The sequence below is a fragment of the Caulobacter sp. D5 genome (assembly GCF_003185805.1).
GTDB lineage: Bacteria > Pseudomonadota > Alphaproteobacteria > Caulobacterales > Caulobacteraceae > Caulobacter.
The window spans coordinates 1-42104 of the sequence record NZ_QHJY01000086.1; the positions used below are offsets into that span (position 1 = coordinate 1).

The following is a 42104-nucleotide window of genomic DNA, read 5'->3' on the forward strand; positions in this document are numbered from 1 at the left end:
CTCGAACCCGCGACCTCCGGCGTGACAGGCCGGCGCTCTAACCAACTGAGCTACATCCGCATTACCCTCCGCCGAAGCGAAAGTGCGACCCGCCGTGCGGCGAGGGGCGTCTGATATGTCGGGCGAAGACTCGTGTCAACGGCCATGTCGCCGAACCTGTGGATGGTCAGAACTTGCGATCGTTTCTCAATGTGCCCGGGGCGTTTGAAGCCTGGAAGACACTGGGCTACAACGCGGCCGATTCAAGCCAAGGGCTGTCATGAACGCCTTCCTTCTCCAGTACCTGCCGATCGTGATCTTCCTCGGGATCGCGGCGGTTATCGGCATCGTCTTCATGCTGGCTGCCGCCGTGCTCGCGCCCAAGGCGCCGGACCCGGAAAAGCTGTCCGCATACGAATGCGGCTTCAACGCCTTCGACGACGCGCGCATGAAGTTCGACGTCCGGTTCTACCTGGTCTCGATCCTCTTCATCATCTTCGACCTCGAAGTGGCTTTCCTGTTCCCGTGGGCGGTGACCCTGCTGAAGCTTCCGCATGAAGCCTCGGTCTTCGCCTTCTGGTCGATGATGAGCTTCCTCGGCGTTCTGACTGTCGGCTTTATCTACGAATGGAAGAAGGGCGCCCTCGAATGGGAGTGATCGTTCCCGCCAACAGCTCGCCGCTTCCGGCGGCCGGCGCCGCTGGCCGCTCGACGGTGCAGGGCTATGACCCGAAGCTGCACGACGCCTTCTTCGACGGCGTGTCGCAGCAGCTGGCCGACAAGGGCTTCATCACCGCGGCCGCCGACGACCTGATCACCTGGGCGCGCACCGGCTCGCTGATGTGGATGACGTTCGGCCTGGCGTGCTGCGCCGTCGAGATGATGCACTCGGCCATGCCGCGCTACGACCTGGAGCGCTATGGCTTCGCGCCGCGCGCCAGCCCGCGTCAGTCGGACGTGATGATCGTCGCCGGCACGCTGACCAACAAGATGGCTCCGGCTCTGCGCAAGGTCTACGACCAGATGCCCGAGCCCCGCTACGTCATCTCGATGGGCAGCTGCGCCAACGGCGGCGGCTACTACTATTACAGCTACAGCGTCGTGCGCGGCTGCGACCGCGTCGTGCCGATCGACATCTACGTGCCGGGCTGCCCGCCCACGGCCGAAGCGCTCGTTTACGGCGTGCTGCAGCTCCAGAAGAAGATCCGTCGCACGGGGACCATCGAGCGATGAGCCAAGACCTCGAAGCCCTCGGCCAGGCGATCGTCGCCAACTCGGCCGGGGCCATCGCCTCGTACAACGTCGCGTTCGGCGAGCTGAACCTGCTCGGTTCGACGAACCGCGTGGTCGAGCTGCTGACCTATCTGCGTGATCACCCCGACTACCGCTTCCACCAGCTGGTGGACCTGACGGCGGTCGACTACCCCGAGCGCGCCGCGCGCTTCGACGTGGTCTACCACCTGCTGTCGATGGTGAAGAACGTCCGCGTCCGCGTGAAGGTGCAGACCGACGAAGACACCCCGGTGCCGAGCGCCACGCCGGTGTTCCCGGTCGCCGACTGGTTCGAGCGCGAGGCGTTCGACATGTACGGCGTGTTCTTCGAAGGCCATCCGGACCTGCGCCGGATCCTGACGGACTACGGTTTCCACGGCCACCCGCTGCGGAAAGACTTCCCGATGACCGGCTATGTCGAGGTCCGCTACGACGACGAGCTCAAGCGCGTCGTCTACGAACCCGTGAAGATCACCGAGTTCCGCGCCTTCGACTTCCTGTCTCCGTGGGAAGGGGCGAAGTACGCTCTGCCGGGCGACGAGAAGGCGGAAAAGGCTTAAGTCATGACTGGCACGAACGCGCCCGCCGCGGCGACCGACTTCTTCCGTGACGAACCGACGGTTCCGGCGATCCCCGAGACCCCGGTCCGCAAGTTCAACATCAACTTCGGCCCCCAGCACCCTGCCGCGCACGGCGTGCTGCGTCTGGTGCTGGAACTCGACGGTGAAATCGTCGAGCGCGTCGATCCGCACATCGGCCTGCTGCACCGCGGCACCGAAAAGCTGATGGAAGCGCGCACCTATCTGCAGAACATCCCGTACTTCGACCGCCTCGACTATGTGGCGCCGATGAACCAGGAGCATGCGTTCTGCCTGGCCATCGAAAAGCTGCTGGGCGTTGAAGTGCCCAAGCGCGGCCAGATCATCCGCGTGCTGTTCTGCGAGATCGGCCGCGTCCTGAACCACCTGCTGAACGTGACGACCCAGGCCATGGACGTCGGCGCCCTGACGCCGCCGCTCTGGGGCTTCGAGGAGCGCGAGAAGCTGATGGTGTTCTACGAGCGCGCCTGCGGCGCTCGCCTGCACGCCAACTACTTCCGTCCGGGCGGCGTCCACCAGGACCTCACCCCCTCGCTGATCGACGACATCGAGAGCTGGGCCAAGGCCTTCCCGAAGATCTGCGACGATATCGAGGGCCTGATCACCGACAACCGCATCTTCAAGCAGCGCAACGTCGACATCGGCGTGGTCAGCAAGGAAGACGCGTGGGCCTGGGGCTTCTCGGGCGTGATGGTGCGTGGTTCGGGCATCGCCTGGGACCTGCGCCGCAACCAGCCGTACGAGAACTACAACGAGTTCGAGTTCGACATCCCGCTGGGCAAGAACGGCGACTGCTACGATCGCTATCTCTGCCGCATGCAGGAGATGCGCGAGAGCACCAAGATCATCCTGCAGGCCGTCGCCATGCTGCGCGGCACGCCGGGCCCGGTGCTGACCGAGGACAACAAGGTCAGCCCGCCGCGTCGCGCCGAGATGAAGCGCTCGATGGAAGCCCTGATCCACCACTTCAAGCTCTACACCGAGGGCTTCAAGACGCCGGAAGGCGAGGTCTACGCGGCCGTCGAAGCCCCCAAAGGCGAGTTCGGCGTCTACGTGGTCAGCAACGGCACCAACAAGCCGTACCGCTGCAAGATCAAGGCTCCGGGCTTCTCGCACCTGGCCGCCATGGACTGGATGAACCGCGGCCACCAGCTGGCCGACGTTTCGGCCATCCTGGGCTCGCTCGACATCGTGTTCGGCGAGGTCGACCGATGAGCCTGGAGAGCATCGCCCAGGCCCAGCTCGACGCCTACAACGCCCAGGACCTGGACGCCCACTGCGCCCACTTCTCGGACGACGTGGTCGTGGCCGGCCTGAACGGCGAAGTCGCGCGCACGGGCATCGAGGCCTACCGCGCCTTCTACGCCAAGACCTTCGCCGAGTTCCCCAAGAACAAGGCCGAGCTCCTGAACCGCATCGTGGTTGGCTCGAACGTGATCGATCACGAGCACGTCGACCGCGGCAACGGCGACGCGCCTTTCCAGGTCGCCGCCATCTACACCTTCAAGGGCGACAAGATCGTCCGCGTGGATTTCGCACGATGAGCGTTCGTCGTCTCGCCAAAGAGCAGCCCGCCAGCTTCGCCTTCTCGAAGGACAGCCAGGCCAAGGCCGACTGGTGGAAGGCCAAGTATCCCGCCGCCCGCAAGCAGTCGGCGGTGATCCCGATGCTGTGGTTGGCCCAGAAGCAGGAAGGCTGGATTTCCGAGCCGGCGATCCAGGAGATCGCCAAGCAGCTCGAGATGCCGGTCATCCGCGTGCTGGAAGTCGCCACCTTCTACGTGATGTTCCAGCTGGCCCCGGTCGGCAAGACCGCCTTCGTCCAGCTGTGCGGCACCACGCCGTGCCAGCTGCGCGGCGCGCTCGACCTGAAGTCGGTGCTGGAGAAGAAGATCGGCCCGGCCCACACCGTGTCGGCCGACGGCAAGTTCAGCTGGGAAGAGGTCGAGTGCCTCGGCGCCTGCTGCAACGCCCCGATGGCGGCCATCAACGACTACTACTACGAAGACCTGACGCCGGAGAGCCTGGCCCAGATCCTCGACGACTTCGCCGCGGGCAAGGCCCCGCAGCCGGGCAGCTACGAGGGCCGCAAGTCCTCGGAGCCGAAGGAAAAGATCCAGACCCTGACCGATCCGAAGCTGTACGACGGCTCGGCGGCCAAGAAGATCAAGATCCCGAACCTGCCCGAGAAGCCCAAGAAGACCAAGGCGGAGCCCGCCGCCTGATGACCGACGTCGCCGTCCATCAGAAGAAGCGCCTCACGACGATGCTCGCCATCGACGTCGTGTGCTTCCTGCTGGCCGGCGCGGCGATCGTCGGCCACGTTGCCTTCCACGTCTGGTGGCTGCTGCCGGTGTTCATCCTGGCCGTCGTGGCCGGGCTGGGCGCGCAGATCTGGTTCATCATGGGCTGGATGAAGGCGACCAAGCCTGAAGCCGGTCCTGAGCCGCAAGCGGGGAGGGCGCCTTGAGCGACGACCTTTCCGCACGGCGGGCGGCCTATGTGGCCACGATCCGGGGCATGCACCGCAAGGAGCGGCTCCTGGGCTTCGTAGCCTGCCTCATCGGCGTCCTGGTCCTGATCTGGGGCCGGGAGGTCGCCGGGGCTCCGGCCTGGGCGGCGCCCACAGGTCTTTTGGTGATCGGCGCCGGTTGGCGGCTTTTCGCCTATGTCATCGTCCGGCGGACGCGCTATGTCCGCACCCATCCATTCGATCCGCAAAGCTAGAGTCATGGTCGGTATCCTCGAAGACAAGGATCGCATCTTCACCAACCTTTACGGGCTCCAGGACTGGGGTCTGGAAGGTGCGAAGGCGCGCGGTTGCTGGAACGGCACCAAGGACATTCTTGACGCCGGTCGCGACTGGATCATCGAGAACATGAAGAACTCCGGTCTGCGAGGCCGGGGCGGGGCTGGTTTCTCGACCGGTCTGAAGTGGTCCTTCATGCCCAAGGAAGTGAAGGACGGTCGTCCGCACTACCTGGTGGTCAACGCCGACGAGTCCGAGCCGGGCACCTGCAAGGACCGGGAGATCATGCGGCACGATCCGCACCTCCTGATCGAAGGCTGCCTGATCGCCTCGCGCGCCATGCTGGCCCACGCCTGCTACATCTACATCCGGGGCGAGTACGTCTTCGAGCGCGAGCGCCTGGAAGCGGCGGTCAAGCAGGCCTATGAGGCCAAGCTGATCGGCAAGGACAACGTCCACGGCTGGGACTTCGACCTCTACGTCCACCACGGCGCCGGCGCCTATATCTGCGGTGAAGAGACCGCCCTGCTGGAAAGCCTGGAAGGCAAGAAAGGCCAGCCGCGCCTGAAGCCGCCGTTCCCGGCCGGCGCGGGCCTCTACGGCATGCCGACCACGGTCAACAACGTCGAGAGCATCGCCGTCGCCGGCACCATCCTGCGCCGCGGCGCGGCCTGGTTCGCCGGTTTTGGCCGTCCCAACAACGCCGGCACCAAGCTGTTCTGCGTCTCGGGCCACGTGAACCTGCCCTGCAACGTCGAAGAAGCCATGAGCATCCCCTTCCGTCAGCTGATGGAAGACCACTGCGGCGGCATCCGCGGCGGCTGGGGCAACCTCAAGGCCGTCATCCCGGGCGGTTCGTCGGTGCCGATGATCCCCGCCGAGCAGTGCGAAGACCTGCCGATGGACTTCGACGCCCTGCGGAACCTGAAGTCGGGCCTGGGCACCGCCGCCGTCATCGTCATGGACAAGTCCACCGACCTCGTCCGCGCCATCGCCCGCCTGTCGTACTTCTACAAGCACGAGAGCTGCGGCCAGTGCACGCCGTGCCGCGAAGGCACCGGCTGGATGTGGCGGGTCATGGAACGCATGGCCACCGGCGAAGCCGATCCGAAGGAAATCGACACCCTTCTGGACGTCACGACCCAGGTCGAGGGTCACACCATCTGCGCCCTGGGCGACGCGGCCGCCTGGCCGATCCAGGGTCTGTTCCGCCACTTCCGCCACGAGGTGGAGGAGCGGATCGCTTCCTATCGTAGCGGTCGCCTGCACGTGCAGGGCGCCAAGCTGATCGCGGCGGAGTAACGAGAATGGCAATCGCCAAGGTCAACGGCGTCGAGGTCGAGTTCGAACCCGGCATGACGGTTCTGCAGGTCGCGGAGCTGGCTGGGGAAGAGATCCCGCGCTTCTGCTATCACGAGCGTCTGAGCATCGCCGGCAACTGCCGCATGTGCCTGGTCGAGGTTAAGCCCGGCCCGCCGAAGCCGCAGGCGTCTTGCGCCCTGCCGGCCGCCGAGGGCCAGGAGATCTTCACCAAGACCCCGATGGTCAAGAAGGCCCGCGAAGGGGTGATGGAGTTCCTGCTCATCAACCACCCGCTGGACTGCCCGATCTGCGACCAGGGCGGCGAGTGCGACCTGCAGGACCAGGCCGTCGGCTACGGCCGCGACGACAGCCGCTACGAAGAGAACAAGCGCGCGGTCGAAGAGAAGGCCATGGGCCCGCTCATCAAGACCGTGATGACGCGCTGCATCCAGTGCACCCGCTGCGTGCGCTTCATCACCGAAGTCGCCGGCTCGCCGGAGATCGGCCTGATCTCGCGTGGCGAAGACGTTGAAATCACGACCTATCTGGGCGCCGCGGTGACCTCGGAGCTGTCGGCCAACGTCATCGACCTGTGCCCGGTCGGCGCCCTGACCTCCAAGCCCTACGCCTTCGAAGCCCGTCCGTGGGAACTGAAGAAGACCGAGAGCGTCGACGTCCAGGACGCCCTGGGCTCGTCGATCCGCGTCGACGCCCGCGCCAACGCCGTCCTGCGCGTGCTGCCGCGCGTCAACGAGGACGTCAACGAAGAGTGGATCAGCGACAAGACGCGCTACGCCGTCGACGGCCTGCAGCGCCAGCGCCTCGACCGCCCGTACGTCCGCGTCGACGGCAAGCTGAAGCCCGCCACCTGGGCCGAAGCCTTCGCCGCCGTCTCGGCCAAGATCAAGGCGACCGCCCCTGAGCGCATCGGCGTCATCGCCGGCGACCTGCAGGACGCCGAAAGCCTGAAGGCGACCAAGGACCTCTTCACGGCCCTGGGCGTGAAGAACCTCGACGCCCGCCAGGACGGTACGGCTCTGGGCAATGGCCCGCGCGAGAGCTGGCTGTTCAACTCGACCATCGCCGGCATCGAAGACGCCGACGTCGTGCTGTTCGTGGGCGCCAACCCGCGCCTCGAGGCTCCGGTGCTCAACGCCCGCTTCCGCAAGCAGTGGATCGCCGGCAAGACCCGCTTCGGCGTCATCGGCGAACAGGCCGACCTGACGTTCGACTACGACTACCTCGGCGCCGGCGCCAAGACGCTGTCGGGCCTGGCCAAGGCCAAGAACGACTTCGTCGCCGCCCTGAAGGCCGCCGAGCGTCCCGCCATCATCATCGGCCAGGGCGCCCTGGCCCGCGCCGACGGCGCGGCGATCCTCAAGGCCGCCGCCGGCGTCGCCAAGACCTTCAAGGTCGTCCGTGAAGGCTGGAACGGCTGGAACGTGCTGCACACCGCCGCCGCCCGCGTGGCCGGCCTCGACCTGGGTTTCGTCCCGGCCGAGGGCGCCCTCTCGGCGCGCGACATGCTGAAGCCGGGTGCGCTGGACGTGCTGTTCCTGCTCGGCGCCGACGAGTGCGAGCCCGCCGCCAGCGACGCCTTCAAGATCTACCTCGGCACCCACGGCGACGCCGGCGCCCACAAGGCCGACGTCATCCTGCCGGGCGCCGCCTACACCGAAAAGAACGGCCTCTACGTCAACACCGAGGGCCGGGTGCAGATGGGCAAGCGCGCCGTGTTCCCGAAGGGCGAGGCCAAGGAAGACTGGTCGATCCTGCGGGCGCTGTCGGAAGTGCTGGGCGCCAAGCTGCCCTATGACAGCCTGGACCAGCTGCGCGCCAAGCTGTTCGCCGATCACCCCACCTTCGGCCAGATCGACTTCGCGCCGGGCTCGGTCCCGACCGTGTTCGACCTCGCCGCCGTCGGCGGGGAAGGGGACGTCTCCGAGGCTCCGTTCGAGAGCCCGGTGAAGGCCTTCCACCTGACCAACCCCATTGCGCGCGCCAGCGTGACCATGGCCGAGTGCGCGGCCAACGTCTCGGCCGCCGCCAAGATCGCCGCGGAGTAAGCCGTGTCTCAGACCAACCCGCTTATCTGGTTCGGCCTCACTCTCGGCGGCATCCTGCTGGTCGTGATCTGGGTTCTGCTGAGCCTGGCCTTCCTGCTGCTGGCCGACCGAAAGATCTGGGCCGGCGTCCAGATGCGCAAGGGCCCGAACGTCGTCGGTCCCTTCGGCCTGCTGCAGTCCTTCGCCGACTTCGGCAAGTTCGTGCTGAAGGAAATCGTCATCCCGGCCGGCGCCGACAAGGCGATCTTCCTGCTGGCCCCGCTGATCAGCCTGGTCCTGGGCTTCATCGGCTGGGCCGTGGTGCCGTTCGCGCCGGGCTGGGTCGTCTCCAACCTGAACGTCGGCATCCTCTACCTGCTGGCGATGAGCTCGCTGGGCGTCTACGGCATCATCATGGGCGGCTGGGCTTCGAACTCGAAGTACCCGTTCCTGGGCGCGCTGCGTTCGGCGGCGCAGATGGTGTCGTACGAAGTCTCGATCGGCCTGATCATCATCACGGTGATCCTGCTGGCCGGCTCGATGAACCTGTCGACCATCGTCGAGAACCAGTCCGGCTGGATCTGGAACTGGAACGTGTTCGGCGGCGGCGGCCTCAAGAACATCATCCTGCTGCCGGTCATGGTGATCGCCATGGGCATGTTCTACATCTCGGCCCTGGCCGAGACGAACCGCCCGCCCTTCGACCTTCCGGAAGCCGAATCCGAACTCGTGGCCGGTTACCAAGTCGAGTACTCGTCGACCCCGTACCTGCTGTTCATGGTCGCTGAGTATTCGAACATCGTGCTGATGTGCGCGATGATCAGCGTGCTGTTCTTCGGCGGCTGGAACCTGGGTCTGCCGATCGACCTGGTGGCGATGTGGGGCTGGTGGGGCAAGCTGGCCCTGGCCCTGGTGTTCTACGCCAAGATCGTCTTCTGGTTCTTCATGTTCGCCATGGCTAAGGCGATCGTGCCTCGCTACCGCTACGACCAACTGATGCGCCTGGGCTGGAAGGTCTTCCTGCCGATGTCGCTGGTGCTGGTCGCCCTGGTCGCCGGCTGGCGCGTCTTCTCGCCGGTGGCGGGCTGATGCGCCCCGCCGCCCTGGCCTTGACGGGGCTGGTCCTGGTTTCGCTGGGCGCATGCGCGTCGAGCGAGGCCTCGGACCGCTCCTATTCGCTGGGACGGGGGATCGTGAACTACGACGAACTGCGCCGGGCCGGCGACAAGTGCAAGGCCGAGGGCGGGACGTTGCAGGCCAAGATGGATGGGGGAGATCCCGCCCAGCTTTCGAACTACACCTGCGTCATTCCCCGAGCCGGGAAATGAGGCGGGTCGTCCTCGGGATCGCGGTGATCGGCCTGCTGGCCGGCTGCACGATACCGGGGCGAAGCATTCGGCCGCCGCGGGAGCGATCGCTCGAGGAGCAGATCGAAGCCCGCCGGAAGGCCGAGGAAGAGACAAAGGACTGCGTGCTGCGCCAGCAGGTGCGGCGTCAGCAGGAAGAGCGGGGGAGGGACGTCCGTCCTTTCCCTAAGGAAAAGTGTTAGGAGAGCTCTGGTGTTCCAGCGCATCACGCAAGCGGTCAAAGGGGTGGCCCTGCTCGATTTCGCGGGCGCCTTCGGCTTGGCCATGAAGTATCTGGTCGCGCCGAAGAAGACCGTGATCTACCCGAACGAGCGCGGCCCGCAGTCGCCTCGTTTCCGTGGCGAGCACGCCCTGCGTCGCTATCCCAACGGGGAAGAGCGCTGCATCGCCTGCAAGCTGTGCGAGGCCATCTGCCCCGCCCAGGCGATCACCATCGAGGCCGAACCGCGCGAGGACGGCAGCCGCCGTACGACCCGCTACGACATCGACATGGTGAAGTGCATCTACTGCGGTCTCTGCCAAGAGGCCTGCCCGGTGGACGCCATCGTCGAAGGCCCGAACATCGAGTTCGCGGTCGAGACGCGTGAAGAGCTCTACTACGACAAGGGAAAGCTGCTCGACAACGGTGACCGTTGGGAACGGCTGATCGCGAAGAATCTGGAGTTGGACGCTCCGTACCGCTAAACGGTCCGGCGCGAATCCGAGGTTGGCGGCGTGTATTTCGCGCGCCGTCGTTATTTGAACTTTCAGGGGAGCACCCTGGCCAATGGCCTTGCAGGCGATAGCTTTCTATTTGCTGGCGTTCGTGACGATAGCGGCGGGTCTTCTCGTCGTGTCGGCCAAGAACCCCGTGCACTCGGTGCTCTTCCTGATCACCGCCTTCTTCTCGGCCGCCGGCCTCTTCGTCCTTCTGGGCGCTGAGTTCCTGGCGATGCTGCTGATCGTCGTCTATGTGGGCGCGGTCGCGGTGCTGTTCCTCTTCGTGGTCATGATGCTCGACATCGACTTCGAAGCGCTGCGGGACGGCTTCGCGCAATACCTGCCCATCGGCGGCCTCGTCGCCGGCGTGCTGACCATCGAGATGATCATGGTCGCCGTCAGCGTCGCCACCAACGGCAAGGCCAGCGCCAACGCGCTGCCCAACGCCTCGCCGGGCGGCTTCAGCAACACCGAGGCGCTCGGTCGGGTGCTCTACACCGACTATGTCTTCTTCTTCCAGGCGGCGGGCCTGGTGCTGCTGGTCGCCATGATCGGCGCCATCGTCCTGACCCTGCGCCACAAGCCGGGCGTCAAGCGCCAGGACATCGGCAAGCAGATCGCCCGTACGCCCAAGACCGGAATGGAACTCGTGCAGATCAAGCCGGGCGAGGGGATCAGCGAATGATCGGCCTTCCGCATTACCTCATCGTCGCCGCCATCCTTCTGACGATCGGCGTCTTCGGTATCTTCGTGAACCGCAAGAACATCATCGTCATCCTGATGTCGATCGAGCTCATCCTGCTCGCGGTGAACATCAACCTGGTGGCGTTCTCGGCCTACCTGCATGACGTGGTGGGCCAGATCTTCGCGATGTTCGTGCTGACCGTGGCCGCCGCCGAGGCGGCCGTCGGCCTCGCCATCCTGGTGACCTTCTTCCGTAACCGCGGCGACATCGCGGTCGACGACGCCAGCATGATGAAGGGCTGACCCAGTGCAATCGCTCGTCACCATTCTCGTCTTCGCCCCGCTGGTGGGCGCGATCATCGCCGGCCTGTTCGGTCGGCGGATCGGCAACGTCGCGTCGCAGTCGGTCACCACCGGCCTGTTGATCCTGGCCTGCGCCCTGTCGTGGGTCACGTTCAGCAAGTGGACCTGGGGCCACATGGAGGCCTTCACGGTCACCCTGCTGCCGTTCATCCACATCGGCGACTTCGTCGCCAACTGGTCGATCCGCATCGACGCCCTGTCGGAGACCATGCTGATCGTGGTCACGACCGTCTCGGCGCTCGTGCACGTCTATTCCTGGGGCTACATGGCCGAGGACGACAGCAAGCCGCGCTTCTTCGCGTACCTGTCGCTCTTCACCTTCGCCATGCTGTCGCTGGTCACCGCCGCCGACTTCATGCAGCTGTTCTTCGGCTGGGAAGGCGTGGGTCTGGCCTCGTACCTGCTGATCGGCTTCTGGTTCAAGAAGCCCTCGGCCAGCGCCGCGGCCATCAAGGCCTTCGTGGTCAACCGGGTCGGCGACTTCGGCTTCGCCCTCGGCATCATGACCACCTACTGGGCTTTCGGCACCATCCAGTTCCACGAACTGTTCCCGATGATCGCCGCCGGCGCCTCGCGCACCTGGGAGTTCGCGGGCCACAACTGGCCGCTGGTCGACATCGCCTGCTTCCTGCTGTTCATCGGCGCGATGGGCAAGTCGGCCCAGTTCTTCCTGCACACCTGGCTTCCTGACGCCATGGAAGGCCCGACCCCGGTGTCGGCCCTGATCCACGCGGCCACCATGGTGACCGCCGGCGTCTACATGCTGTGCCTGCTGTCGCCGATGTTCGAGTACGCCCCGGTGGCCAAGAACATCGTCACGGTGATCGGCGCCATCACGGCCCTGTTCGCCGCCACGGTCGGTCTGACCCAGAACGACATCAAGCGCGTGATCGCCTACTCGACCTGTTCGCAGCTGGGCTACATGTTCTTCGCGGCCGGCGTCGGCGCCTATCAGGCGGCCATGTTCCACCTGTTCACGCACGCCTTCTTCAAGGCGCTGCTGTTCCTGGGCGCCGGTTCGGTGATCCACGGCATGCATCACGAGCAGGACATGCGTCGCTACGGCGCCCTGGCAAAGCTGCTGCCGGTGACCTTCATCGCCATGACGATCGGCACGATCGCCATCACGGGCCTCGGCTTCCCGCCGCTGCACCTGGGCTTCGCCGGCTTCTACTCGAAGGACACCATCATCGAAGCGGCGTTCGCCGCGGGCTCGCACAACCAGATCGCCATGTTCGCCTGGGCGATCGGCGTGCTGGTGGCCGGCCTGACCTCGTTCTACTCCTGGCGCCTGGCCTTCTTCACCTTCAACGGCAAGGCCCGTTGGGGTCACGATGACCACGCCCATGACGCGCACGCTCATGGCCACGACGATCACGCGCACGCCGCCCATGGCCATGATGACCATGCCCACGGCGCGCACGACGACCACGGTCATGACGATCACGGCCACGGCCACGATCACAAGCCGCACGAGAGCCCCTGGGTGATGCTGCTGCCGCTGGTCGTGCTGTCGATCGGCGCGGTCGCCGCCGGCTTCGTCTTCACCGGCTACTTCGTGGGTCACCACCAGGAAGAGTTCTGGCGCGGCGCGATCTTCAACGCTCCGACCAACCACGTGCTGCACGAGGCCCACGAAGTGGCCGAGTGGGTGAAGTGGAGCCCGCTGATCGCCTCGATCATCGGCCTGCTGATCGCGGTCTACGTCTACCTGATCAAGGGCAACGAGCGCCTCGGCCTCAAGCTCGCCGAGCGCAACGGGCCGCTGTACGTGTTCTTCTACAACAAGTGGTTCTTCGACGAGCTCTACCAGGCCACCTTCGTGCGGGCCGCCAAGTTCCTCGGCGACCTGTTCTGGAAGGGCGGGGACCAGAAGATCATCGATCGCCTGGGTCCGGACGGCGTCAGCGCCGTTTCCTACGCCGTCGGCCGCAAGACGGGCAAAGCCCAGACCGGCTACGTCTACCACTACGCTTTCGTCATGCTGCTCGGCGTCGCCGGCCTGCTGACGTTCGCCCTTTACGCATTCCGTTGAGGACGGATCGATGACCGGCCTGCTCAGCCTTACGACCTTTGCTCCGCTCGTCGGCGTGGCCGTTATCCTGGTGGCTCGCGCCATCCAGGGTCCGGGCGCCAAGACCGACACCCTGGCCAAGTGGATCGCGCTCGCGACCACCGTGGTCGCCTTCGCCCTGTCGCTGGTGCTGACGCTCCAGTTCGACGCCAAGAACCCGGGCTTCCAGTTCGTGGAAGACATCGCCTGGTTCGGCGGCCTGCATTACCGCATGGGCATCGACGGCATCTCGGTGCTGCTGGTGCTGCTGACCGCATTCCTGCTGCCGATCTGCATCGTGGCCAGCTGGAAGTCGGTGGAAAAGCGCGTCGTCGAATATCTGATCGCCTTCCTGGTCCTCGAGACCCTGGTGATCGGCGTGTTCTGCGCGCTGGACCTGGTGCTGTTCTACCTCTTCTTCGAAGGGGGCCTGGTGCCGATGTTCCTGATCATCGGCATCTGGGGCGGCAAGCGCCGGATCTACGCGGCCTACAAGTTCTTCCTCTACACGCTGCTCGGCTCGGTGCTGATGCTGGCGGCCATCCTGGCCATGATCTCGATCGCGGGCACCTCGTCGATCCCCGAGCTCATGACCTACAAGTTCGCGCCGTGGCTCCAGACCTGGCTGTGGCTGGCCTTCTTCGCCTCGTTCGCGGTGAAGATGCCGATGTGGCCGGTGCACACCTGGCTGCCTGACGCCCACGTGGAAGCCCCGACGGCGGGTTCGGTCATCCTGGCCGGCATCCTGCTGAAGATGGGCGGCTACGGCTTCATGCGCTTCAGCATCCCGATGTTCCCGAACGCCTCGGAGATGTTCCAGCCGCTGGTCTTCGCCCTGTCGGGCATCGCCATCGTCTACACCTCGCTGGTCGCCTTCCGTCAGACCGACATCAAGAAGCTGATCGCCTACTCGTCGGTCGCCCACATGGGCTTCGTGACCATGGGCATCTTCTCGGGCAACGCCGCCGGCGAGCAGGGCGCCCTGTTCCAGATGATCAGCCACGGGGTGATCTCCGGCGCGCTCTTCCTCTGCGTCGGCGTGGTCTACGACCGCATGCACACCCGCGAGATCGCCTTCTACGGCGGCCTCACCAACCGCATGCCACACTACGCCTTCGTGTTTCTGCTGTTCACGATGGGGAACGTCGGCCTGCCGGGCACCTCGGGCTTCGTCGGCGAAATCCTGACCATGACGGGCGTCTACAAGGCCTCGACCTGGACGGCGATCGTCTCGGCCACCGGCGTGATCCTGTCGGCCATGTACGCCCTGACGCTGTACCGCCGGGTCATGTACGGGGAGATCACCAACCCCGAGCTGAAGACGATCAAGGACCTCGACGCGCGGGAAATCCTGCTCTTCGCGCCGCTGATCATCATGACCCTGGTTCTCGGCATCTATCCTAATCTTGTGTTCAACCTGACCGCGTCGTCCGTCGACGGGCTCGTCGGCGCCTGGCGCGCCGCCGTGGGCGGGTGAGGGATCCCATGACGTTCTCCGCCAACTTCTCCCTCGTCCTGCCTGAAGTCGTCCTGGCGATTTCGGCCCTGCTGCTGCTGGTCTGGGGCGCCTTCTCCAAGAAGACCTCGCCGGTCTTCACGGGCGCCTCGGTGCTGGCCCTGGTGGTCGCCGCCGCCTTCGCGATCCACGGACCGCGCGGCGACGCCTTCAACGGCGTCTACTCGGCCGACGCCGCCGCCACCTACGCCAAGGTCGCGATTTTCCTGTTCAGCGCCCTGGCCATCGTGCTGGGCGATCGCTGGCTGGCCGCCCGCGGCGACCAGAAATTCGAGTTCCCGGTGCTGGTGATCCTGGCGGCGCTGGGCATGGGCATCACGGCTTCGGCCGGGGACCTCATCAGCCTCTATATCGGCGTCGAGCTGCAATCGCTGGCCCTGTACGTCCTGGCGGCCTTCCGCCGCGACGACGCCAAGGCTTCGGAAGCGGGCCTGAAGTACTTCGTGCTGGGCGCCCTGTCGTCGGGCATCCTGCTGTACGGCGCCTCGCTGATCTACGGCTTCTCGGGCTCGACCCGCTTCGTCGACATCGCCGCGGCCTCGCACGGCGCGCACGGCGTGGGCCTGCTGTTCGGCCTGATCTTCGTGATCTGCGGCCTGGCGTTCAAGGTTTCGGCCGCGCCGTTCCACATGTGGACCCCGGACGTCTACGAAGGCGCCCCGACCCCGGTCGTCGGCTTCTTCGCCGCCGCGCCGAAGCTGGCCGCCATGATGATGTTCGCCCGCGTGCTGGGCGACGCCTTCCCGGACGCCGTGGCCCAATGGCGCCAGGTGCTGATCATCGCGGCCCTGCTGTCGGTGTTCGTCGGCGCCTTCGCGGGTCTGGCCCAGAGCAACCTCAAGCGCCTGTGGGCCTACTCCTCGATCGCCAACGTCGGCTACGCCCTGCTGGGCGTCGCCACCGGCGGCGAGGTGGGCCTGCACTCGATGCTGGTGTTCATGGTGCTCTACATGGTGGACGTCACCGGCTTCTTCGCCTGCCTGCAGGCGCTGACCCGCGACGGCAAGCCGATGGAGACCATCGAGGACATGGCCGGCCTGGTGAAGGAACGTCCGGGCGTCGCCCTGGCCATGACCGCGTTCTCGCTGTCGGCCCTGGGCCTGCCGCCGTTCTCGGGCTTCTGGGCCAAGTTCTACGTCTTCAAGGCCGCCATGGGCTCGGGCGACGTGCCGCTGCAGTGGGCCGCCGTCATCGGCCTGATCGGCAGCGTCGTGGCCGCCTTCTACTACCTGCGCCTGATCAAGACGATGTGGTTCGACGCGCCGACCAGCGCGGTGGACAAGCCGCAACCGACCGCTCGCGCGATCGGCTTCGCCGCGGCCCTGTTCTCGTTCCCGATCGTCCTGATCGCCCTGGTCTGGCTCGACCCCGCCGCCAAGGCGGCCGCGGCGGCCTTTGGCCACGCGTGACGTGACGGGCGCGTCCGCCGAGGGGCCGCCCGTCGTCGTTCTCGACGAGATCGACTCGACCAACGCCGAGGCTCGCCGCCGCGCGGAAGCGGGGCAGGCGGGCCCGGTCTGGATCGTCGGCCTGCGGCAGACCGCGGGCCGCGGTCGCCGGGGCCGCGCCTGGGAAACCGGCGACGGCAACCTGGCCGCCACCCTCCTGCTCACCACCGACAAGCCGCCCGCCGAGGCCGCGCAGATCTCGTTCGTGGCGGCCCTGGCCGTCGCCGACCTGCTGTGCGCCTACGTCGCCGAGCGGCTGGTCAGCCTGAAATGGCCCAACGACCCGATGGTCGGCGGCCTGAAGATCAGCGGCATCCTCGTCGAGTCCGGCAAGAGCCCCGCTGGCGGCCTCTGGCTGGCCGTGGGGATCGGCGTCAATCTCGCCCGCAAGCCCATCGACAGCGAGCGCCCGGCCACGGCCCTGCCGACCTGGCGGGCCGAGCCGCCGCCGTCGCCGGTGGAGGCGATCGGGATCCTGGCCCCGGCCTTCGCCCGCTGGCTCGACGTCTGGAGCCGCCTTGGCTTCCCCGCCATCGCCGACGCCTGGACCGCCAGGGCCCACGGCCTGGGCGAGCCCTGCACCGCGCGGCTCTCGACCGAGACGATCGAAGGGATCGCCGAGGGCCTCGACGCCGACGGCGCCTTGCGCCTGCGACTGGCCGACGGTCAACTGCGCCGGATCACCGCCGGCGACGTCTTCTTCGGAGGAAATCCCTGATGCTGCTGGCCATCGAACAGGGCAACACCAACACCATGTTCGCCATCCACGACGGCCAGTCGTGGATCGCCCAGTGGCGCGCCGCCACCGAAAGCACCCGAACCGCCGACGAATACGTGGTCTGGCTGTCGCAGCTGATGTCGATGCAGGGCCTGGGCTTCCGGGCGCTCGACGCCTGCATCATCTCCAGCGTCGTGCCCCAGTCGCTGTTCAACCTGCGCAACCTGTCGCGCCGCTACCTGAACGTCGAACCGCTGGTGATCGGCGAGAACGCCAGGCTCGGCGTCGACGTCCGCATCGACAAGCCGTCCGAGGCCGGCGCCGACCGCCTGGTCAACGCCGTGGGCGCCAGCATGGCCTACAAGGGGCCGCTGATCGTCATCGACAGCGGCACGGCCACCACCTTCGACGTGGTGGGCGCCGACGGCGCCTTCGAGGGCGGCATCATCGCCCCGGGCATCAATCTTTCCATGCAGGCGCTGCACGAAGCGGCCGCCAAGCTGCCCCGCATCGCCATCCAGCGTCCCGCCCGTAATCGCGTCGTAGGCACCGACACGGTCAGCGCCATGCAATCGGGCGTGTTCTGGGGCTATATCTCACTCATCGAAGGGCTGGTCGCGCGCATCAAGGCCGAGCGCGGCGAACCCCTGACCGTGGTCGCCACCGGCGGCGTCGCCTCGCTGTTCGAGGGCGCCACCGACAGCATCGACCACTTCGACCCTGATCTGACCATCCGTGGTCTCCTCGAAATTCATCGCCGCAATACCCACCTAGAGAACGAATGAAAAAGCACCCTGACGACGAGCTCGTCTTCCTGCCCCTGGGCGGGTCGAACGAGATCGGCATGAACTTCAACCTGTACGGCTTCGGGCCCGCGCACGATCGCAAGTGGATCGTCGTCGATCTGGGCGTGACTTTCGGCGACCAGACCACGCCGGGCGTCGAGATCATCCTGCCCGACCCGGAATATATCGTCCCCTACGCCAAGGACATTCTGGGCATCGTGCTGACCCACGCCCACGAGGACCACCTGGGCGCCGTCGCCTGGCTGTGGCCGCAGCTGAAGGCCCCGGTCTACGCCACGCCGTTCACCGCCTTCCTGCTGCGCGAGAAGCTGCGCGACGCCAACCTGCTGGACGAAGTGAAGATCCACGAAGTGCCGCTGAGCGGCAGCTTCGACCTGGGTCCGTTCCACCTGGAAATGGTGACGCTGACCCACTCGATCCCCGAGCCCAACGGCCTGGCGATCAAGACCCCGCTGGGCACCATCCTGCACACCGGCGACTGGAAGATCGATCCGGATCCCCAGCTCGGCGCCGCCACCGACGTCGACGCCCTGCGCCGCCTCGGCGACGAGGGCGTGCTGGCCATGGTCTGCGACAGCACCAACGTCTTCGTCGAAGGCACCGCCGGCTCGGAAGCCGACGTCCGCGTCGAGATGAACAAGCTGATCGCCAGCCTGACCGGCAAGATCGCCGTGGCCTGTTTCGCTTCGAACGTGGCGCGCATGGCCACCGTGATCCGCGCCGCCCAGGCCGCCGGCCGCAAGGTCTGCCTGGCCGGCCGCTCGATGCACCGCATGGCCGCCGCCGCCCGCTCGGTCGGTCTGCTGGACGGCCTGGAGCCGTTCGTCACCGACGACCAGGCCAAGCACATGCCGGAAAACGAGATCCTCTATCTCTGCACCGGCAGCCAGGGCGAGGCGAGGGCGGCCCTGGCCCGTATCGCCGAGGGCAACCACCCGCACGTCAAGCTCTCCTCGGGCGACCACGTGGTGTTCAGCTCGCGCGTGATCCCGGGCAACGAGATCCCGATCCGCAACCTGCAGAACAAGCTGGCCGACCGCGGCGTGCGCCTGCACACCGAGCGCGATACGCCAGGCATCCACGTCTCGGGCCACCCGTGCCGAGACGAACTGAAGCAGATGTACCAGTGGGCCAGGCCGCAGATCGCCGTGCCGACCCACGGCGAACGCCGCCACCTGCTCGAGCACGCCGCCTTCGCCAAGGACCTGCAGATCCCGCATGCCGTCAGCCCGCGCAACGGCGACATGGTCCGCCTGGCCCCCGGTCACCCGGAGATCATCGACGAAGTGCCCGCCGGCCGTCTCTACGTAGACGGCGGCGTCGTGACGCCCGAGAACGGCGAGGCCCTGCGCGAGCGTCGCCACGCGGCGTTCAACGGCGTGCTGGCCGTGTCGATCGTGCTCGACGGCCGCAACAAGGTCGTCTCGGGCCCGCAGGTGCGTGGTCTGGGTCTGGCCGGCGACGAGGAATATCCTCTCGACGAGGCGCTGGACGACCTGGCGGAGGAGGCCGAAGAGGCCTTCAAGCGCCTGTCTGGCGACGATCGCGAGATCGACGAGACCATCGAGAACGCCATCTCGCGCGCGGTGAAGAAGGCCGCCTTCCGCATCTGGGAACGCAAGCCGGTCGTCGAGACGACCGTCCTGCGCCTCTGATCGCCGCATGACGACGCCAGAGGATCCGACACCGACCGAAGCGACCCCCGCGCCCCGGCGCGAGGGCCTGTTCGGCGCGGGACCGGCCATCCTCTGGTTCGAGGCCTGGCCGGTGATGGTGATCCTGGCGCTGATCTGGATCGTCTTCCTGGCCCAGTCGGCTTTCGAGCTGCTGGGGGACGGGGAGACGATCTTCGTGCTCGGTGGGCTATGGAAGCCCGGCGTCTTCCAGGGCCTCTGGTGGACGCCGCTGACCCACATGTTCATGCATATGAGCTGGGGTCAGCCCTGGGGCTGGCTGCACATCGTGTTCAACAGCGGCGCGCTCGTCGCGCTCGGCCCGGCCATTGCCCAGCGGTTCGGCCGCGATGCGCTGGGCGGGGCGCTGTTCTTCGCCTTCTACCTCGCCTGCGGCCTGGCCGGGGCAGGGGCCTTCATTCTGCTTGGGGCTGACCGCCTGCTGGTGGTCGGCGCCTCGGGGGCGATATTTGGCCTGTGGGGCGCGGTCGCGCGGCTGGGCGCGCCCGGCGAGGCGAAGCTGGCGCCGATCTTCGCGCCGTCGGTGCTGCGGCAGGTCGGATCAGCCCTGATCTCCAACCTGGTGGTGCTCGGTGGCGCCGCCGGCTACGGCGCGCTGTCCGGCAGCGGCGCAGGCGTGGCTTGGCAGGCCCACCTCGGCGGGTTCGTGCTGGGCTTCCTGCTGATCCCGATCCTGCCCGTCCGCTTTCACTGGCTGAAGGGCGCTCGCACGGCTTGACTGCCGTGGGCGCAGGCGCGGTTAGTGGGCGGCCAGATCCTCCAAAGCCAGGACCCCGCACCATGATCGGCAGGCTCAACCACGTCGGCGTCGCCACCCCGTCCATCGACGAGTCGGTGAAGATGTACCGCGAACTGCTCGGCGCCACCTCGGTCACCGACAAGTGGGCCATGCCTGAGCAGGGCGTCTGGGTCTGCTTCGTCAACCTGCCCAACAGCCAGATCGAGCTGATCGAACCCTATGGCGAGAACTCGCCGATCCACGGCTTTCTGGCCAAGAACCCCAAGGGCGGCCAGCACCACATCTGCTTCGAGGTCGAGAACATCTACGAGGCGCGCGATTCTCTGGTCGCCAAGGGCGCGACCGTGCTAGGCGAGCCCCGGATCGGCGCCCACGGAACGCTGATCGTCTTCGTTCACCCCAAGGATATGGGCGGCCTGCTCGTGGAATTGATGGAAAGCCCCAAGGACGCGCACCACTGATGGGTCCGATCACCGGCGTTGCGATCTTCCTGACCATCTGGTGGACGGTGCTGTTCGCCGTGCTGCCGATCGGCACGCGCAGCTATCACGAGCTGGGAATCGAGCCGCCGCCGGGCGCGGATCCCGGCGCGCCGGTGAACCCGAACCTTAAGCGCAAGTTCTTCACCACCACCTGGATCTCGGTCGTGGTGTTCGTCGTGTTCTGGCTGGTGGTGAAGTTCCAGCTGGTGAGTCTGCCCGACCTCCCGTCCACCTATTGAAAAATTTGCAGAACGCGGCCCGGCGCCCAAGCCTTGGGCGGGCGCTGGCCTTCTGCCCGTCAAACGCCCATCGGTTGGGCGAAACAGGCCGACTTGCCCGCTTGGCGGCAATCGGATGCCCCAACAGTCGTTCGGAGGCTTAGATTGTCATGACGAGGCCGGGTTCGGCCTTGCTCTGTGGCGTCTTCCCCGACGATGAACTTGATGGCCGCGCGAGTGAACCGCGCGGCCTTCTTTTCGTTTAGTCTAGCTCGAGGGTGTCAGGCGAAAGTGAGCGCGGTTTCGCCGCCCTCCTTTCTTTTGGCCATCAGACGTCCTCGACACTCAAAACGTCATCTTTTCGCCGCGCGCGTTGCCAAGCTGAACGGCGACCGGCTATCTCAACGCCTCGAATTCCCCCGGAGACGTTCCGTCCATGCGCCTGTCGCGCTACTTCCTGCCCGTTCTGAAAGAAGCTCCCTCCGACGCCCAGATCGCGTCCCACCAGCTGATGCTGCGCGCGGGCATGATCCGCCAGGAGGCCGCCGGCATCTACGCCTGGCTGCCGCTGGGTCTGCGGGTGCTCAACAAGATCGAGCAGATCGTCCGTGAGGAGATGGATCGCGCGGGCGCCATCGAGCTGCTGATGCCCACCCTGCAACTGGCCGACCTGTGGCGCGAGTCGGGCCGCTACGACGCCTACGGCCCGGAGATGCTGCGCATCACCGACCGCCACGAGCGCGAGCTGCTGTACGGGCCCACCAACGAGGAAATGGTCACCGAGATCTTCCGCGGCTCGGTGCGGTCGTACAAGGACCTGCCCAAGAACCTCTATCACGTGCAGTGGAAGTTCCGCGACGAGCGCCGCCCGCGCTTCGGCGTGATGCGCGGCCGCGAGTTCCTGATGAAGGACGCCTACAGCTTCGACCTCGACGCCGAGGGCGCGCGCAAGTCGTACAACCGCATGTTCGTGGCCTATCTGAACCTGTTCTCGCGGATGGGCCTGAAGGCCGTGCCGATGCGCGCCGACACCGGCCCGATCGGCGGCGACCTGAGCCACGAGTTCATCGTCCTGGCCGAGACGGGCGAAAGCGCCGTCTTCTGCCACAAGGACCTGGTCGAGATGGCTGCGCCCGGCCCGGACGTCGAATGGTACGGCGACCTGCAGCCGTTGGTAGACCAGCGCACCGCGCTCTACGCCGCCACCGAGGAAATGCACGACGAAGCCGCCTTCGACGCCATTCCCGAGGGCGACCGCCTGTCGGCCCGCGGCATCGAGGTCGGCCACATCTTCTCGTTCGGCACGAAGTACTCCGAGCCGATGAAGGCCCTGGTCATGGGCCCCGACGGCAAGGAAGTCCCGGTCCAGATGGGCAGCTACGGCGTCGGCGTCTCGCGCCTGCTGGGCGCGATCATCGAGGCCAGCCACGACGACGGCGGCATCATCTGGCCGGAAAGCGTCGCGCCCTATCACGTGGGCATCGTCAACATGCGCCAGGGCGACGCGGCCTGTGACGCCGCTTGCGACGAGGCCTACAAGGCCCTGCAGGCGGCCGGCGTCGACGTGCTCTACGACGACACCGATGCGCGCGGCGGCGCCAAGTTCGCCACCATGGACCTGATCGGCCTGCCCTGGCAGCTGATCGTCGGTCCCAAGGGCGTCGCCGAGGGCGTGGTCGAGCTGAAGAACCGCAAGACCGGCGAGCGCGTGTCCGAGCCGCTCGACGCGGTCCTGGCCCGCCTGACCGGCAAGGCCGCCTGATGGCTATCGGCGCGGGGCCTTTCGGAACCTGGGAACGGACGGTCGCCTGGCGTTACCTGCGCACCAAGCGCAAGAACGGCGGCGTCGCTCTGATCTCGGTGATCTCGTTCAGCGCGGTGATGCTGGCGGTCTTCGCCCTCATCACCGTGATGAGCGTCATGAACGGCTTCCGCGCCGAACTGCTCGGCCGGCTGCTCGGCTTCAACGGTCACATCTACGCCCAGGGGCCGCTGGTGAACGGTCCCGACCGTGAGGGCGTCATCGCCCGCATCAAGGCCGTGCCCGGCGTCATCCAGGCCGCGCCCCTGGTCGAGGCCCAGGCCATGGTCATCGGTCCCAACCAGGTGACCGGCGCCATCGTCCGCGGCGTCAATCCGGCCGACCTGCGCGGCATGAAGCTGATCTCCGCCAACATCAAGCAGGGCTCGCTCGACGGCTTCGGCGAGGGCGAGTACGGCGGCGACATGGTGCTGATCGGCGACCGCATGGCCCGCAACCTGGGTCTCTCGGTCGGCGACCCGATCACCCTGATCTCGCCCGCCGGTCCGGCCACCGCCTTCGGCACCTCGACCCGCGAGAAGGACTATGTCGTCGGCGGGATCTTCAGCGTCGGCATGAGCCAGTTCGACGAGTCCTACGTGATGATGCCGCTGGCCCAGGCCCAGCCGTTCTTCGGGCGCGACACGGCCATCGACTATGTCGAGGTCAAGCTCACCGATCCCGACAACGCCAAGCTGGCCAAGGCCACCATCGAGCAGGCCGTCGGGCCCGGCGCCTTCATCACCGACTGGATGGACAAGAACAGCAGCTACTTCAACGCGCTGCAGGTCGAGCGCAAGGTCATGCGCCTGATCCTGTTCTTCATCGTCGCCATCGCCACGCTGAACATCATCTCCGGCCTCGTCATGCTGGTGAAGAACAAGGGCCGGGACATCGCCATCCTGCGCACCATGGGGGCCAGCCAGTCCTCGATCCTGCGCATCTTCATCATGGCCGGCGCCTCTATCGGCGTGGCCGGCACCCTGGCGGGCCTGCTGCTGGGCACACTGTTCTGCGCCAACATCACCGCCATCCAGAACTTCGTCGAATGGGTGACCGGCACGGCGGTGTTCAGCGCCGACATCTATTTCCTCGCCCATATCCCGGCCAAGATCGACTGGGTCGAGGTGGCCGGCGTCGTCTCGATCTCCACCCTGATGAGCGTGCTGGCGACCCTGCCGCCGGCGCTGCGGGCCTCGCGCCTCGATCCCGTTGAGGCCCTTCGCTATGAGTAGTCCGGTCCTGGCCCTGCGCGGCGTCGAGCGCACCTATGTCACCGAGGCGGGCAAGCTGACCGTGCTGCGCGGCGTCGATCTCGACGTGTATCCCGGCGAAGTGGTCGGCCTGATCGGACCCTCGGGCTCGGGCAAGTCGTCGCTGCTGCACGCCGCAGGCCTGCTGGAGCGCCCCGACGCCGGCGTCATCGCCGTCGACGGCAAGGACTGCTCCAAGCTTTCCGAGCGCCAGCGCACCAAGGTGCGGCTGTCGACCGTCGGCTTCGTCTACCAGTTCCACCACCTGCTGCCCGAGTTCACGGCCGCCGAGAACGTGGAGCTGCCGCTGATGATCGCCGGCCGCCGTCGTGGCGAGGCCCGCGAGCACGCCGTGGGTCTTCTCAGCCAGCTGGGCCTTGCGGCCCGCGTCGATCACCAGCCCGGCCAGATGTCGGGCGGCGAGCAGCAGCGCGTGGCCATCGCCCGCGCCCTGGCCAACTCGCCCAAGCTGCTGCTCGCCGACGAGCCGACGGGCAACCTTGATCCGGGGACCTCGGCCGCCACCTTCCAGGCGCTCTACGACCTGGCGCGCGGCCAGGGCGTCGCCGCCCTGATCGCCACCCACAACATGGAACTGGCCCGCTACATGGACCGCGTCTTCGCCCTGCGCGACGGCCACCTGGAGCCGCAGACGTTCTAGCGCCTAGAGCATTTTCGAGCGAAGTGGCTTCCGGTTCGCGTGAAGAAAATGTGTCGAAAGTAAAGACTAGAGCAGGGCGTTCCGCATCGCGTCGAAGAACCCCGCCTGGTCGATCTTCTTGATCACCCGGGCGTTGGGTTCGCGGCGCTTCAGGGCCGGGTCGGCGATCTCGATATCCGGCAGGATCGAGTGCGAGACGCTGAGATAGCCGCGCGTCAGCTCGCCCATGGTCTCGACGTCGATGACGCAGCGCTCGGCGTCCAGCACCAGGGCCTCGTCCAGCATGGCCGCGCAGGTCAGGGCGTCGGGGTGCAGGCTGCCGTCCAGACCCTCGGTGTCGCGGGCGAAGGCCAGCGAGGCCTCGTTGACCTTGGTGAAGAACTTGGCGCGTGGGGTGCCGATCGCATCCAGCTCGGCGAGCTGCGCCGTGCTCAGCAGGCCGTCGCGAAGGGTCTCGGTCCAGGTCACCACGTGCAGGTCGAAGCCGGCGTTGACGACGATCTTGGCCGCTTCTGGATCAACATAGAAATTGTACTCGGCCGCCGGCGTGACGTTGCCGACGCCGTTGTCGGTGCCGCCCATCACCCACAGGGCCTTGGCGGCCTTTGCGATGCGCGGCTCGCGCAGCACGGCCAGGGCGATGTTGGTCAGCGGCGCCTGGGCCAGCAGGGTGATCTCGCCGGGCGCTTCCATCACCCGCCGCACGATCTCGTCGGCCGCGTGGCCGGGGGAGGGGCGCTGGGCGGTCTTCGGGAACGCCGCGTCGCTCATGCCGTCGGCGCCGAACACATAGGCGGCGTCCAGCGGGATGCGGCTGAACGGTTTCTGGGCGCCCAGATAGACCGGAACGCCGGCCGCCTCGCAGGCCTCCAGCGTCACCAGGGCGTTCTCGGCGTGCTGCTCGAAGCCGACATTGCCGTGGCTGATGGTGATCGCCTCCACGGTCACGCCAGGGCGGCGCAGGGCGAGCATCAGGGAGAAGACGTCGTCTCCGGCGGTGTCGGTGTCGATGATCAGGCGCATGAAACGGCTTCTGCCGTGTTCCCGCCGGCAAGGCCAGAGCCGGAAGGTTGTGGCGCGACTATCAACCCCACGCGGCAAAAAAGCTCGCAATTCGCCTGTGGACTATTGCGATGAGAACGAAAGGGGAATAGAGAACAAAAAGGCAACTGGCCAACGAGCTGTGGAGGGATGTTATGGTCCGGATCGCGCGTGAGTCTTTGGCGCTTGTATCTGTCGCCGGCTTCGTCTGGATGATGTGTTCGGTCGCCCAGTTGGTGGCCTGAGTCGAGAAGCAGCGAGGTCATGGTCATGTCGGGTGTGGAAGGTCAGGGTTTCGTCCACCTCCGCGTCCGGTCGGCCTATTCGCTGCTGGAAGGGGCCATCAAGGCCGACAAGATCCCGGGCATGACAGCCGCCGGCGGCATGCCCGCCGTGGGGATCACCGACCGGGCCAACCTGTTCGGAGCCTTGGAATTCTCCGTCTACGCCAAGGACAACGGCGTGCAGCCGCTGATTGGCTGCGCCCTGCCGGTAGGCGGCATCGGGGCCAAGCCGTCCGAACGCTGGGCGCGCGAGCCGACGATCACCCTGCTGGTGCAGAACGAGAAGGGCTATCTGAACCTCTCGGAACTGTCGTCCCTGGCCTATCTGGAAAGCGGCGAGCTGGCCGAGCCGGTGGTGCCCTGGGCCAAGGTGGTCGAGCACGCCGAAGGCCTGATCCTGCTGTCGGGCGGAACCGACGGTCCGGTGGACTCGCTGCTGGCGGCCGGCAAGACGGCCGAGGGGCACGCGGCCCTGGCCGAGATGCAGCGGGTGTTCGGTGACCGCTTCTATGTCGAGCTCCAGCGCCATGGCCTGCCGCAGCAGGCGGCGGCCGAGCCCGGGCTGGTCGACTGGGCCTATGACCATGACGCGCCGCTGGTCGCCACCAACGACTGCTACTACGCCAAGCCCGAGCTCTACGACGCGCACGACGCGCTGCTGTGCATCGCCGACGGCTCGTTCGTCGGCCAGGACGAGCGCCGGCGGGTGACGCCCGAGCACTGGTTCAAGCCGGCCGACGAGATGCGGAAGCTGTTCGCCGACCTGCCCGAGGCCTGCGACAACACCCTCGACATCGCCCGGCGCTGCGCCTTCATGGTCAAGAAGCGCGACCCGATCCTGCCCAGCTTCCCCACCGGCGACGGTCGCAACGAAGCCGAGGAACTGGCCCACCAGGCCCGCGAAGGCCTGCGCAAGCGGCTCGACGGCCTGACCCTGGCGATGGAAGAGCACGTCTATTGGGAGCGGCTCGACTTCGAGCTCGGCATCATCGTCAAGATGGGCTTCCCCGGCTACTTCCTGATCGTTTCCGACTTCATCAAGTGGGGCAAGGACCACGGCATTCCGGTTGGTCCGGGGCGGGGGTCGGGCGCCGGTTCGCTGGTCGCCTGGGTGCTGACCATCACCGACCTGGATCCGCTGCGCTTTGGCCTGCTGTTCGAGCGCTTCCTCAATCCCGAGCGGGTCTCCATGCCCGACTTCGACGTCGACTTCTGCCAGGAGCGACGCGAAGAGGTGATCGCCTACGTGCAGGACAAGTACGGCCGCGACCGCGTGGCCCAGATCATCACCTTCGGTTCGTTGCAGGCCCGCGCCGTGCTGCGCGACGTCGGCCGGGTAATGCAGCTGCCGCTGGGTCTGGTCGACCGTCTCTGCAAGATGGTGCCCAACAACCCGGCCGCGCCGGTGACCCTGGCCCAGGCCATCGACATCGAGCCACGGCTCAAGCAGGCCAAGAACGAGGACGCCAACGTCTCCAACTGCCTGGACGTGGCCCTGCAGCTGGAAGGCCTGTTCCGCAACGCCTCGACCCACGCCGCCGGCGTGGTCATCGGCGACCGGCCGCTGACCCAGCTGACCCCGCTCTACAAGGATCCGCGCTCGGACTTCCCGGCCACCCAGTTCAACATGAAATGGGTCGAGAGCGCCGGCCTGGTGAAGTTCGACTTCCTGGGCCTGAAGACCCTGACCGTGCTCGACCGGGCGGTGAAGCACCTGCGCAAGCGCGGCATGGAGGTCGATCTCGGCCGCCTGCCGTTCGACGACACCAAGAGCTACGAACTGCTCGCCTCGGGTCAGACGGTCGGCGTGTTCCAGCTCGAAAGCCAGGGCATGCGCGACACCCTGCGCAAGATGCGCTGCGGCTCGATCGAGGAGATCACCGCGCTGATCTCGCTCTATCGCCCGGGCCCGATGGACAACATCGACACCTTCGTCGACTGCAAGTTCGGCCGAAAGCCCGTCGACACCCTGCACCCGTCGCTGGAAGGCGTTCTGCGCGAGACCTACGGGGTCATCGTGTACCAGGAGCAGGTGATGCAGATCGCCCAGATCCTGGCGGGCTACAGCCTGGGCGAGGCCGACCTGCTGCGTCGCGCCATGGGCAAGAAGAAGAAGGAGGAGATGGATCTCCAGAAGATCCGTTTCGTCTCCGGCGCCAAGGAGAAGGGCGTCCCCGAGGACCAGTCGGGCTCGATCTTCGAACTGGTGGCCAAGTTCGCCGGCTACGGCTTCAACAAGAGCCACGCGGCCGCCTACGCCCTGATCGCCTATCAGACGGCCTGGCTGAAGGCCAATACGCCGGTCGAGTTCCTCGCCGCGTCGATGAGCCTCGATATCTCCAATACCGACAAGCTGGCGGTCTTCCACCAGGACGCCCGCCGCTTCTCGATCACGGTGCGGGCGCCGGACGTCAACCGCTCGGGCGCCGACTTCGAGGTCGAGAACGGCGAGGTGCTCTACGCCCTGGGCGCGGTGCGCAACGTCGGTCTGGAAGCCATGAAGCATCTCGTCGCCGTGCGCGAGGAGGGCGGGCCGTTCCGTGACATCTTCGACTTCGTCGAGCGCGTCGATCCCAAGCAGGTCAACAAGCGGGCCATCGAAAACCTGGCCCGGGCCGGGGCCTTCGACTCGCTGCACAAGAACCGCGCCCAGGTGTTCGCCAACGCCGACGTGCTCATCGCCCACGGCCAGAGCATCGCCGCCGATCGCCAGGGCGGTCAGCACGCCCTGTTCGGCGGCGACGCCGCCGCCAGCCGGCCGCGCCTGAAGAAGGTCGAGCCCTGGACCCAGGTCGATCTGCTCGACGAAGAGCTGTCGGCCGTCGGCTTCTACCTGACCGGCCACCCGCTCGAGGACATGATCGGCATGCTGCGCCGCCGGCGCACCGTCATGCTGACCGAGGCCCTGGCCCAGGCCGAGGCCGGCGCCGAGGCTCTGCGGATGTGTGGCATCGTCCGCCGCCGCCAGGAACGCGCCTCCCAGAGCGGCGAGCGCTTCGCCTTCGTCTCGCTGTCGGACCCGTCCGGCGAGTACGAGGTGCTGTTCCCGCCGGAGTCGCTACGCAAGTGCCGCGACGTGCTCGAGCCGGGCAAGGGCGTGGTCATCAAGGTCCGCTCCAAGGCCCGCGACGGCGAGGTTCGGTTCTTTGGCGACGACGCCGAGCCGATCGAGAAGGCCATCGAGAACGTGGTCGCCGGTCTGCGCGTTCACCTGTCGCCGTCGGCCACGGAGATCGAGGCGCTCAAGCGCCGCATCGAACCGGCCGCGGCCCAGAAGGGCGGCGAGATCAGTTTCGTGGCGGCGCTCGGCGGCGGCCGCGAGATCGAACTGAAGCTGCCGGGGCGCTACACCCTCGACGCCTCGCTGCGCGGCGCGCTGAAGACCGCGCCGGGCGTGGCGCTGCTGGAAGACATCTAGCGTCGCTGTCCGCCCCTGAACTGGCTTGGCGTGTTCGCCGGGGCGGCGCGGATGGATCTACGCTAAGGGCTTGAGGCTCATCGTGCGGCATAGGCGCTGAGCCTGATCGAGGACGCTGGCCGCGAGCCGCAGCCGGCGAAAGGGAGGACGACATGACCAAGCACGCCGGCGGCTGCCAATGCGGCAAGGTCCGCTTCGAGGTCGAGGCCGACCTGTCGCAGACCATCACCTGCAACTGTTCGCGCTGCGGCAAGCTGGGCTCGGTCCTGGCCTTCGCGCCGATCGACCAGTTCTCTCTGGTCTCGGGCGAGGACGCCCTGACCGAGTACCGGTTCAACACCGGCAAGATCCAGCACCTGTTCTGCGCCGACTGCGGCATCGAATCCTTCGCCCGCGGCGAAGCCCCGAACGGCGCGAAGATGGCGGCGATCAATGTCCGCTGCGTCGACGGCGTCGACGTCTTCGCCCTGGAGCCGCAACAGGTCGACGGCAAGTCGTTCTGACGTAAAGGGCGGCCAGGTCGGTCCGAACAGGCGCCAACCTCTGTCGCCGCTTCAGTCGATGTTGCTTCGAGGGGGCGCGGGCAGGAGCGCTTGGGAGCGGGCAGGCTCAGGCCTCGCCCCTACATCACTTCAACCCGGCGGCTCGCCCGGAACCTGTCGTCGTGCGGTCTCAGTGGGAGGCTCCCGCCGCTCCCCTTTGAGAACGTGGGCGGTCTCGGGTCTCAGGTCCACGAACCGGCTGGACGCTATGGTGGCCGAGACGAGATCGTTGTGCGCTGACGGGATGCCCGCCTCGTCCTCCTAGGCCGTATCTGCATTCAGCTGTTCGCGACCTTCAAAACCGTGTTTCCCCGCAAAGGCGGGGATCCGAGCTGGTTTTCAGGATGAGGCGCGGCCGTGGATCGATTTCAACCTCGGCTTGGATCCCCGCTTTCGCGGGGATGCTCGGTGAAAAATGAGCTCAGGCCGGCGAATCTCTATCCGACCTACCGCGCCGAGAACCTGACCACGGCCGGGGTCGCCGGAACGCCCGCATCCGAGGCGAACTTGCGGTGGCGGTCGTTGTTGAAGCCGACCTCGTAGCTGCGTCCGGCCTGGACCGTGCAGGAGAGGGTGAAGCTGCGCCGGTCCCTGGACTGGACGGGCTTGGGCGCGCAGGCCGGGAACGTAGCCGGGTCGCGGGTGATGAACGACCAGCCCGCCTGCTTCGGCTGGTCGAAGGTTACGGTCAGGGAGATAGACCCGGCCGGAACCACGGCGCCGGGCGCGGGCGAGACGGCGACGACGCGGGGCGGCGCGGGCGGCCGCGGTTCCTTGTGGTCGGCGACGGCGAGGGCGGCGAAGGCGCCGACGGCGGCGGCTAGGGCGATCATGGCTGAAGCTCCGGCGAGGAGGGGCCAGGCGGCCCGGTGGGCGAGGTTGCGTCGTCCGTCCTGGCCCGGCGGGCGGTGCGCGGCCATCCCGATTTTCTCGTCCCGAATTTCTTGTGGCGAAGTTCCGGAAGCTCCGAGCGGCGCTTCGGCCGGCGCGCCGTTGGCCGGGACGACCGTTCCATCCCCCACCGCGTCGCCCGTCCCATCGCCCGCCACCAGGCGCGCCAGTTGCCGGCTGCTGCCGACACCGGTCTTGCGCCGCGCCTCGCGCAGTCGCTCGTTGACCGCGCTCTCGCTGACGCCGAGCGCGACGGCCGCGCTCTTGGCTGTGTGGCCGCGCGCCAGCAGCAGCAAGACGCGGCGTTCGGCGTCGGACAGGCGCGAGAGGTCTGACATCGGGGTCCTGCGTTGCGCGCGGTCTGGATGCGGCGCGGGCGCGCACTCAACCTTTTCGGCCGTCGTTCGGCAATGGTCGGGGAGGGCGGTCCCCGATTCCGTCCGGACATGCCGACGACCTTCCCATCGACGGCCGGCGCATGCGCGCCGCCGCGAATGTCCGGAAAGAACGACCCTTGCGGCCGGCGAGCGTCGGGAAAGGCTTGCATTCAGCGCGTTTCGCGACTATCTGCGCGCCATTCCACACGCGGACGTTCGGCAGCGCCGGGGAGACATCCCGACGTCGCCGTTCCGGTCCCGCCTCCAGAATGGTCTGGAGCGGGGGTGTCCGCGGAGGTTCAACCGGAAAAAGGATAAAGGCCCGATGGCTCTTCCCGAATTCTCCATGCGTCAGCTCCTGGAAGCCGGCGCCCACTTCGGCCACCAGACGCACCGCTGGAACCCGAAGATGGACCGCTACATCTTCGGTTCGCGCTCGAACATCCACATCATCGACCTGTCGCAGACCATCCCGCTGCTGCACCAGGCCCTGGTGAAGGTCCGTGAAGTCGCCGCCGCCGGCGGCCGCGTGCTGTTCGTCGGCACCAAGCGCCAGGCTTCGGATCCGGTCGCCACGGCCGCCAAGCGCTGCGCCCAGTACTACGTGAACCACCGCTGGCTCGGCGGCACCCTGACCAACTGGCGCACCGTCTCGGGCTCGATCGCTCGTCTGCGCGAGCTGGAAGGCGTCCTGGGCGGCGACGGTTCGGGCCGTTCCAAGAAGGAACTGCTGCAGCTGACCCGCGAGCGCGACAAGCTCGAGCTGTCGCTGGGCGGCATCAAGGACATGGGCGGCATCCCCGACATCATGTTCGTGATCGACACCAACAAGGAAGCGATCGCGATTCTGGAAGCCCGCAAGCTGAACATCCCGGTCGTCGCCATCCTCGACACCAACTGCGATCCGGACGGCATCACCTACCCGATCCCGGGTAACGACGACGCCGCCCGCGCCCTGCAGCTGTACTGCGACCTGGTCGCCGACGCCGTCCTCGACGGCCTGGCCGCCGGCCAAGCCGCTTCGGGCGTCGACCTGGGCGCTTCGGTCGCTCCGATCGAGCCGGCCCTGGCCCGCGAACTGACCCCGGAAGTCGCTCCCGAAGCGGCCGCCCCGGAAGCTGCTGCTGAAGAAGTCGCCGCTCCGGCCGCCGACGAATCGGCTGCCGGCTGATTTCTCTTCGGCCGCCGGCTCTCCTGACGGAGGGGCGGCGGCCGTCGCGCTACCGACACGCGACCGGGCTATCAAGCCCGGTCGCTAAACGTTTGAATCTGGAGATTTTCCATGGCTGAGATCACGGCTGCGCTGGTCAAGGAACTGCGCGAAAAGTCCGGCGTCGGCATGATGGACTGCAAGAAGGCCCTGTCCGAGAACAACGGCGACATCGAAGCGTCCATCGACTGGCTGCGCGCCAAGGGCCTGTCCAAGGCCGCCAAGAAGGCCGATCGCGCCGCCGCCGAAGGCCTGGTGGCCATCGCCGTCGCCGAAGCCGGCGCTGGTGAAACCGCGACCGCCGTCGAAGTGAACGCCGAAACCGACTTCGTGTCGCGCAACGACCTGTTCCAGGGCGCTGCTCGTCAGATCGCTCAGGCCGCCCTCGGCACCGACGGTTCGGTCGAAGCCATCGGCGCGGCCAAGCTGGCCGGCGGCGAGACCGCTCAGGACCACCTGACCAACCTGATCGCCACGATCGGCGAGAACATGATGGTCCGTCGCGCCGCCAAGTGGACGGTCGAGAACGGCGTCGTCGCCTCGTACATCCACAACGCCACCGCGCCGGACCTCGGCCGCATCGGCGTGCTGGTCGCCCTCGAGTCGGCCGGCGACAAGGCCGCCCTGCGCGAGCTGGGCCGCAAGATCGCCATGCACGTCGCCGCGACCGCCCCGCTGTCGCTGTCGCCGGACGATCTGGACCCGGCCGCCATCGAGCGCGAAAAGGCCGTGTTCACCGAGCAGGCCCTGGAATCGGGCAAGCCGGCGGCCGTCGTCGAGAAGATGATCGAAGGCCGCATCCGCAAGTTCCTGGAAGAAGTCGTGCTGCTGAAGCAGGCCTTCGTCATGAACCCGGACCAGACCGTCGAGCAGCTGGTGGCTGAAACCGGCAAGACCCTCGGCGCGCCGATCGTCGTGAAGGGCTTCACCCGTCTCGCCCTGGGCGAAGGCGTGGAAAAGAAGCAGGACGACTTCGCCGCCGAAGTCGCCTCGATGACCGGCCAAGCCTAAGGCTGGACAAGACAGGCAAGGCGGCGGGCAGGTTTCGCCGCTTTCGCTGTCGTCAAATCAAGGGCGCGGCGCGCATCGAACGCGCGCCGCGCCCTTTTTTTGCGCTTGAACGGCGTCGCGCCCGGATGGCGCAAAACCGATCCCACTTTTGTGTAACGCACACTATGGTGCGTGCCGACGACTCAGGAAGAGCCCGGTCCATGTCCGATCCCACCCCCGCCAAGCCGTACCGTCGTCTTCTGCTCAAGGTTTCCGGCGAAGTGCTGATGGGCGACACGCCCTACGGGATCGACACCAACACCGTCCAATCCGTCGCCCTCGACATCGCCGAGATCGTCAAGTCGGGCGTCGAGCTGTGCCTGGTGATCGGCGGCGGCAACATCTTCCGCGGCATGGCCGGCGCGGCCAAGGGCATGGAACGCTCCAGCGCCGACTACATGGGCATGCTGGCCACCGTCATGAACGCCCTGGCCATGCAGGACGCCCTCGAGCGCATCGGCGTCGAGACCCGCGTGCAGTCGGCCATCCCGATGGCCACCGTCTGCGAGCCCTACATCCGCCGCCGGGCCCAGCGCCACCTCGAGAAGGGCCGCGTGGTGATCTTCGCCGCCGGCACCGGCAACCCGTTCTTCACCACCGACACCGCCGCCGCCCTGCGCGCCGCCGAGATGCAGTGCGACGCCCTGTTCAAGGGCACCAGCGTCGATGGCGTCTACACCGCCGATCCCAAGAAGGATCCCACCGCCCAGCGCTACGACCGCCTGAGCTACATGGACGTGCTGGCCAAGGACCTGCGCGTCATGGACGCCTCGGCCGTCGCCCTCATGCGCGACAGCAACATCCCGATCGTGGTGTTTTCGATCAAGGGGCGGGGTAACCTGCTCGACGTGCTGCGTGGCCAAGGCACGCACACCGTCGTCGCCAACGCCTGATTTTATCTAAGCGAAGAGAGCCCAAGCCATGGCCGCCGCCGAAAAGCCCGTCCTTTCCCGCTACAAAGACCGCATGGACAAGGCCGTGCTCGCCCTGAAGGACGAGTTCGGCTCCCTGCGCACCGGCCGCGCGTCGGCCAGCCTGCTCGACCAGGTGATGGTCGAGGCCTACGGCTCCAGCACGCCGCTGAACGCCGTGGCCTCGGTCAGCGTCCCCGAGCCGCGTCAGATCAACGTCAGCGTCTGGGACCGCGGCGTCGTCGTCTCGGTCGAGAAGGCCATCCGGGCCTCGGGCCTGGGCCTGAACCCGGTGGTCGAAGGCCAGAACCTGCGCATCCCGATCCCGCCGCTGACCGAGGAGCGCCGCAAGGACCTCTCCAAGATCGCCGGCAAGTACGCCGAACAACAGAAGATCGCCGTGCGCAACGTTCGCCGCGACGCCAACGACGACCTCAAGAAGGCCGAGAAGGACAGCGCCATCAACGAGGATGAGCGCAAGAAGATGGAAACCGAGGTCCAGAAGCTGACCGACGAGGCCATCAAGCGCATCGACGAGGCCTTGAAAACCAAAGAACAAGAGATCATGCAGGTCTGATCGTCCTCTAAGCTGGACGCCTGGGGGACGAGAAGGGAAGGCTAAGAGCGCATGTCGCCGAAGACCGGCCTGCAGACCAAGACCGCGCGCCCCGGGGGCGAGGCCGGCGCGGGTCTGCATGCGGCCATCATCATGGACGGCAACGGCCGGTGGGCTAAGCGTCGCGGCATGCCGCGCGCGCTGGGCCATCGGGCCGGCGTCAATGCGCTGAAGCGCACGGTCGAGGGCGCGCCCTCGGCCGGCGTCGCCGTGCTGACCGTGTTCGGCTTCTCGACCGAGAACTGGCGCCGCCCGGCCCAGGAAGTCTCCGAGCTGATGGGCCTGCTCAAGGCCTATGTCGAATCGGACCTGGAACGTCTGAGCCGCGAAGGCGTCCGTGTGCGGATCGTCGGCCGGCGCACCGGCCTGTCGCCCGACGTGCTCGAGGTGATCGAGCGCGCCGAGCGCCGCACGGCCAGCAACGACCGCTTCCTGCTGCAGGTGGCCTTCAACTATGGCGGCCAGGCCGACATCACCGACGCCGCGCGCCGCTTCGCCGAGCAGGTCGAGCGGGGCGAGGCGAGGGCGGCCGATCTCAACGAGCAGATGTTCGGCGGCTTCCTGTCGACCTCGGCCGCGCCCGCGCCGGACCTGATCGTCCGCACCAGCGGCGAGCACCGCATCTCCAACTTCCTGCTGTGGGAATGCGCCTACGCCGAGCTGATCTTCCAGGACGTTCTCTGGCCCGACTACGGCCCCGAGCACCTGGCCGCCGCCGTCGCGGAATATCGTAGCCGTGACCGGCGCTATGGAGGCATTGCGGCCGATGACGTCGCCGTCGCCGGCTAAGCGCTTCAACTGGGGCAATCTCTGGACGCGCGTGGCTTCGGCCACCGTGCTCGTTCCCACGGTCGTGGCCGCCGTCTGGCTGGGGAGCTACTGGTTCCTGGCCCTGGCCCTGGTGTGCGTGGGCCTGCTGGCCCGCGAATGGGGCAAGATCAGCGCCCCCAAGGCCCCCAACGCGGTCGGCGCCGTCGTCGCCGTCTTCTGCGCCGTGGCGGTGATCGCCGCCTTCCTGGCCCACTTCTTCGTCGCCTGGGCCGTCGTGCTGGCCGGAGCCTTCCTGGCCGGCCTGATCGCCCGCGGCGCGGTCGAGCGCCGGGCCGACGCGGCCTATGGCGTCATCTACATCGCCCCCGCCGTCATCGCGATGGTCTGGGTGCGCTCGCTGTCGGACGGCCTGTGGTGGACGCTGCTGCTGTTCGTCGTCACCTGGTTCGCCGACATCTTCGCCTATGCGACCGGCAGCGTGCTGAAGGGCCCCAAGCTGTGGCCCCGCATCTCGCCCAACAAGACCTGGTCGGGCTTTGTCGGCGGCCTCGTGGCGGCCACGCTCGGCGCCGTGGCGGTGTCGGAGCTGGCCGACCTGCGCCTGATCTGGCCGGCGGCGGCGCTGATCGGTCTGCTCGGCGGTCTGGCCACCATGGCCGGCGACCTCTGGGAATCGATGCTCAAGCGCCGCTTCGGCGTGAAGGACAGCGGCGACCTGATCCCCGGCCACGGCGGCCTGCTGGATCGCGTCGACGGCCTGATGTTCGCGGCCATCGTGGTGGCCGCCGTGCGCCTGATCGACCACTGGGGATGGGCTCATTGACCGCGTCCCGTAAGGTTGTGGTTCTGGGATCGACGGGGTCGATCGGCGTCTCCACCCTCGATCTCTTCGAACAGTCCAAGGTTCCGGTCGAGATCCTGGCCCTGGCCGCCGGCCGCAATGTCGAGCGCCTGGCGCAGCAGGCCCTGCACTGGCGGCCCAAGCTGGCGGTGATCGAGGACGAGCGCCTGCTGGGCGAGCTTCGCGAACGCCTGGCCGGTTCGGGCGTCGAGGCCGCAGCCGGTCCCGCCGCCGTCGAGCAGGCCGCCGCCATGGGCGCCGACTGGGTGATGTCGGCCATCGTCGGCGCGGCGGGTCTCGCGCCCACCCTGGCGGCCGCCCGCACCGGCGCGGTCGTGGCCCTGGCCAACAAGGAAAGCCTGGTCTGCGCCGGCCCCGAACTGCTGCGCATCGCGCGCGAGGCCGGCGGCACGGTGATCCCGGTCGATTCCGAGCATTCGGCCATCTTCCAGGTGCTGCAGCCGACCTGCCTGGACCGCGTCGCGCGCCTGATACTCACCGCCTCGGGCGGCCCCTTCCGCACCTGGACCCGCGAGCAGATGGCCGCCGCCACGCCCGAGCAGGCCGTGGCCCATCCCAACTGGTCGATGGGCGCCAAGATTTCGGTCGATTCCGCCTCGATGATGAACAAGGGGCTGGAGATGATCGAAGCCTCCTACCTCTTCGACACGCCGGAAGAGCGCATCGGCGTCGTGATCCACCCACAATCCGTGATCCACAGCCTGGTGGAGTACACCGACGGCTCGACCCTGGCGCAGCTGGGGCCTCCGGACATGCGCAGCCCGATCTCCTACGCCTATTCCTGGCCCGAGCGCCTGGCCTGGCCGGCCAAGCCCCTGGATCTGGGCGCCTATGGCCAGCTGACCTTCGAGGATCCGGACCTCGAGCGGTTCCCGCTTTTGGGCGTCGCGCGGGAAGCTTTGCGCCTCGGCGGCGGCGCGCCGACGGCGATGAACGCGGCCAATGAGGTCGCCGTCGCGGCTTTCCTTGACCGGCAGATCGGCTTTCTCGATATTGCCGCCTCGGTTGAGGGGACGCTTGAACGCATGAATGGGGTAGGGGACCTCGCCGTAACGGCGGGTGACGTTCTTGACACAGCCATGATGATCGACGGCTCGGCCCGCCGTATTGCGGCCGAGGTTGTCGCTCACAAGCGCCTTTAGTGAAGTGACCGGGGAGCTCTGATTCCAAGCCGATGATCAGTCTTCTGATCTCGATCGTGTCGATGATCATCGTGCTGTCCGTCGTGGTGACGGTGCACGAGCTCGGACACTTCTGGGCGGCGCGCGCGTGCGGCGTCGCGATCGATCGTTTTTCGATCGGCTTCGGCTCGGCCCTGTTCTCCTGGCGCGACAAGCACGGCGTGGAGTGGCGGATCGCCTCGATCCCGCTGGGCGGCTACGTGCGCTTCGCCGGCGACGAGAACGCCGCCAGCGTGCCCGACCAGAACGACCTCGACGCCATGAAGGCCGAGATCGCCCAGCGCGAAGGCGCGGCGGCCGTCGGCAAGTACTTCCATTTCAAGCCGATCTGGCAGCGGGCGGTCATCGCCGCCGCCGGTCCCTTCGCCAACTTCGTGCTGGCGACGCTGATCTTCGCCGTGGTGCTGCTGGTCATCGGCGACCTGAAGTCGCCCGCCACCATCTCGGCCGTGACGCCGGGCAGCGCCGCCGCCGAGGCGGGCTTCCGTCCCGGTGACACCATCGTCCGCATCGACGGCCGCAAGGTAAAGGACTTCCAGCAGGTCCAGCGCTACGTGACCCTGCGCGCCAAGCTGCCGATCGTCTTCGGCGTCGAGCGCGCCGGCCAGACCGTCTCTCTGACCGCCACGCCGCGCCTGGTCGAGCAGAAGGACCAGTTCAGCGGCCGCGTGAAGGTCGGCCAGCTGGGTCTCGAAAGCCGCAGCCGGCCCTACCTGCAGAAGTCCAGCCTGCTCAGCGCCATCCCCGACGCCGTCGGCCAGGTCTGGGACATGCTCAAGACCATCGCCTTCTATCTGGGCCGCCTGCTGACCGGTCAGCTGCCGGCCGACCAGATCAGCGGCATCATCGGCATCGGCCACTCGGCCGGCGCGGTGACCAAGGCCAGCGTCGAAGGCGCGCCTGACGTCGGCACGGTGATGCTGCGGCTGCTGTTCAACCAGTTGCTGTTCATCGCCAGCCTGTCGGTCAGCATCGGTTTCATGAACCTGCTGCCGATCCCCGTGCTCGATGGCGGCCACCTGCTGCTCTACGCCTACGAGGCCGTCTTCCGGCGTCCTCTGCGCGCCGACTTCCAGGCCGCCGGGTTCCGGGCGGGCCTTGCCTTGATCCTTGGTTTCATGCTGTTCGCGGCCTGGAACGACCTCAACCGCTTCGACGTGTTCAAATTCATCGGCGGCCTGTTCACGTGAACGCCGCCCGCCCGTCCATGATTGGTCCCATGAGCAAAATTCGCGCACACAGCGCCGCGTTCGCCACCGGCGTTGCGCTCCTCTTCGGCTCCACCGCCCTGATCGCGCCGCAGGCGGCGTTCGCCCAGGCCCAGACCTCGGGCGTGGTGCAGCGCATCGTCGTGCAGGGCAACGAGCGGATCGAAGCGGGCACCGTGCTGTCGTACCTGCCGATCCAGGCCGGCGAGACCGTCGATCCGGCCCGCCTCGACCTGGCGCTGAAGACCCTGGCGCGCACCGACCTGTTCGCCGACGTCTCGATCGAGCTGGTCGGCGGCGACCTGGTGGTCAAGGTCGTCGAGAACCCGATCATCAACCAGGTGGTCTTCGAAGGGAACTCGGCGCTCAAGGAAGACAAGCTGAAGGACGAGGTCCAGATCCGTCCGCGCGGCATCTTCACCCGCGCCAAGGTTCAGGCCGACGTCCAGCGCATCATCGAACTCTACCGCCGCTCGGGCCGCATCTCGGCCACCGTGACCCCGAAGGTCGTGGAGCTGCCGCAGAAGCGCGTCGACCTGGTGTTCGAGATCAACGAAGGCCCCAAGAGCGGCGTCCTCGGCGTCAACTTCCTCGGCAACAAGGAATTCTCGGACAACGAGCTGGCCGACGTCATCGTCACCAAGGAGTCGCACTGGTACAAGTTCCTGACCAGCAACGACAACTACGACCCGGACCGTATCGAGTACGACCGCGAACAGCTGCGTAAGTACTATCGCAACCGCGGCTTCTTCGACTTCCGCGTCGTGGCCTCGACGGCCGAGCTGGCGACCGACAAGAACGGCTTCGCGGTCACCTACACGATCGACGAAGGCCCCAAGTACAAGTTCGGCAAGGTCACCGTCGAAACCGAGCTGAAGAAGCTCGACGGCAACCTGCTGGCCCAGATCCTGCCGATCAAGACCGGCCAGATCTACGAGGACGAGCGCATCGAGCAGGCCACCGACGCCCTGACCTTCGCGGCGGGCGCGGCCGGCTTCGCCTTCGTGGACGTGCGTCCGCGCTACGTGCCCAACCGCGAGACCCAGACGGTCGACGTGGTGTTCCAGGTGCGTGAAGGCCCGCGCGTCTACGTCGACCGCATCGACATCGTCGGCAACACCCGCACCCTCGACTACGTCTTGCGCCGCGAGATGGAAGTCGCCGAAGGCGACGCCTACAACCGCGTGCTGGTCGATCGGTCGCGCAACAACATGCGCCGCCTGGGCTTCTTCAAGGACGTCAACATCGAGGAAGTGCCGAGCAGCGCCCCCGACCGCACCGCCCTGCGCGTGAAGGTCGAGGAGCAGCCGACGGGCGAATTGTCGTTCAGCGCCGGCTACAGCTCGGTCGACCAGCTGGTGCTCGACGTCGGCGTCACCGAGCGGAACTTCCGCGGTCGCGGCCAGAACCTGCGCGCCCGCGTCTCGGTCGGCTCGCTGCGTCAGCAGGTCGACTTCGCCTTCACCGAGCCGCGCTTCCTGGGCCGCAACCTGGCCGCCGGCGTGAACCTCTATTCGTACCGCTACGACCTCAGCGACTACGCGGCCTACGACACCAAGTCGATCGGCGGCGGCTTCACCCTGGGCTTCGGCCTGACCCAGAACACCTCGATGAGCCTGCGCTACACCCTGCGCCAGGACGAGGTGGACGTGGCCGACAGCTACTGCACCGCCGGCACCGTTTCGGCGATCCTCTGCCTGCAGCGCGGCGCCTACATGACCTCGCTGGTCGGCTACGGCCTGCGTCTGGACAAGCGGAACGATCCGCTGCGTCCGACCCGCGGCTTCTTCGCCGACCTGAACCAGGACCTGGCCGGCTTCGGCGGCGATGTGAACTACCTCAAGACCGAGGTGGACGGCGGCTGGTACTGGGGCTTCAACAAGGACTTCGTCCTGCAGGCCACCGGTTCGGCCGGCTACATCGAGGGCTGGGGCGGCGACAGCGTCCGCATCAACGACCGCTTCTACAAGGGCGGTTCCAGCTTCCGCGGCTTCGAGACCGCCGGTATCGGCCCGCGCGACACCTCGACCGACAGCAGCGCCCTGGGCGCCAAGCTGTACGCCATCGGTTCGCTGGAGCTGAGCATCCCGACCTTCCTGCCCGAGCAGTACGGCATCAAGGCCGCCCTGTTCACCGACTTCGGCACCGCCGGTCAGCTGGATGACGTCGATCGCCAAAGTTCGACCGGAGTCTTCGACGAAAACATCCGGGACAACCTCGGTCTGCGGGCTTCCGCCGGCATCAGCATCGACTGGAAGTCGCCCATGGGTCCCATCCGGTTCGACATCAGCCAGATCCTGAAGAAGGAAGACTACGACCGGACGGAAACCTTCCGCTTCTCCACTTCAACCCGTTTCTAATCTCCACAAGGCTCCTGACAGCATGTCCTCCAAGTTCTTCGCCGCGGCCGCTTCGGGCCTGGCCGCGCTCGCCGTGGCTTCCGGCGCTTTCGCTCAAGCCGCCGCTCCGCTCGCCAAGGCTCCGGCCGCCCCGGCCGCTCCGCCGATCACCCACGGCGCGGCGATCCCTAGCCTGTGCGTGTTCTCGGCCGGCGCCGTTCGCGGCACCTCGGCCACCGGCAAGGCGCTCGACGCCCGCCTGAAGGCCCTGCAGACCACGGCCGAGTCGCCGCTGGCCGCCCGTGAAAAGGCCCTGCAGACCAAGATCGACGCCTTCAACGCCGCGGCCAAGACCCCGGCCGCCGACATCACCGCTCGCGAAAAGCAGAAGTCGGACCTGGAACTGGAGCAGAGCGCCCTGCAGCGCGACGCCGCCCACACCCAGATGGAACTGGTCGCCACGGCCAACACCGCCCAGCAGCAGTACCAAGTGGAATTGCAGCCGGCCGTGATCGCCGCCTATCAGCAAAAGGCCTGCGGCCTGCTGGTCGAGCGCAACGCCGTGGCCATCTTCAACCCGGCCATGGACATCACCCCGCAGGTCGTCAGCCTGCTGGACGCCCGTGGCAAGGCCACGTCGTTCCAGGCCCTGGAACGCACCAAGCTGACCCCGCAGCAGGCCGCCCAGCTGGCCGCCGAACTGCAGCGGAACTAAGGACTAAGAGGGCCCCGCCCGGCTTCTCGCCGGGCGGGCGCCTTCCGTTACGGCATTGACTCGGGACGGCTTTCGGCCGCCTACACTTCGTCCGTATCGGGCGATTCCCGGGACGGCCGTCGTCGAGAGGTTTCCATGCCGGACCCCCGCTTTTTCGAGACCCTGGGTCCGGTTTCCGTGTCCGATCTGGCCCTGGCCGGCGGCGCGGAGCTTGCCGATCCGACCCTGGGCGAGCGCCTGA

General features: G+C 67.1%; 43 protein-coding genes. 41 read left to right on the forward strand and 2 right to left on the reverse strand.

Annotation, left to right across the window (positions count from 1 at the left end; genetic code table 11):
- The first annotated feature begins 259 nt into the window (after positions 1-259).
- The 28 genes from DMC18_RS06400 (at position 260) to DMC18_RS06535 (ending at position 24447) form a co-directional block, all read left to right on the forward strand.
- Complete coding sequence (locus DMC18_RS06400) at positions 260-637, forward strand: NADH-quinone oxidoreductase subunit A (protein ID WP_110117755.1); 378 nt, start codon at positions 260-262, stop codon at positions 635-637.
- Complete coding sequence (locus DMC18_RS06405) at positions 607-1212, forward strand: NADH-quinone oxidoreductase subunit B family protein (RefSeq protein WP_110117756.1); 606 nt, start codon at positions 607-609, stop codon at positions 1210-1212. The genes DMC18_RS06400 and DMC18_RS06405 overlap by 31 nt, the downstream gene beginning before the upstream one ends.
- Positions 1209-1811, forward strand: coding sequence for an NADH-quinone oxidoreductase subunit C (locus DMC18_RS06410; protein WP_110117757.1), 603 nt, complete (start codon positions 1209-1211; stop codon positions 1809-1811). The genes DMC18_RS06405 and DMC18_RS06410 overlap by 4 nt, the downstream gene beginning before the upstream one ends.
- Positions 1812-1814: 3 nt before the next feature.
- Positions 1815-3065, forward strand: a complete 1251-nt coding sequence (locus DMC18_RS06415) for an NADH-quinone oxidoreductase subunit D (protein ID WP_110117758.1) — start codon at positions 1815-1817, stop codon at positions 3063-3065.
- Entirely contained in the window at positions 3062-3394 is a 333-nt protein-coding gene (locus DMC18_RS06420) for a nuclear transport factor 2 family protein (RefSeq protein WP_110117759.1), read from the forward strand. The genes DMC18_RS06415 and DMC18_RS06420 overlap by 4 nt, the downstream gene beginning before the upstream one ends.
- Complete coding sequence (nuoE, locus tag DMC18_RS06425; RefSeq protein ID WP_110117760.1) at positions 3391-4074, forward strand: NADH-quinone oxidoreductase subunit NuoE; 684 nt, start codon at positions 3391-3393, stop codon at positions 4072-4074. Before DMC18_RS06420 ends, nuoE begins: the two co-directional genes overlap by 4 nt.
- Positions 4074-4319 (forward strand): hypothetical protein, encoded by a 246-nt coding sequence (locus DMC18_RS06430; RefSeq protein ID WP_110117761.1) that lies wholly within the window; start codon positions 4074-4076, stop codon positions 4317-4319. The genes nuoE and DMC18_RS06430 overlap by 1 nt, the downstream gene beginning before the upstream one ends.
- A complete protein-coding gene (locus DMC18_RS06435) occupies positions 4316-4576 on the forward strand; it encodes a hypothetical protein (protein WP_110132780.1) in 261 nt (86 codons plus the stop codon). Before DMC18_RS06430 ends, DMC18_RS06435 begins: the two co-directional genes overlap by 4 nt.
- A 4-nt stretch (positions 4577-4580) precedes the next feature.
- Complete coding sequence (gene nuoF / locus DMC18_RS06440; protein ID WP_110117763.1) at positions 4581-5900, forward strand: NADH-quinone oxidoreductase subunit NuoF; 1320 nt, start codon at positions 4581-4583, stop codon at positions 5898-5900.
- Positions 5901-5905: 5 nt separating this feature from the next.
- A complete protein-coding gene (nuoG, locus tag DMC18_RS06445; RefSeq protein WP_110117764.1) occupies positions 5906-7966 on the forward strand; it encodes an NADH-quinone oxidoreductase subunit NuoG in 2061 nt (686 codons plus the stop codon).
- Positions 7967-7969: 3 nt separating this feature from the next.
- Positions 7970-9034 carry an NADH-quinone oxidoreductase subunit NuoH gene (nuoH, locus tag DMC18_RS06450; RefSeq protein WP_110117765.1) on the forward strand — a complete coding sequence of 355 codons (1065 nt, stop codon included), beginning with the start codon at positions 7970-7972 and terminating at the stop codon, positions 9032-9034.
- A complete protein-coding gene (locus tag DMC18_RS06455) occupies positions 9034-9273 on the forward strand; it encodes a hypothetical protein (RefSeq protein ID WP_110117766.1) in 240 nt (79 codons plus the stop codon). Before nuoH ends, DMC18_RS06455 begins: the two co-directional genes overlap by 1 nt.
- On the forward strand, positions 9270-9494 hold the full coding sequence (locus DMC18_RS06460) for a hypothetical protein (RefSeq protein WP_110117767.1): 225 nt from the start codon (positions 9270-9272) through the stop codon (positions 9492-9494). Before DMC18_RS06455 ends, DMC18_RS06460 begins: the two co-directional genes overlap by 4 nt.
- A gap of 10 nt (positions 9495-9504) precedes the next feature.
- Positions 9505-9996, forward strand: a complete 492-nt coding sequence (gene nuoI / locus DMC18_RS06465; protein ID WP_110117768.1) for an NADH-quinone oxidoreductase subunit NuoI — start codon at positions 9505-9507, stop codon at positions 9994-9996.
- A gap of 82 nt (positions 9997-10078) precedes the next feature.
- Complete coding sequence (locus DMC18_RS06470) at positions 10079-10696, forward strand: NADH-quinone oxidoreductase subunit J (RefSeq protein ID WP_110117769.1); 618 nt, start codon at positions 10079-10081, stop codon at positions 10694-10696.
- Positions 10693-10998, forward strand: a complete 306-nt coding sequence (nuoK, locus tag DMC18_RS06475) for an NADH-quinone oxidoreductase subunit NuoK (RefSeq protein ID WP_110117770.1) — start codon at positions 10693-10695, stop codon at positions 10996-10998. Before DMC18_RS06470 ends, nuoK begins: the two co-directional genes overlap by 4 nt.
- A gap of 4 nt (positions 10999-11002) precedes the next feature.
- Positions 11003-13093: an NADH-quinone oxidoreductase subunit L gene (nuoL, locus tag DMC18_RS06480; RefSeq protein ID WP_110117771.1), complete on the forward strand. Its 2091-nt coding sequence runs from the start codon at positions 11003-11005 to the stop codon at positions 13091-13093.
- 10 nt (positions 13094-13103) lie between these two features.
- A complete protein-coding gene (locus tag DMC18_RS06485; protein ID WP_110117772.1) occupies positions 13104-14588 on the forward strand; it encodes an NADH-quinone oxidoreductase subunit M in 1485 nt (494 codons plus the stop codon).
- Between the two features lie 8 nt (positions 14589-14596).
- Complete coding sequence (gene nuoN / locus DMC18_RS06490; protein WP_110117773.1) at positions 14597-16036, forward strand: NADH-quinone oxidoreductase subunit NuoN; 1440 nt, start codon at positions 14597-14599, stop codon at positions 16034-16036.
- Position 16037: 1 nt separating this feature from the next.
- A complete protein-coding gene (locus DMC18_RS06495; RefSeq protein WP_110117783.1) occupies positions 16038-16793 on the forward strand; it encodes a biotin--[acetyl-CoA-carboxylase] ligase in 756 nt (251 codons plus the stop codon).
- Complete coding sequence (locus tag DMC18_RS06500; protein ID WP_110117784.1) at positions 16790-17578, forward strand: type III pantothenate kinase; 789 nt, start codon at positions 16790-16792, stop codon at positions 17576-17578. The genes DMC18_RS06495 and DMC18_RS06500 overlap by 4 nt, the downstream gene beginning before the upstream one ends.
- Positions 17575-19254: a ribonuclease J gene (locus DMC18_RS06505; RefSeq protein ID WP_110132781.1), complete on the forward strand. Its 1680-nt coding sequence runs from the start codon at positions 17575-17577 to the stop codon at positions 19252-19254. The genes DMC18_RS06500 and DMC18_RS06505 overlap by 4 nt, the downstream gene beginning before the upstream one ends.
- A 7-nt stretch (positions 19255-19261) precedes the next feature.
- On the forward strand, positions 19262-20011 hold the full coding sequence (locus DMC18_RS06510; protein WP_110117775.1) for a rhomboid family intramembrane serine protease: 750 nt from the start codon (positions 19262-19264) through the stop codon (positions 20009-20011).
- A 62-nt stretch (positions 20012-20073) separates the two neighbouring features.
- A complete protein-coding gene (gene mce / locus DMC18_RS06515) occupies positions 20074-20493 on the forward strand; it encodes a methylmalonyl-CoA epimerase (protein ID WP_110117776.1) in 420 nt (139 codons plus the stop codon).
- Positions 20493-20753, forward strand: a complete 261-nt coding sequence (locus DMC18_RS06520; protein ID WP_110117777.1) for a DUF1467 family protein — start codon at positions 20493-20495, stop codon at positions 20751-20753. The genes mce and DMC18_RS06520 overlap by 1 nt, the downstream gene beginning before the upstream one ends.
- Before the next feature lie 415 nt (positions 20754-21168).
- The gene (gene proS, locus DMC18_RS06525; protein ID WP_110117778.1) at positions 21169-22494 is read left to right on the forward strand and encodes a proline--tRNA ligase; all 1326 of its coding nucleotides are present in this window, start codon (positions 21169-21171) and stop codon (positions 22492-22494) included.
- The gene (locus DMC18_RS06530; protein WP_110117779.1) at positions 22494-23768 is read left to right on the forward strand and encodes a lipoprotein-releasing ABC transporter permease subunit; all 1275 of its coding nucleotides are present in this window, start codon (positions 22494-22496) and stop codon (positions 23766-23768) included. Before proS ends, DMC18_RS06530 begins: the two co-directional genes overlap by 1 nt.
- On the forward strand, positions 23761-24447 hold the full coding sequence (locus DMC18_RS06535; RefSeq protein WP_110117780.1) for an ABC transporter ATP-binding protein: 687 nt from the start codon (positions 23761-23763) through the stop codon (positions 24445-24447). The genes DMC18_RS06530 and DMC18_RS06535 overlap by 8 nt, the downstream gene beginning before the upstream one ends.
- A 66-nt stretch (positions 24448-24513) precedes the next feature.
- On the opposite strand, the gene DMC18_RS06540 is transcribed toward DMC18_RS06535, so the two are convergent.
- Positions 24514-25470 carry a nucleoside hydrolase gene (locus DMC18_RS06540; RefSeq protein WP_110117781.1) on the reverse strand — a complete coding sequence of 319 codons (957 nt, stop codon included), beginning with the start codon at positions 25468-25470 and terminating at the stop codon, positions 24514-24516.
- A 173-nt stretch (positions 25471-25643) separates the two neighbouring features.
- On the opposite strand from DMC18_RS06540, the gene sidA reads away from it, so the two are divergent.
- From sidA to DMC18_RS06555, 3 genes are all read left to right on the forward strand, one after another.
- Positions 25644-25733 carry a cell division inhibitor SidA gene (gene sidA, locus DMC18_RS06545; RefSeq protein WP_058346375.1) on the forward strand — a complete coding sequence of 30 codons (90 nt, stop codon included), beginning with the start codon at positions 25644-25646 and terminating at the stop codon, positions 25731-25733.
- A gap of 25 nt (positions 25734-25758) precedes the next feature.
- Positions 25759-29190: a DNA polymerase III subunit alpha gene (gene dnaE, locus DMC18_RS06550; protein WP_110117785.1), complete on the forward strand. Its 3432-nt coding sequence runs from the start codon at positions 25759-25761 to the stop codon at positions 29188-29190.
- A gap of 152 nt (positions 29191-29342) precedes the next feature.
- Positions 29343-29693 (forward strand): GFA family protein, encoded by a 351-nt coding sequence (locus DMC18_RS06555; protein ID WP_110117782.1) that lies wholly within the window; start codon positions 29343-29345, stop codon positions 29691-29693.
- Between the two features lie 485 nt (positions 29694-30178).
- Here the strand turns inward: DMC18_RS06555 and DMC18_RS06560 are convergent, their stop codons facing one another.
- Positions 30179-30961 (reverse strand): helix-turn-helix transcriptional regulator, encoded by a 783-nt coding sequence (locus DMC18_RS06560; protein WP_110132782.1) that lies wholly within the window; start codon positions 30959-30961, stop codon positions 30179-30181.
- A gap of 364 nt (positions 30962-31325) precedes the next feature.
- Between DMC18_RS06560 and rpsB the strand changes: the two genes are divergently transcribed.
- The 10 genes from rpsB to DMC18_RS06615 all read left to right on the forward strand — a co-directional run bounded on the left by rpsB (position 31326) and on the right by DMC18_RS06615 (position 41863).
- Positions 31326-32171, forward strand: a complete 846-nt coding sequence (rpsB, locus tag DMC18_RS06570; RefSeq protein WP_110117786.1) for a 30S ribosomal protein S2 — start codon at positions 31326-31328, stop codon at positions 32169-32171.
- A gap of 111 nt (positions 32172-32282) precedes the next feature.
- On the forward strand, positions 32283-33221 hold the full coding sequence (gene tsf, locus DMC18_RS06575) for a translation elongation factor Ts (RefSeq protein ID WP_110117787.1): 939 nt from the start codon (positions 32283-32285) through the stop codon (positions 33219-33221).
- Positions 33222-33421: 200 nt separating this feature from the next.
- A complete protein-coding gene (pyrH, locus tag DMC18_RS06580; protein WP_110117788.1) occupies positions 33422-34153 on the forward strand; it encodes a UMP kinase in 732 nt (243 codons plus the stop codon).
- Positions 34154-34181: 28 nt separating this feature from the next.
- Positions 34182-34748 (forward strand): ribosome recycling factor, encoded by a 567-nt coding sequence (gene frr / locus DMC18_RS06585; RefSeq protein ID WP_058346382.1) that lies wholly within the window; start codon positions 34182-34184, stop codon positions 34746-34748.
- 51 nt (positions 34749-34799) lie between these two features.
- Entirely contained in the window at positions 34800-35576 is a 777-nt protein-coding gene (uppS, locus tag DMC18_RS06590; RefSeq protein WP_110117789.1) for a polyprenyl diphosphate synthase, read from the forward strand.
- The gene (locus DMC18_RS06595; RefSeq protein WP_199228289.1) at positions 35536-36381 is read left to right on the forward strand and encodes a phosphatidate cytidylyltransferase; all 846 of its coding nucleotides are present in this window, start codon (positions 35536-35538) and stop codon (positions 36379-36381) included. Before uppS ends, DMC18_RS06595 begins: the two co-directional genes overlap by 41 nt.
- Positions 36369-37562 carry a 1-deoxy-D-xylulose-5-phosphate reductoisomerase gene (dxr, locus tag DMC18_RS06600; protein ID WP_110117791.1) on the forward strand — a complete coding sequence of 398 codons (1194 nt, stop codon included), beginning with the start codon at positions 36369-36371 and terminating at the stop codon, positions 37560-37562. The genes DMC18_RS06595 and dxr overlap by 13 nt, the downstream gene beginning before the upstream one ends.
- 32 nt (positions 37563-37594) lie before the next feature.
- Complete coding sequence (locus tag DMC18_RS06605) at positions 37595-38791, forward strand: RIP metalloprotease (protein ID WP_110117792.1); 1197 nt, start codon at positions 37595-37597, stop codon at positions 38789-38791.
- Positions 38792-38808: 17 nt separating this feature from the next.
- Positions 38809-41169: an outer membrane protein assembly factor BamA gene (bamA, locus tag DMC18_RS06610; protein WP_110117794.1), complete on the forward strand. Its 2361-nt coding sequence runs from the start codon at positions 38809-38811 to the stop codon at positions 41167-41169.
- A 22-nt stretch (positions 41170-41191) separates the two neighbouring features.
- A complete protein-coding gene (locus tag DMC18_RS06615) occupies positions 41192-41863 on the forward strand; it encodes an OmpH family outer membrane protein (protein WP_110117793.1) in 672 nt (223 codons plus the stop codon).
- The last annotated feature ends 241 nt before the right edge of the window (positions 41864-42104 follow it).

Bases quoted from the DNA above. Each gene is read 5' to 3' on its own strand.
- dxr (WP_110117791.1), top strand. From the start codon at position 36,369: ATGGGCTCATTGACCGCGTCCCGTAAGGTTGTGGTTCTGGGATCGACG.
- DMC18_RS06540 (WP_110117781.1), bottom strand. From the start codon at position 25,470: ATGCGCCTGATCATCGACACCGACACCGCCGGAGACGACGTCTTCTCC.
- DMC18_RS06535 (WP_110117780.1), top strand. From the start codon at position 23,761: ATGAGTAGTCCGGTCCTGGCCCTGCGCGGCGTCGAGCGCACCTATGTC.
- sidA (WP_058346375.1), top strand. From the start codon at position 25,644: ATGGTCCGGATCGCGCGTGAGTCTTTGGCGCTTGTATCTGTCGCCGGC.
- DMC18_RS06510 (WP_110117775.1), top strand. From the start codon at position 19,262: ATGACGACGCCAGAGGATCCGACACCGACCGAAGCGACCCCCGCGCCC.
- DMC18_RS06415 (WP_110117758.1), top strand. From the start codon at position 1,815: ATGACTGGCACGAACGCGCCCGCCGCGGCGACCGACTTCTTCCGTGAC.
- DMC18_RS06485 (WP_110117772.1), top strand. From the start codon at position 13,104: ATGACCGGCCTGCTCAGCCTTACGACCTTTGCTCCGCTCGTCGGCGTG.
- tsf (WP_110117787.1), top strand. From the start codon at position 32,283: ATGGCTGAGATCACGGCTGCGCTGGTCAAGGAACTGCGCGAAAAGTCC.
- nuoE (WP_110117760.1), top strand. From the start codon at position 3,391: ATGAGCGTTCGTCGTCTCGCCAAAGAGCAGCCCGCCAGCTTCGCCTTC.
- nuoF (WP_110117763.1), top strand. From the start codon at position 4,581: ATGGTCGGTATCCTCGAAGACAAGGATCGCATCTTCACCAACCTTTAC.
- DMC18_RS06605 (WP_110117792.1), top strand. From the start codon at position 37,595: ATGATCAGTCTTCTGATCTCGATCGTGTCGATGATCATCGTGCTGTCC.
- DMC18_RS06505 (WP_110132781.1), top strand. From the start codon at position 17,575: ATGAAAAAGCACCCTGACGACGAGCTCGTCTTCCTGCCCCTGGGCGGG.
- nuoK (WP_110117770.1), top strand. From the start codon at position 10,693: ATGATCGGCCTTCCGCATTACCTCATCGTCGCCGCCATCCTTCTGACG.
- DMC18_RS06410 (WP_110117757.1), top strand. From the start codon at position 1,209: ATGAGCCAAGACCTCGAAGCCCTCGGCCAGGCGATCGTCGCCAACTCG.
- DMC18_RS06595 (WP_199228289.1), top strand. From the start codon at position 35,536: ATGGAGGCATTGCGGCCGATGACGTCGCCGTCGCCGGCTAAGCGCTTC.
- DMC18_RS06615 (WP_110117793.1), top strand. From the start codon at position 41,192: ATGTCCTCCAAGTTCTTCGCCGCGGCCGCTTCGGGCCTGGCCGCGCTC.
- frr (WP_058346382.1), top strand. From the start codon at position 34,182: ATGGCCGCCGCCGAAAAGCCCGTCCTTTCCCGCTACAAAGACCGCATG.
- DMC18_RS06400 (WP_110117755.1), top strand. From the start codon at position 260: ATGAACGCCTTCCTTCTCCAGTACCTGCCGATCGTGATCTTCCTCGGG.
- uppS (WP_110117789.1), top strand. From the start codon at position 34,800: ATGTCGCCGAAGACCGGCCTGCAGACCAAGACCGCGCGCCCCGGGGGC.
- DMC18_RS06460 (WP_110117767.1), top strand. From the start codon at position 9,270: ATGAGGCGGGTCGTCCTCGGGATCGCGGTGATCGGCCTGCTGGCCGGC.
- rpsB (WP_110117786.1), top strand. From the start codon at position 31,326: ATGGCTCTTCCCGAATTCTCCATGCGTCAGCTCCTGGAAGCCGGCGCC.
- DMC18_RS06470 (WP_110117769.1), top strand. From the start codon at position 10,079: ATGGCCTTGCAGGCGATAGCTTTCTATTTGCTGGCGTTCGTGACGATA.
- bamA (WP_110117794.1), top strand. From the start codon at position 38,809: ATGATTGGTCCCATGAGCAAAATTCGCGCACACAGCGCCGCGTTCGCC.
- DMC18_RS06560 (WP_110132782.1), bottom strand. From the start codon at position 30,961: ATGTCAGACCTCTCGCGCCTGTCCGACGCCGAACGCCGCGTCTTGCTG.
- mce (WP_110117776.1), top strand. From the start codon at position 20,074: ATGATCGGCAGGCTCAACCACGTCGGCGTCGCCACCCCGTCCATCGAC.
- DMC18_RS06430 (WP_110117761.1), top strand. From the start codon at position 4,074: ATGACCGACGTCGCCGTCCATCAGAAGAAGCGCCTCACGACGATGCTC.
- DMC18_RS06520 (WP_110117777.1), top strand. From the start codon at position 20,493: ATGGGTCCGATCACCGGCGTTGCGATCTTCCTGACCATCTGGTGGACG.
- DMC18_RS06530 (WP_110117779.1), top strand. From the start codon at position 22,494: ATGGCTATCGGCGCGGGGCCTTTCGGAACCTGGGAACGGACGGTCGCC.
- DMC18_RS06420 (WP_110117759.1), top strand. From the start codon at position 3,062: ATGAGCCTGGAGAGCATCGCCCAGGCCCAGCTCGACGCCTACAACGCC.
- nuoG (WP_110117764.1), top strand. From the start codon at position 5,906: ATGGCAATCGCCAAGGTCAACGGCGTCGAGGTCGAGTTCGAACCCGGC.
- dnaE (WP_110117785.1), top strand. From the start codon at position 25,759: ATGTCGGGTGTGGAAGGTCAGGGTTTCGTCCACCTCCGCGTCCGGTCG.
- DMC18_RS06405 (WP_110117756.1), top strand. From the start codon at position 607: ATGGAAGAAGGGCGCCCTCGAATGGGAGTGATCGTTCCCGCCAACAGC.
- DMC18_RS06455 (WP_110117766.1), top strand. From the start codon at position 9,034: ATGCGCCCCGCCGCCCTGGCCTTGACGGGGCTGGTCCTGGTTTCGCTG.
- pyrH (WP_110117788.1), top strand. From the start codon at position 33,422: ATGTCCGATCCCACCCCCGCCAAGCCGTACCGTCGTCTTCTGCTCAAG.
- nuoN (WP_110117773.1), top strand. From the start codon at position 14,597: ATGACGTTCTCCGCCAACTTCTCCCTCGTCCTGCCTGAAGTCGTCCTG.
- DMC18_RS06555 (WP_110117782.1), top strand. From the start codon at position 29,343: ATGACCAAGCACGCCGGCGGCTGCCAATGCGGCAAGGTCCGCTTCGAG.
- proS (WP_110117778.1), top strand. From the start codon at position 21,169: ATGCGCCTGTCGCGCTACTTCCTGCCCGTTCTGAAAGAAGCTCCCTCC.